The organism is Pseudomonas sp. PGPR40, from assembly GCF_022014505.1.
GTDB lineage: Bacteria > Pseudomonadota > Gammaproteobacteria > Pseudomonadales > Pseudomonadaceae > Aquipseudomonas.
In genome coordinates, this window is record NZ_JAKLSP010000037.1 from 1 (window position 1) to 57,671 (window position 57,671).

The window sequence follows — 57,671 nt, forward strand, 5'->3', positions numbered from 1 at the left end:
TGAAAGGTGTGTTTTCCCAGGTCGATGGCGGCAATAGCTACTTTCATGGCAACGGTCTCCGATAGGCCCCCTGCGAAAGCTTAGTGGGCAATCGCAGGGGGACGGGGGTAGCCATTTCATTAGTTGAACGGTGTAGATCAGAGAAAGATTGGTCGGCTATAAGGCCGCCGAGATCAAAAGCCTTCAAAAAATTCAGTGCGCAGTAAGCCGCCGCACACCCGCATTACCAGGCGACAACGCCAACGCCACCTGCGTGCGATTATGCATATGCGTCAACCGCAACACCTGCGACACATAAAGCTTGACCGTGTTCTCGGTAATCCCCAACTCACAGGCAATCTGATAGTTGGTCTGCCCCTTGCCCACCAACCGCGCCACTTCCAACTGCCGCGGTGACAGCTGATTGAAAACCGCCGGCATTTCCACCCGCTCAACCTCACTGAATGCACCATCAGCCGAATCAGACAAAGACGCCGAGGACGGTCCCCGACGAACCTTGTCCAGATCCTGATAAAGCTCATCGATCGATTCACACAGGTACTGCAGCTTCTGACTCAAATGCCCCAACTGCAGGTTTTTCTGCCGCTCCTGCAAGACCACTTCCTGGCGCTGCAAACCTTCGAGCAACTCAGCCAGATCAATTGGTTTCTGATAGTAGTCGGCGAACCCGGCGCGCAAGGCCTTGATCACATCCTGCTTGTCTGCGCGCCCGGTGAGCATGATCGCCTCGAATGCCCGGTGCTTGCCGGATAACCGTTGCAGCGCCTGGATGAGCTCAATGCCATCCATGTCAGGCATCTGCAAATCACAAAGCACCAGGCCGATATCCTCATATTCATTGAAACGCTCGGTCGCCTGTTTGCCAGACCGAGAAGGAACACAGCGATAACCATTGCGCTCGATGAACTCGCAAAGCTCTTCGACAATCAATGGCTCGTCATCGACCACAAGGACTTTTATTGCCGAGATAAGCTTGTTCACGTGTCACTCCATGCCAAGTATGGCTTGACCGTTCCTGTACCCACTACCCATAGGCTGTACAACAACTGTTTTGAAAGTAGACGCACTTTCCAACTATGTACATAGAACGAATGGCGCCCGGCGACTAATGCATCCAGACCAGAGTGAGCAACATGCCCACCAGTACGAACGGTGCAAATGGCTGCTTTTTTGACGTTCCAGGCCCCAGGTAGCGAAGGCGATCCCTAAGCCCCTGCCCCATATACAGCCAGAGTCTTGGCGCCAACAGCAGCCAGAATGCACTGGCCAACCCGGCGCCGATAAAACCGCCGAGCAGGTGCATACCGTCCGTCGCAAGGCCTAGTGTTGCCATCAGTTTCACGTCGCCCGCCCCCAGACGTCTCAAGGCATAACCGGGCAAGGTGAAGGCCAGTGCCAACAAAAAAGCCCACCCGCCCTGCACCGCCTCGGCCCCCAACCATGTGGTACCTGTCCACCACAGATAGATCAGCGCCAACACACCTGCACCAAGGGTCAGGCCATTGGCGATGTGCCGCTCTCGGACATCCTGTGCTGCGCAAAGCGTCAGCCAGACAAGTAGGATAAAGCTCTGCATCCGGTTAAAAAACGTCCGTTTTTGTTGAATGATTCTATGCTGATACTACGTCGTGATGGTCAGGGTAGACGCACTCATGAAAACAGGCCTCCCCCGCAAACAAAAAGGTGCCGTGGCGATTGAGTTCGCTTTGGTGTTCATCATCTTTTTCGCCGTGTTTTATGGGCTGGTCAGTTACAGCCTGCCGCTGTTGCTGATGCAATCGTTCAATCAATCCACGGCCGAAGCGGTGCGCCGCAGTGTGGCGCTGGACCCGAGCACCGCCAATTACGACACCGCCGTCAGAAACATAGCGACCACCGAATTGACCCGGCAGTTGGCCTGGATTCCTGCCGCGCTGAACTTCAATGTGGCCACCGACGCCAGCGCCACCTACACCGGTGGCGTGCTGACGGTCACCATCAACTACCCCACCAGTAAACTGAATCAGGTCCTGCCGTTCCTGGTGCTGCCGGGGATCGGCTCGGTGCCCAATCTGCCGGCGACCCTTACCGCCCGATCGAGCCTGCAATTTTGAGTTCCGGGGATAAGCTCTTCGGGCGCTTGCTCAACCGCCAACCGCCACAACCCTCGAACAGTGCGGACACTGCGAGCGTGCAACGTGTCGGTTTGCAATTGCATCTGAATGACGAGGGCCGAGTGATTCAACAGACCGGCCCACTGCGGCATCTGCTGGCGCAACAAATGCCCGGCGCACAGACACCGCATCTGCTCGATTACCTCATGCCCCATAGCGGCCTGTCGGTCGAAGGCGCGCCTGCCGAGTGGCAAGGGCAGAGTCTGGACCTGGATTTTTTCAGCCTCGGCGAACAACCGCTGCATCTGCGTGGCTGGGTGCAGCCGTTGGGCGAAAACTGGTTGTTGCAGTTGATCGACATCGGCGACTTGTTGCTCGAACGCCGACAAGCGCGCAGCCGTGAACAATGCCAGTTGCTTGCGGCGCAGGTCAGCGAACAGTTGCGCCTGTGCAGCCTGACGCGCCTGCCCGAGGTGTTGGCGGAGCAACTGCAAGGCTTGGCCCAGCGTTTTCAGATTCCGTGCATCGCCATGGCCTTGCTCGACGAACAGGCAGAGGGTTGGCTGATCCACCAGCATTACGCGGCCTTCGATGCACCCCAGTTGTGGGACATCAATCAACGCCTGGGCACAGGCCTCGACAGTTTGAATGGCTCCACCCCCCAGAAACTGGCCCCCAGTGAACATCCGCGCCTGCAAAGCATCTTCGGCAATGCCGAAGGGTTCGCGGTGCCTTACCACAATGCCCAAGGCGTGGTCGCCTGGTTACTCTGTGGTTTCTATTCTGTGCAACAGCGTGCCCCCGACCTGAGCGAGCGCGACTGGTTGCAACTCGCCGCCGCCCTGGCCGGGCCGCTGCTTGAGCGCTTGCGCGAGCATCAGCACCATCTGCAACTGGAGCGGCTGGAGTCTCTGCAAGCCTTGCTCGGCACCGGCTGGTGGGAGATTTTCAGCGACCTGGCCGAGGTGCAATTGGCGCCGTCGCTCGCCAATACGCTAAACCTTGCGAGCGCTCGTTTACCGCTGCACGACTGGCTCGAACAGATCCACCCCGCCGACCGTGAAGAGCTGACGATTCGCCTGCAAACCTTGCAGGACGAAGGCGCGCCGTTGCTGCTGTGCGTGCGCCTGCATCGTCCCGACGCGGCACAAACGCCGATCTGGTATCGACTGCAAGGTCAGGCCTTGGGCATCGGCAGAAACCGGCGGTTGGTAGGCTTCATGCTCGACATCAGTGACATCAAAAATCAGGAGCAGAACGCCGCGGCCGCCCATGCCCGGCTGGACAACCTGATCGCGAGTTCTCCGGCGGTGATCTACGTGCAGCGCTATGTCGAAGGTGCGTTGCAACCGACTTTTTTCAGCGACAGCCTGTTGCCGCTACTCGGTTGGTCACTCGCCGATTGTGCCGCCGGCACGCTGGTGGAATGGGTACATCCCGAGGACCGCGACGGCTATTTCGAGCGCACTCGGCAACTGCTGCGCGAAGGTTCAGTGCGTGCCCGTTATCGGCTGCGCGACAGTCATGGCGATTACCACTGGCTGCTCGACGAAGCCAAATTGCTGCGCGACGATCTCGGGCTGCCGGTGGAAGCTGTGGGGCTGTGGCTGGATGTCACCGAAGCGACCCTGGCCGCCGAGCAAGTAAAACAGAGTGAAGAGCGCTATCGGATCCTGGTGGAAGATTCCCCGGCGATGATCTGCCGCTACCTTCCAGACCTGACGCTGACCTTCGGCAACCGTCCACTGGCAACCTACCTGGAAAGTCAGCCCGAACAATTACCGGGGGTGAACCTGGGCAACTGGATGTCACCGGAGCAGCGCGAAGCATTCCTCCAGCGGCTCAGTCACCTGAGCCCGGAGTTCCCGGTCAGCACCGCGGAAATCAACCTGCAACTGCCGGGTCGGGAACACGCCTGGTGGGTCTGGTCAGATCGCGGGGTGTTCGACGCGCAGGGGCGCTTGCTGGAGATTCAAGCCGTGGGCCGTGACAACACCGAGGTCCGGCGCGCCCAGCAGCAGCTCACCCAAAGCGCGAAAATGGCCACCCTCGGCGAAATGGCCACCGGGCTGGCCCATGAAATCAACCAACCGCTGAACGTGATGCGCATGGCCATCGTCAATGTGCTCAAGCGCCTGAGCAATGGCGAGGCGCAAATCGATTACCTGACAGACAAGCTCAACCGCATCGACGCGCAAGTCCAGCGTGCCGCGCGAGTGGTGGATCACATGCGGGTATTCGGTCGGCGTTCGGAGATCGAGCAGCACCCGTTCAATCCGACTCAAGCCATTGAAGGCACGCTGTCGCTGCTGTCCGAAGGCATGCGCGGCAAAGGGGTCGAGCTGCGGGTCAGCGAGACCGGTTTTGAGGTGCAGGTGCGCGGTTACGTCGATCAACTGGAACAAGTGCTGATCAATCTGATGGTCAATGCACGGGATGCGCTGCTGAGCAAACGCGAGGCCGACCGGGCGTTCAAACCGTGGATTTCGGTGTACGCCGAACGTGATGAATACTCGGTGCGACTGTGGGTCGAGGACAACGGCGGCGGTATCGATCCACGGCTGCTGGAACGGATTTTCGAACCGTTCTTCACCACCAAACCGGTGGGCGTCGGCACCGGCCTCGGGTTGTCGGTGAGTTACGGCATCGTCGCAAACATGGGCGGTCAGTTGAGTGTCAGAAACTCGACCGAGGGCGCGCGGTTTTGTATCGAGTTGCCGATTGTCGCGGGCGATCAGATCACCAGCGTCGCGCGTCCCGAGTGACAGCTGAGGTTGGCGCCGACGTCGACCTTGTTCAAGTCGATCCCGAGGCTTAACAGCAAGGTGTTGATCAAGCTGTCGAGCAATGGGCTGAGCACGCTGTTGATCGCGCTGATCAGCAAGGTGGTGACGCTGCTCAGGATCGTCCCCAGACCGCTGACGAGACTGCCCGACGGGCCATACATGTCCACATGAATGTTAAGCGGGGTGTTGAGCAGGCTGCTGACAATACTGCTGGTGGTGAACGAGTAGTAGAACGGTGGCTGGTTGATGTCCGGCAGGCTGGTGGCGGGTGGGGCGGAGTAGACGTGGGACATGTTGGCGTTCGCCGCCACGCTGGTGTCGGCAACGATATCGATGCCACCACCGACGCCGGGCACACGCGGATCGCAGGTAATGGGCAAAAACAGAAGCCGGCGACAGATTTTGATCCCGATATCGATCACCTTCAACGGCTGCACCGTGACCGTCGGCGGCGTGGTGTTGCTGCCGAACATGCTGGCCGAATCGATCCGGCCGATTTTCAGGTTCACCAGCGATGTGCTGGTGTTGGTGGTCAGGGTTTTATTGGTGTTGCTGACGCAGCTGTAGGCCGTGACGTAACTGCTGGCGCTGGCGACGTCCAGCGCCACGTCGAGCCGTATTGGCCCCGGCAACAATTTGATGTCAGGAGTCTGGCAAACCGCCCCGAGGGCACAGGTCAATGAATCGAGCACCGCCACCAGGTTGAGATTGAGCAATGCGTTGAGGGTGTTGGTCAGCGGCCCTGCGAGATCGGTCACCGCATTGACCAGCGCCACAATGGCGTCGAGTGCCGGCAAGTCGATCGACAGCAAGGTGCGCACCTGCGCGGTCCTCACGTAGATCCGATTGGGTCCCAGCGGATCCAGCGCAGCGTTCTTCGGATTGCCGATCGCGGAGAGTTGCGGCGGTTCCAGTACCTGCACCCGAGCGGTGATTTGTGCCAGCCCCGCCAGATTGATCGGCACTGTCGCCACCAGACCGTTTTTCTTGTTGGCCAGTTGCACGATGCCTTCGATCAGGTTGAACACGCTCACGTTAGTCGCCAACGCCGACAGGTTGCTGCCGTTCTCGACGTGCAACACGTTGCCCAGCACTACGGTCGTCGAGCCCGCGGCAACTTTGAGTGCTTGCAGCCCGACGATGGTCGCCGTCGCGCCGAGTGCGCCGCCGGGGTCCAGCACATTGACGGCGGTCTGGATCAGCTGACTGACGGCCACCGAAGTGTCCAATACCTGGTCATACCCGGCGGCGTTGAGGCCGAGGTCTACCTTCAGTCGATCGAGGTAACCGAGCAGGCTGATATTGGTGTTCATCAACCCCTGCCAGCCCGCCACGGAGAGATTCAGATTGCCGCCCAGCAACCCGCCGAACAGTGCATTGAGGGTGGTCGACTTGCTGGTATCGATCGTCAACACCGTACTGCGGATGGTCAACGAGGCCAGCGGTGGCGGCAACGTCGCGACGGCGGTCGCGGTCAGGTTGAGGGTCGCCCCGGCTGGAGCGCCGCCGAACAGGGCGCCAATGCCACCGGCGAAACTCTGCGGGATCGAATGGCTGGCGATCACCCGAATGGCTTCGCTGCTGCTCGGATTTGCGGTAAAAACCCGAAGATTGTTGGCGTCCAGGGTCAAGGTGCCACAGGCCACGGTCAGGCTGCGCGAGGGATCAGGAAGGGTAAAATTGTTGCGGTTTGCGCTGGCGGTGGCATAGGCGGTAGCGGTGGCACCCACGGCGCAATCACCGTTGCGCGTGGCCGCTTCCAGCGCGGCCATATCCGCCACTCGTTGCAAGCTGCGTTTTTCCAGATACAGGCGGCCGCTGTCGACCACGATCAGCAGGAACACCAAGGCCATGCCCAAGGTCACCACGGCCATCAAACCGATCGCTCCCCGTTGCCGGACCGGGCTATGAAACTGCAAGCAGGGAGACATGGCGCACTCCTTTGCCGGCGCACTACCGAGGGTTACCTCCATTGGTGAGAAGCAGTGTAGACAAGGGCTCGCCAGATTGCTGGCAACATGCCATCCAAGACAACAAAAACCCAATGTGGGAATGGACTTATTTTGGGCTTGTGTGACGACGAAGATCCTGTAGGAGCGAGGCTTGCCCGCGAAGAAAATACCGCGGTTTTTCAGGCATTACGCGTTATCGTTCTTCGCGGGCAAGTCGGATCGCCGCATCGCTCGCTCCTACAGGGGGCAGTGGTGTTGGATCGCTCAGCGTTTAGCGCGGTGGATAGTTAGCCAATATCCGCCCGACCGTCTCGTGGATTTTGTTGCTACGATCCTGCGGGTTTGGTGTGCGACTGAGCGTCTGCTCGTCACTGCCGCGCCACACCAGTTTGCCGTCCTTGCCATCGAGCAGGTCGACCTGGATGGTCGCCACCTTGTAGCTGATGTTGCGGGTTTCGGTGTACATCGGCCCGCCCCAGTAGCCGTACCATGGGCCACCATAACCGCCGCCATAGTTAGTGCTCACCTGTTGCTGGCGATCTTCGACGATCAGGTAGGCCTGCACTTTCAGATCCGAGCTGGCACCGGCAGCGGCCGGACGCAAACCACGCTGATCCAGCTGATCGGCAACGGATTGGCGGATACGTTGTTCGGTCAGATCACTCTTGATCCGTGGGTCATCGGGACGGTATTGCACCGCGGGCTCCTTCCAGCTCCAGCTACGGTAGGCGGCAAAGTCGCGGCTGGCATCGAAGTCATGATTGACCTGGTTGGCGGCGCAAGCAGTGAGCAGCGCGGTCATGGTCAGTAAAACGAGACGGCGGGACATGATTTTTCTCCGATAGAAGACATGCACCTGCGGGAGGCTTCCGGTAAAAGAAGCTAACTGGGAGGATACGCCGACATGGCCTTTTCGACAGCTTCGCGAATGGCATCGGCACGCTCGCTCTGGTTGCCCTGATTGCTGGTTTCGGCACTGGCACTCCATACCGGCTGGCCAGTGCTGGCGTCGAACAGATCGACCTGCACCACCACGACTTGTACCTGATAAGTACGGATGACCGGCACGGTGTTGTACATCCCGTAACCACTGCCGTAGCGGTTGTAACCGCCATAACCACCGCCGTAGTAACTGCCACCGTAACCATAGTCGTCCTGAACCTGACGCAAGCGGGTTTCCAGGCGCAAATCGGCACTGACCCACAGGTCCGCCGGGCGGTTGTCGTGCAGCGGGCGCAAGCCGCGTTGATCGAGGGCATTGCTGACCGCTTCGGCCACCTGCGCCGAATCGGCCCAGGCAGTGCCCGGTGGCAGACGCCCGTTGAGCCAGGCCCAGCTGCGATAGCGCCCGTAATCCCGTGGCGGCGCCGGGTAGGCGCTGCGGTCGAAGGTGGTGGCGGCCTGGGGCGGTGCCGGTGGCAGGGGATTGGACGTCGCGATATAAGGGTTGCTGCCCTGACAGGCTGCCAACCCGAGACAGATCACCAGTAACCCTGAACGACTTTTCATTGCGCGCTCCGGTCAGATCGGCCGACAGATCCAGTGCAAATAGCGCCCAAGCCCGGCGAAGCTTGGGTGACGGCGGTGAGCCAGTTCCATTTCCAGCAAGTCCGGCAGTTCGACGCGGGCCTGGAACTCCACCGGCATGTAGTCGTAAAAAACCCGCACCCCACTCTGGGTTTCGACCTGCCACATGCTCTCAAGTTGCGCCGCCAGTTCCCGTGGATCCAGCGGCTGCTGCGGGGTCAGGCTCTGCTTCTCGCCGGCCATGTCGTTCTTGCGCATCTTGCGGAAATGACCCTTGAGCAGGTTGCGGTAGATCAACGCATCGCGGTTGTAGAACGCCAGGGACAACCAGCCATCCGGCTTCGTCAACTGATGCAGCACCGGCAAAATCGCATGGGGTTCAGCCAGCCATTCCAGCACGGCGTGGCACAACACCAGGTCGTAAGGTTCGGTGAGCTGACCGAGCAGGTCCTGCCACGGCGCCTGAATGAACGTCGCCGTCTGCCCCGCTTCGGCGAAGCGCTGACGGGCGCCTTCGAGCATCGGCTCGGCGGGCTCGGCGAGGGTCACCTGATGACCTCGCTCGGCCAGCCACAACGACATGTGGCCCAGGCCGGCGCCAATGTCCAGTACGCGCAACGGGCGGTCCGGCAGGGTTTCGGCCAGATCGGCTTGCAGCACCGCGAGCCGGATCGCACCTTTGGCGCCACCGTAGATTTTTTCGGCGAAGCGAGTCGCCAGTTGATCGAAATGACGGTCGCTCATCAGCTGAACCGCCGTTCGCTGTCTGCGAGTTTGCTGCGCACCACTTCATTCATGTCCAACCCCAACTCGCTGCATAGCAGTAGTAGATACAGCACGATGTCGCCGATTTCCTGCCCGGCATGGGCGAGCTTGTCCGCCGGTAACTGGCGCGACTGGTCTTCGCTCAGCCACTGGAAAATTTCCACCAGCTCGGACATTTCCACACTCGCGGCCATGGCCAGGTTTTTCGGGCTGTGAAATTGCCGCCAGTCATTGCGGTCACGAATGGCGTGCAGGCGTTCGGTCAGTTCAACAAGGTTCATCGGGCTCTCCTGAAGGCGTATAGCTTCAGGGGGATGGCGGGTGAAGGCAAGTGGCAGCGTTGTGCCTGCGCACTTGCGTCATACTCGAAAAAATCGCAGCCTTCCCACGGGAACTCGCCAGCACGATCAATAGCCCAAGGCTTCTGATCCGGCAACCACGCCACTACTCCATCAGGACGTACACATGCAGGTAGAAAGCTTTTTCGAATGGCTCGGCCAGGTAATCGGTTCGGCCATCCGGTTCATCATCGATGCCCTCAGTGGCCTGTTCAACCTGTTGAGCAACGCCGGCAGCAATTTTGTCGAAGGGTTGGCCCAGGCACTGGGCATGGACACTTCGATCGTCAGCATCATCACGTTGATCATCGGGCTGATGCTGCTGTGGGCAGCGATCCGCGCCTTCATGAACGCGTCGATCATCATGGGGATTATCTGGTTGCTGCTGGGGTTGTGGTTGCTGAGCTGGATCGTTCACTAACCCCAATCCCTCCCGCCCTGATCGTTCCCACGCTCTGCGTGGGAATGCAGCCCGGGGCGCTCCGCGTCCCTGACGGCGTGACGCAGAGCGTCACAGGAGTCATTCCCACGCAGAGCATGGGAACGATCATGCAAAACAAACTGCCGCTACAATGCAGGCGCCCCCAAGGAGCCTGCATGTCCAACCTGATTGCCGACTGGCGCGACCGTCCGACCCATCGTCGAGTCTGGGCGCTCGCCGCCCCGATGATTCTCTCGAACATTTCCGTACCGCTGGTAGCGCTGGTCGACAGTACCGTCGTCGGCCACCTGCCCCATGCTCATCAACTCGGCGCTGTCGCAGTGGGCGCCAGTCTGTATACCTTTCTCGCCTGGGCCATGGGTTTTCTGCGCATGGGTTCCACCGGATTCGCCGCCCAGGCTGCCGGGCGCGAGGATGGCGCAGCGTTGCGGCAGATTTTGCTCCAGGGTCTGTTGTTGGCCATGGGCCTGGCCATTCTGTTGGGTGCATTGGGCGTGCCGTTGAGCGGGGTCGCGTTGCACTTCATGCAACCGTCGGCGGAGCTGGATCAGCTCACCCGCGAGTTCTTCCACACGCGGCTGTTCGGGTTGCCGGCGGCGCTGGCCAGCTACGCACTGGTGGGCTGGTTCCTCGGCACTCAGAACGCTCGGGCGCCGCTGGCGATTCTGCTGAGCACCAACTTGATCAACATCGCGCTGAACCTCTGGTTCGTGCTCGGTCTGGAGTGGGGCGTGGTCGGCGCGGCGCGGGCCTCGGTGATCGCCGAGTGGACCGGCGCACTGGTCGGCCTGTTCATGACCCGCAAGGCTCTGCGCGCTTATCCCGGCCATATCGCCTGGGCCGCGCTGGCGTTGTGGCAGAGCTGGCGCCCATTGCTGGCGGTCAATCGCGACATTTTCATCCGCAGCCTGGCGTTGCAGTCGGTGTTTTTCCTGATCACCGTGCAGGGCGCACGGCTGGGTGATGCCACGGTCGCCGCCAACGCATTGCTGCTTAACGGTCTGCTGCTGACCGCCCACGCTCTGGACGGTCTGGCTCACGCCGTAGAAGCCCTGTGCGGACACGCCATCGGTGCTCGCGACCGAGAGGCCCTGCGCCGCTCATTGGTGGTGGCGTGCGGTTGGTCATTGCTGGCGAGTGTGGGATTTGCCTTGCTGTTTCTGTTCGCCGGGCACCTGTTCATCGAGATGCAGACCGACATCCAGAGCGTGCGCGACACCGCCTTCCTTTACCTGCCTTACCTCGCGGTGCTGCCGCTGATTGCCGTCTGGAGTTACCTGCTCGATGGTCTGTTCATCGGCGCCACCCGCGCCCGGGAAATGCGCAACGGCATGCTGCTGACGGTGATCCTGCTGCTGCCCTTCGCCTGGGGGCTGCAAGGCTTGGGCAACCATGGACTGTGGATAACCTTCCTGTTGTTCATGTTGCTGCGCAGTCTGATCCTTGGCGCGTTCGCCTGGTACTTGCGCAAGCACGACAGTTGGCTCAACGGATGACGAGGGTCAGCTTCAGGGCTGATCGTCCTGCCATAGATTACGCAGGCTATCGAGACGCTCCTGCTGGGTGGCTCCCGACAACGGCTGCCCAGGCACTGCGTTGGGGTGTTGCAAGCGCAACCATAACCAGCCATCGAGCACCGGACGTTCGCTGAAACCCAGCGCCAGCCCTTCCTGCAGGTAAGCCCACAATGTGTAGTAGTCGGTGCCGGTGGATTGGCTCCAGCGCCAGGCGTGTTGTTCCAGCAGGCAGGTTTGCAAGGAATCTCGTTGACGCGGGGTAAGGTTTTCTTCGATGGCCAACGGCCGGACGGCAAGCCGCGGATTCAACAACTGCTGCCAGCCCTGACAGCCAATGGCCCGGTCGGCCCAGGTGCCGCCGAACCAGCGCAACTGATCGATCGGACCAAGCCAGCGACTCAGCTCCTGAGCATCGCAGGCATCGAAAAAATAACTTGCCGTGTGTGGATTGTAGTAACTCAACAAAGCCCGGTGGTGCAGATCCAAAGTGACCGCAAGCATGCGTCGCAAATGCTCCAGTAGCTGCGATGGCGATGCTTCACTGACCAGCAGTAACCCGCTCCAGGCATGGGGTGCACTTTGGCACTGTTCGGCCAGTGCCGGGCATTCGCGAAGGTCGGCCAGCACCGGTCCGAGTTCACGCAACGGGTGAAACTCAGTGCCTTCGAACAGGCGGAACCATCGGGCATGAGCAAACTGTTGCCGTAAACTCGCACCGGCCTGAGGCATGCCTGGCACATCGAGCAACAGCCATTGCGGGGCCGAGTCGGTCGCCTGAACGGCGATCATGCCGCACCGCTCTGGCCAAGCTGCATCGCCGCCCGGCAGGTGCAAAAGGACTGCGCGCAATGACTGAAACTGCCGCCACCGGGCAGCAGGCACAGGAGCACCAAGGGTTCGCAGGCTTGCAGCAAGCCCTGCAAGCCCTCGATCGCCGGGCTGACATCGGTCGTCAAGGAGGGTTGCAGGTCGGGCATGACTGGCTCTGCGCTCGACGCTGCGCCGGGAAGAAATCCGCTGATCAAGGGTTGATCCGGATCGCCTTCGATAAAGCTCACCAGCACCTGCGCCCCTTCACTCAACGGCAGGATCCCAGCGCCCTCCAGCTCGGGAGCCAACGGCAACCAGCAGTGGCTGGGCGCTGCGCCCTCACCCTGATAAAGCCAGTCAAACTGCACCGCTACCGGTCTGGACAGATCCGGTTGAGACTCATCGACCTCGACCACCCACGCCCGCTGCAGGCTGTGCATCCTGGGCTTCACGACCGAATCAACCGCCACGAAAGGCATTTCCTGCACAACGGCGCGCAGTTGGTTGCTATAAGGAAGCCCCGGTTCCTGCCCTCCCTGATGCTCGACATGGGTCAGTAGCCAGAGACGATTCCAGTCCACACTCGGATGGCCGGACAGCGGCATCAGTTGACCACTGCGCAACGTCGCCAGAGTCGTCTGGCCTTCGGCGATCTGTCCGCAACCGTGAAGCTTGAACTGATGCACGCCTGGCCGCTCGCCCTCCCCCTCGAAGTGACCTTCTTCGCCACGACGAAACTGGCCATCACCGAATACCAGACAGTGTCCGCGTGCGCAGTGTTCGAAGGAGTAATGAAGCCGCTCCTGGGCGCACATACGCTGGAGAAATTGCAGGTCCGATTCCCGGTACTGCGTGCAGAAATCACGGGGCGGGTAATCGCCACTCAGGTCGAAGCGCCGATCCTGGCCAGCAATACCGTGCTCCTTGAGCACCTGAGCGAGAATCTCCGGCACCGAACGATGGCTGAAGATTCGTTGATTGAAGCGCTGGGCCAGACACGCCAGCCTGGGCCCCAGACGGACACGACAGAGCCTGGGCTCACCGCCATGGCCGAGCTGAACGAGGCCAAGCAACTGCCCGTGAATACCCTGCCCCTCAGGCCCGAAGTGCAAAAAGGCCGAGCGGTACAGCAGGCTTGCGAGGTCCAGCGTCGGGTCACTGTTCAGCAGATCCACGTCGAACACAAAAGGCTCGCTGATGGCTTCGCTACCGGTAAAGGCCAAGACCTCAAAGGGGTCGGGAAGACCCGCTATATCCAGACGAAATGATGGCTCGTTGGCTGGATCGAACATCGGCGATTCTCTACAGGAGGGGCGGCCGGGGATTCTCGCTGAGAGACATGGCCGAGTAGAGTGCTGAAGTACAACTTAGGAAATGACCTACGCGAAAAGAAGACCACATCGCTGGATAGACCGGACTGTGGGTCATTTCGCTTGAAAAGAGAGAAGTGTCGCACCAGGTCATCTGAAATTTCCCCAACGTATGGAGAATTTTCAGACAACCCGATGAGAATGGAACCTTACCTCAAGAAGACAGGTAAGACGAACGGGTCAGGCCCAGACGCAAGGCATCGAGGAACTGGGTGCGCTCGGCGGCGCTGATGCGGGCGCTGGCGCACTTGTCGCGGTAGTGGGTCATCAGCTCTTCCGGCGACAAGTGTACGTAACGCAACATGTCTTCGATGGTGTCGTGGGTTTCGATACCGGCGTGGTACACGCTGCCGTCGGCGTTCTGGTAGATGTTCACCGAGTCGGTGTCACCGAACAGGTTGTGCATGTCGCCGAGAATTTCCTGGTAGGCACCGACGAGGAAAATCCCCAGCAGATAGTCTTCACCTTCGTTCAAACCGTGTACCGGCAGGCTGGTTTCGATGCTCTGCTCATCGACGTACTGCTTGATCTTGCCGTCGGAGTCGCAGGTCAGGTCTTGCAGCACCGCACGGCGCAGCGGCTCTTCGTCGAGACGGTGCAGCGGCAGGATCGGCAGGACCTGGCCGATGGCCCAGGTGTCCGGCAGGCTCTGGAATACCGAGAAGTTGCAGATGTACTTGTCGGCCAGCTTGTCATTGAGTTCGTCGAGCACCTGACGGTGGGAACGCTGACGGGCCTTCAACGAGTTATGCAGGCGGCGGCAGACCGCGAAGTAGCATTGCTCGGCCAGGGCTTTTTGCGCCAGGGTCAGCTTGCCATCGGCGTATTGAGTGGCCACATCGCTCATGTAGTGCGTGGCGCGCCAGTAGGTCTCGGTGACCATTTCGATGTCGGTCGGGCCTAGCAGGTCAACCAGCCACTGCACGGTTTCCGGCAGCTCTTCCTTGTCATCGATCTTCGGCACGTCGTCGTTGTGTTTCTCGACGTCGGTCACCTGCACCACCAGCATGGCGTGGTGAGCGGTCAGGGAGCGGCCACTTTCAGAGAAGATGTTCGGGTGCGGCAGGCTCTGCGCGTCGCAGAATTCCTTGAGCATCCCGACCACGACACCGGCGTAATCGTCCATGTCGTAGTTGATCGAACTGGCGTTACGCGAGTGAGTGCCATCGTAGTCCACGCCCAGACCACCGCCGACGTCGATGTGATCCACCGGCAGACCAAGGTTGCGCAGCTCGCCGTAGTAACGAATCGCTTCCTTGAAGCCGTGCTGGTAGTCCGCGAGGTTGGCGATCTGCGAACCCATGTGGAAGTGCAACAGGCGAATGCCCTGATCCAGGCCAGCCGCGCGGAAACGCTCGACTACCGACAGCAGTTGCGCCGCCGACAGGCCGAACTTGGATTTCTCGCCACCGGTGTCCGCCCACTTGCTTGACGCCAGGGACGACAGACGCACGCGCAGGCCGACCTGCGGCTTGACCTTGAGTGACGCCGCTTCTTCGATCACCAGGCCGACTTCGGATTCTTTCTCGATCACGATGAATACGTTGTGGCCCAGTTTCTGGCCCATCAGCGCCAGACGGATGAACTCGCGGTCCTTGTAACCATTGCAAACGATGGTGCCGCCCTTCGGCGCCAGCGCCAGCACCGCCAGCAGTTCCGGCTTGGAGCCGGCTTCCAGACCGATCGATACGTTTTGGGTGGCAATGATGTTTTCGATCACCGCTTCCTGCTGGTTAACTTTGATCGGGTACAGCGCGGTGTACTTGCTCTGGTATTCCAGACGCTCGATGTTGGCGTCGAACGCGCCAGTCAGCTGACGTACGCGGTCTTGCAGAATGTCAGGAAAACGCACCAGCAACGGCAAGGACAAACCGCTTTTGCGCAGTTGGTCGACTTGCTCGAAGAGGTCGATAGGCGAACTGGTCGGGCCGTTCGGACGAACTTCGACGCGACCGGCGTCATTGATCGCGAAATACCCGGCCCCCCAATGGCGAATCCCGTAAACACTGCGGCTGTCCGCAACTGTCCATTGGCTGCCATCGTCTTTGCGTGTGCGTCGTACGGACATCGAAGTCCCCTATAAAGAAGTCATAGAGCGTCGCCTGGGTTCAGGCCGGCGCAGTCTAAAGAATGAAAATGACGATTCGTCAACGAGGGGGTAGACCTCGCTGACCGCAGTGAGTTTAGAAACCGGTCATGAACAGGCTCTGTGAAAACCATGGAGACGACGCCAGACCAGAAGGAATCGGGACTGGATCAAGCCGCGGGTGGTTTTCACAGAGGCTGCTAGCCGCCGGATTTCTTCGCCTTGAAACCGTGTTTGATCAGCTCGGCCAAGAGTAGCTCGACATGATCGCCCTGGATTTCGATGATTCCGTCCTTCAACGCCCCACCGGTCCCGCAACGTTTTTTCAACGTGGTGGCCAGTTCCTTGAGCGCGTCTTCGGCCAACGGCACGCCGGTGATGGTGGTCACCGTTTTGCCGCCACGGCCCTTGCTTTCGCGACGCACGCGAGCGATGCCATCGCCAGCCGGGATAACGGTTTGTTTGCAGATGCAGGCATCCACCGGTTGACTGCAATCCGGGCAATGACGACCTGCGTCGGTGGAAAATACCAAGCCACCAAGGGCGGCGAAGGATGCGGCTTTTTTGGCCACCGGCAATCCTCTTGGGAGGACAAAGACTGGTCGTGGCAGGGGCCATCGACCGCGAAGCCCCACTCAGGCAGGGGCAGCGCTACTGAAACGGTACAACCCTGTAGGAGCTGGCTTGCCAGCGATGGACTTCAACGATAACGCGTGCATTCAGAATGTACGCGTCGTCCTTGCGCTCTTCGCGAGCAAGCTCGCTCCTACAGGAGAAGCATTACCGGTTCAGTTTGAAAAAGGTCGCGCAGTGTAACGGCAAAAAGGCCAATTGCTAAGAGCCAATCGGCGCCAATTTATAGCTCTTTTGCGACGTTACTCCCTTGGGCACGAAGATAGCGCTGCAAGGCGGCCAGAGAGTCCGGGCAATAAGGCTTCTGCGTGATTTCCAGCAGAACCTGATCGATCGGAATGAAGCGCGCTTCAAGCACTTCTTCCGGCTGCAGGATCAACGGGCCGTCCCACACCGCCGAAAACGCCGAACACCAGAGTCGGTTGCCGGTGTCCTCGAAGAAAAAGTGATCATGGGCAGTCAGTTCCACACCGCTCACGCCCAGCTCTTCTTCCAGCTCACGGGCCGCCGACTCGGCGTAAGTCTCGGTGGCCAGCACCATGCCGCCGGCCGCCACATCCCAGTAACCGGGGTATATTGCTTTGCTCAGGGTGCGCCGGTGTACGCACAGCTCACCGGCAGAATTGAACAGCATGATGTAGGTGCCGCGCCCGATAAGCTCGCGTTCGCGCAGGTCGGAGCGGACCAGAGCGCCGAGCAGGTTGTCCTGCTCGTCAACCCAGGCGATCTGTTCGGCATCCGAGGCCGCGCGGTGGGCGGCCTCACGCAGGCTATCGATGGAACTATCAGCCATGACTCAACCCTGATTGAGCAATTGACGCAAATCGATCACCGCGGCGTTGGCCCGGGAGATGTAGTTGGCCATGACCAGCGAGTGGTTGGCCAGCACACCGAAGCCGCTGCCGTTGAGGATCATCGGGCTCCAGACCGGCTCTTGCGAAGCCTCCAGCTCACGTATGATCTGGCGCACGCTGACCGTGGCGTTTTTCTTCGCCAGCACATCGGCGAAGTCGACTTCGATGGCGCGCAGCAAGTGGGACAAGGCCCAGGCCTGACCGCGGGCTTCGTAGAACACGTTATCGATCTGCAGCCAGGGGGTTTCGACGACTTCTTCGTCAACCTGCGGCACCTGACCAAGCGCCGGGACTTCGGTTTTCAATGCGGTGTTGAGCTTGACCCGGCCGACACTGGCCGACAGCCGTTGCGACAGCGAACCCAAACGGGTTCCCACATCACCCAGCCAGTTGTTCAGGTTGTCGGCGCGGGCATAGAACAGTGCGCTTTTCTGGTCAGGCCCCGACAGACGTGCCTGATAGCGGCTCAGGGAGTTGATGCCTTCCAGGTACTCGGATTCACTGGATGGCAGCACCCAGCTTTTGTTGTCGAAGTTGAAACGCGGCTCGGCCTTGGCCAGGTCGGCGTCTTCGGCCGATTGTGACTGGGAACGGGCGAAGTCTTTACGCAGCGCACGGCTCAGGTCCCGGACCTGGACCAGCACGCCATATTCCCAGCTCGGCATGTTGTCCATCCATAGGCCTGGCGGGAAACGGTCGTTGGAAATATAGCCGCCCGGTTTGGTCAGCAAAGTACCGGCGACGGTCTTGAGGGTTTCCACCGTGGTGTACCCGACAACCATCTGCTTGCCTTCTTTCTCGGCCGCCACCTGGGCATTCTGCTGAACCGGGAACAGCGCCGGTTCCTGGCTCCAGTACCAGCCCAGCGCGATCGCTACCAGCAGGTAAAGAACGATCAGCGTAGCCAACGCCCGGCTGAACAACAGGCCGCCAAGATAACTGCGGGTGGCCGATTTTGGTTCAGCGGCACGCTCAGGCGCGCTGCCTGTGCGGTTCTTCCAGTCCAGCATGGCGATATCCTTTCAATCACTTGAGTTCATCGGTTCGACCACAACCCTACGCCATCGTGCGTCATTTGCCGCGCATTAAATCCTGCGCGTCACAGCGAGCCACACAATGACTGCAATCGAGTCGCCACTATAAATGAAGCACAGCGTTGAGCCTATGAGCCCAGTCGGTCAGAAACTGAATGAAGTCGCTTTGCAGATTATTGACATACGACACTCATGCGATCGAAAAGAGGTGCTAGCATAGAGCCACCAGTCGATCTCAGCATGCACCCTAACTAGTAGTCAGGATATGACCGAGCCAGAAGACCCCAGCCGTGAGCGCCTCAAGCACCACTTTGCCCAGCGGGTAATTCATCAGGCACGTCAGATTCTTGAGATATGGCAACGCCTGCAACGCAACGAATGGTCCACCACCGACTTGTCGGAGCTGAGTGAGGCCAATCTGCGTCTGCTGCGCTTTGCCGAACGTTTCGAACAACCGGAACACAGCCAACTGGCGCGCCACATCGGCCAGTCGCTGGAAGCGGTCGACGCCAATCGCGGACGCTTGAGCAGCGGACTGATCACCGACCTCAATCGCCTGATGCAGCGTCTGTCCCGCACCGGCCTGCGTCATGGTGATCAGCTCGAGCAAACCTTTCTGCCGCCGCTGCGCAAGCCGATCTACGTGATGCTGCAGGATCATGACCGGGCCGAGCGGCTGGCCAAACAACTTGAATTCTTCGGGCTCAGCGCTCAATCCCTCGACAGTGTCGCCGCGTTCCACGCCGCGATGGTCGAGCGCTTGCCGGCGGCGATTGTCATGGACGTCGACTTCAGTGGCGCCGGCATCGGCCTGAAACTGGCGGCCGAAGCCCAGGAAGGCCTCGATCAGCCCTTGCCGCTGTTGTTTTTCAGCCTGCACGAAACCGATACCCCGACCCGTCTCGCCGCTGTGCGCGCCGGCGGCCAGGAATTTCTCACCGGCACCCTCGAAGCGTCGAGCCTGCTGGAAAAGATTGAAGTACTGACCTGTGTCGCTCAGTACGAACCTTATAAAGTGCTGATCATTGACGACTCCCGCGCCCAGGCTTTGCATACCGAACGCCTGCTCAACAGCGCCGGGATCATCACACGGACCTTGATCGAGCCGATCCAGGCCATGGCCGAACTGGCGGACTTCCAGCCGGACCTGATCATCCTCGACATGTACATGCCGGCCTGCACCGGCACTGAACTGGCCAAGGTGATCCGGCACAACGACCGCTATGTCAGCGTGCCGATCATTTATCTGTCAGCCGAAGACGATCTGGACAAGCAGCTCGACGCCATGAGCGAGGGCGGCGACGACTTCCTGACCAAGCCGATCAGGTCGCGACACCTGATCACCACCGTACGCAACCGAGCGGCGCGGGCGCGCAATCTGAAGGCGCGGATGGTGCGTGACAGCCTGACCGGTTTGTATAACCACACCCACATTCTGCAATTGCTCGAAGACTGTTCATTCCGCGCCCGTCGCGAAAATAAACCGCTGAGCTTTGCGATGCTCGATATTGACCACTTCAAACGGGTCAACGACAGCCACGGCCATCCCATGGGTGACCGCGTGATCAAGAGCCTGGCGCTGTTTCTCAAACAACGGTTGCGCAAGACCGATTTCATCGGCCGTTACGGCGGCGAAGAGTTCGCCATCGTCATGCCGGACACTGATATCGAGTCGGCCTACAAGGTGCTCGATGAAATCCGTCAGCGCTTTGCCGAAATTCACTACCCGGCTCAGCCCCAGGACCTTTGGTGCACCTTCAGTGCCGGCGTCGTCGAACTGCGCGAAGACTCCGACAGCCTGCTGATGGCCAGCCAGGCGGACGAGGCGCTGTACCGTGCGAAGAACGCCGGACGTAACCGCGTACACGCCGCGCGGGAGTCAAAGCAAAGTGCCACTTTTTCATCGGAATCGACCCATTCGGTCATAACTCTGTAATAGAAACGCAATAACTTCAGGCACTTACCATTCTGCCGTTGGTAGACCATGATGCGTCTGAAGCTGTTGACCAATCTCAATACCCTCCTTTTGGTCGCCGTGTGCGTGGCCCTTGGCGCCACGCTCTGGTGGTCGCAAAAAGCTCTGGAGCGCCCCTATCTATTGATGGAGCGTTATCTGGGACTGTCTCAGCAATTTCAAAATGAAGTGGCGCGCAACGTCGAGGATTACCTGGCCAGCGGCGATGCCCTGCGCCTGAGCAGCGCCAGCCAGTCTATCGACGCCTTGCAAAAGGAACTGAGTGAGTTGCCACCGGCATTGGCCGACACCTTGCGCCCGAGCCTGACGAATCTGAATGAATTCAGCAAAACCGACCTGTTGGCTGCCGGCAAACTCGCCGGTGACCCGCAAGCATTGTTGCTGCAAGCCGAACGCGAACTCGGCGCCAGCCTCGACCAGCTCAGCCAATACGCCAGCGGTAATGCGGCGTACCTGACGCCTTTGCTCACTGCGTCCCAACACTTGGGCAAGCTGTCTCTGGCTCGGGGCAAACTGGTCAGCAGCGGTCGCAGTGAACTGGCCGCCGATGTCGAACGCGAAGTCGCCAACATCCGCACTCCAGCCGAGCAACTGGACGCTTTACCGCTGCTTGGCGTGACCGCCAGTACCGAATCGAACACCGATGATTTCGCAGCGATGATGGGTTTGGAGAACACTGAAAAAGCCGTCGCCGAAGATGCCGGCATCGGCCTCAAGCGCGAACTCAATAGCCTGCTCACCCGCTACCCTTCGGAACTGGCGCGCACTCGCGAACAAATCCAGAAACGCGTCGACCTCAGCGCCGCGACGCACCTGAAAATCACCGCCGTGCAGCAGGCGATTGCCGGGCTGGAACCGGTGGTGCGCGCCCAGCACGGGCAAATCCAGAACGAAGTGCGGCTGATGCAAGGGGTGATGATCGGGCTGATCCTGTTGATCGCATTGCTCATCGATACCTTGCAGCGACGCCTGGCCCGAACCCTGACCAATCTCGCCCCGGCGCTTTCGACTTGGGCCGAAGGTGACTTCAGCCGCGACATTCAACTGGGCGCGACCAACCGCGAACTGCATGACATTCAAGCCTCGCTCAATCGCTTGCGCGCCTATCTGGTCGACCTGGTCGGCACCATTCGCCTCAACGCCGAACAAGTCGCCGGCAGCAGCCGAACGCTGGCCGAATTGAGCAATGACCTGCACAGTGGCGCCGAGCATCAGGCCGGCGACACCGCGTTGATCCGCGATTCTCTCGGTGAACTCGAAGCGACGATTCAACAAGTCGCCGGTGACGCCAGCCAGGCCGCCGATGCCAGTCGTCATGCAGGACTGGCGGTGGAACACGGTCAGAAAGTGATCGGCCTGAGCCTCACCGGGCTGCATGCGCTGGTGGGTGAAGTGCAAGGCAATGCACAGATGATCGAACATCTGGCCGAAGAGTCGGCGACCATCGGCGGCGTACTGACGGTGATCCGCTCGATTGCCGACCAGACCAACCTGCTGGCCCTGAACGCCGCCATTGAAGCGGCCCGCGCCGGAGAAATGGGCCGAGGGTTTGCGGTAGTGGCTGAAGAGGTTCGCTCACTGGCGCAACGCACTGCCGGAGCGACAGCAGAGATTCAGACGTTGATTGCCGGCCTGCAAACCGCCGCCCGGCAATCGGTCGAAGGCATGCGTGCTCAGGTTGAACACGCCGAAGCTACGGCCAATCAGGCTCAGGCGGCCGATGGCGCTCTGGATAAAATCGTCGGGGCGATCCAGACCATTTCCGACACCGCCGTGCGCATCGCCGATGTCACTGCCCAACAGAGCGGCGCGGTCAGCGAAATTCGCGATCACAGTGAACGGATTCACCAATTGGGTGGGGATAACTTGCTGCGCATCGGCGAGGGACGGGAGCAAGGGGAGAATTTGTTGGTGTTGGGTGGAAGACTTCATACCGCCGTTCAAGCCTTCCGCGTCTGACAGTTTCTCTTCCCAATGATCGTTCCCACGCTCTGCGTGGGAATGCCTCAATGGACGCTCTGCGTCCGCTGTTGGGACGCAGAGCGTCCCGGGCTGCATTCCCACGCAGAGCGTGGGAACGATCATGCCTCCTGCATACCCCTCCGACGTCCGCTATCATGCCCACACTTTCGATACGCGAGATTGTCATGCGCCGTTTGCTCTGCCTGCTGTTTTTTGTGCTCGCCCTGCCGGCTTCCGCCGCCGGGTTGCTGGACAGTCGGCCCAGTTCCACTCTGGGCTCGATCAACAACAGCGCCGATTTTTTGCCGGTGCGCGAAGCCTTTCAATTGAGCCTGGTAGAAAGCACGCCGCAATCGATCAAGCTGCATTTCGTCGCTACCGAGGGTTATTACCTCTATCGCCATCGCTTCCAGTTTCGGACCGAACCGGCTGACGTTGGCCTCGGCGCAGCGCAACTGCCCAAGGGCGAACAAAAGCACGATGAGTACTTCGGCGACGTCGAGGTGTACCACGGGATTCTCGATATAGAACTGCCGCGCACCGACTCGCGCGCCTTTACCCTGGCCGTGACCTATCAGGGCTGCGCCGACAAAGGCCTGTGCTATCCACCCGAGACCGAGCGCCTGAGTATTGATGGCAGCGGTGCCGCGACTGCCGCCTGGAGCTGGCGCGAACTGGCGCTATTTTTCCTCGCAGGGGTTGGCCTTACCTTCACTCCCTGCGTACTGCCGATGCTGCCGATCCTTTCCGGAGTGGTCCTGCGTGGGCAGGTCGGTGGTTTACGCGGCTTCAATCTGTCGCTGGCTTATGTGCTGCCGATGGCCCTCTGTTTCGCCCTGCTCGGTGCCTTGATGGGAATGTTCGGCGCGCAGCTGAATCTTCAGGCGCGCTTGCAGTCGGTCTGGGTGCTGGTGCCGTTCGCGATGTTTTTCGCAGTATTTGCCCTGGCCATGTTTGGCGTCTTCGAACTGAAACTGCCCTACGCCATCAGCAGCCGCCTGGACCGGATTGCCGGGCGTACCGAAGGCGGCTCGCTGTGGGGCGCGGCGGTGCTGGGCGTGGTGTCGAGCCTGCTGGTTTCACCGTGTGTCTCGGCACCACTGGCCGGCGCGCTGCTATATATCAGCGCCAGCGGCGATGCTCTGGGCGGCGGATTGAAATTGTTCATGCTCGGCCTGGGCATGGGTGCGCCGCTGTTACTGGTGGCGACCGGCGGCGCGGCCTGGCTGCCGAAAAGCGGTCCGTGGCTGATCTACGTGAAAAACGCCATTGGTGTGCTGCTACTGGGGCTGGCGATCGCTTTGCTCAGCCGGGTATTGCCAGGCCAGATCACCTTGCTGTTGATTGGCTTGCTCGCCGGTGGGGTCGGGTTGTTTATGGGCGCGTTGGAGTTCGTCTATAAACCGCCGAGAAAACGTCTGGGGCAATTGCTCGGGATGCTCCTGCTGTTTTATGCCCTGGCCTGTTGGTACGGCGCGTTCAGCGGCCAGACCGATCCGCTCAACCCCATTGGCCAACCGCGTATCGTCGTGGGCAACGGTCAACCGCAAATCGTCGGCAACTGGCAAACCATCACCACTCCAGCCGAACTGGACCGCGTACTCGCCGAAGCCAAATCCTCGGGCACGCCACTGCTGCTCGACTGGTACGCCGACTGGTGCATCAGTTGCAAAGTCATCGAACACGAAGTCCTCAACGATGCCAAGGTCGTCGAACGCCTCAAAGGTTATCGATTGATCCGTTTCGACATCACCGCCAGCAACGCCGAACAACGTGCCTTGCTCGACCGCTACAAGCTGTTCGGCCCGCCGGCGCTGATGTTTTTCGGCAAGGATGGCGTCGAACGTACCGATGTGCGAGTGATCGGCGAGATCAGTGCGAAAAACTTCGCCGAACGTGTTGCACAAGTAAATGACCGGATTTAATCACCCGGTCACATATTTCGCGCAAACATCGGCCATCGTGCTGGCTATTGCATAGAACTGGACAGTCACAAAGGCTTTGCGGCATAGTCGCGGGGTTCTGACAATTGCACACAGATCACAAAGGAGCAGCAGATGGCGACCCTATTGGTTTTACACGGCCCCAACCTGAACCTGCTCGGCACCCGGGAACCGGGCGTCTACGGTGCAACCACCCTGACGCAGATCAACCAGGACCTGGAACAGCGGGCGCGCAATGCCGGCCACCATTTGCTTTACCTGCAAAGCAACGCCGAATACGAATTGATCGACCGCATCCACGCCGCTCGCGACGAAGGTGTGGACTTCATTCTGATCAATCCAGCAGCTTTTACGCATACAAGTGTCGCTTTACGTGACGCGCTGCTGGCAGTGAGCATCCCATTCATCGAAGTGCATTTGTCTAACGTGCATAAACGCGAACCTTTCCGCCATCACTCTTACTTCTCCGACGTAGCGGTGGGAGTGATCTGCGGCCTTGGCGCCAGCGGTTATCGACTGGCCCTGGAGGCCGCACTAGAGCAGCTTGAAAGACAGGCAACGGCTTGAACAACAAGCGTTAAACGCCCCTGACCGACCCTTGGGAGTTGATGATTCATGGATATCCGTAAAGTTAAGAAACTGATCGAATTGCTGGAAGAGTCCGGTATCGACGAGCTCGAGATCAAGGAAGGCGAAGAGTCCGTACGCATCAGCCGTCACAGCAAGACGCCGGCTCAGCAGTACTACGCTCCGGCTCCGATGCATGCGCCGGCGCCGGCGCCTGTTGCTGCAGCTCCGGTTGCCGCTGCTGCCGCCCCTGCAGCTCCGGCTGCGCCGACGCTGAACGGCAACGTTTCCCGTTCGCCGATGGTCGGCACTTTCTATCGCAAATCTTCGCCAAGCTCGCCGTCCTTCGTTGAAGTCGGCCAGACCGTGAAGAAAGGCGATACCCTGTGCATCGTCGAAGCCATGAAGATGATGAACCACATCGAAGCCGATTTCAGCGGTGTGATCGAATCCATCCTCGTCGAAGACGGCCAGCCGGTTGAGTACGACCAACCGCTGTTCACCATCGTTTGAATCGTGGAGAGCCTTTGATGACTGCGAAGTTGGAAAAAGTTCTGATCGCCAACCGCGGTGAGATCGCCCTGCGGATTCTGCGCGCTTGCAAAGAGATGGGCATCAAGACTGTCGCCGTTTACTCCAAGGCCGACAAAGAGCTGATGCACCTGGGCCTGGCAGATGAATCCGTCTGCATCGGTCCGGCCTCGGCCGCGCACTCTTACCTGCACATTCCGGCCATCATCGCCGCCGCCGAAGTGACCGGCGCTACCGCCATTCACCCAGGCTACGGTTTCCTTGCGGAAAACGCTGACTTTGCCGAACAGGTCGAGAACTCGGGCTTCGCGTTCATTGGCCCGAAAGCCGAGACCATTCGCCTGATGGGTGACAAGGTATCGGCCAAGCACGCCATGATCGCCGCGGGCGTTCCAACCGTTCCGGGTTCCGACGGCCCACTGCCTGAAGACGAAGAAACCGCGCTGCGTATCGGTCGCGAAGTGGGTTATCCGGTGATCATCAAAGCCGCTGGCGGTGGTGGTGGTCGCGGCATGCGCGTCGTGCACAAGGAAGAAGACCTGATTTCCTCGGCGAAATTGACCCGCTCCGAAGCAGGCGCAGCGTTCGGCAACCCGATGGTCTATCTGGAAAAATTCCTGACCAACCCACGTCACGTGGAAGTTCAGGTACTTTCCGACGGTCAGGGCCACGCGATCCATCTGGGCGACCGCGATTGCTCGCTGCAACGTCGTCACCAGAAGGTTCTCGAAGAAGCGCCGGCACCGGGCATCGACGAGAACGCGCGCGAGGAAGTCCTCGCCCGCTGCGTCAGGGCTTGCATCGACATCGGCTACCGTGGCGCCGGCACCTTCGAGTTCCTTTACGAGAATGGCCATTTCTACTTCATCGAGATGAACACTCGTGTCCAGGTAGAGCACCCGGTATCGGAAATGGTCACCGGCATCGATATCGTCAAGGAGATGCTCAGCATCGCCGCCGGCAACAAACTGTCGTTCACCCAGAATGACGTGGTCATCCGCGGTCACGCGTTGGAATGCCGGATCAACGCCGAAGACCCGAAAACGTTCATGCCGAGCCCAGGCACGGTCAAGCATTTCCACGCGCCAGGCGGCAACGGCGTTCGCGTCGATTCGCACCTGTACAGTGGTTATGCCGTTCCGCCGAACTACGATTCGTTGATCGGCAAGCTGATCACCTACGGCGCAACCCGTGACGAAGCCATGGCGCGCATGCGCAATGCACTGGACGAAATCGTAGTCGACGGGATCAAGACCAACATCCCGCTGCACCGCGATCTGGTCCGTGATGAAGGCTTCTGCAAAGGTGGTGTGAACATTCACTACCTCGAGCACAAGCTGGCTGGCGAAAAGCATTAAGCTTTAGCCCGATCAACAAAGCCGCCTTCTGGCGGCTTTGTTGTTTCTGAAGGTTTCATCCATCCCCGTGGGGCTTAACTGACAGGCACGAGTCTGTCCGGGCTGACTATAATCGCGCCTTAATCAGCGCAACGCCGACAAACCAGAGCCCGCCCATGCCTGAAAAACTACCAATCAATCTGAACGACCTGCTGCGCCAGCGGACAGTCGAGGGTGAGCGAATCGAATACAAAACGGGTTGGAATCCTGATCCGATCATTCGCACGCTCTGCGCCTTCGCCAATGACTTTGAAAACCTGGGTGGTGGTTACGTGGTGATTGGGCAGGATTGCGACGCCAACGGTCAGCCGATCTTTCCTCCAGCGGGCCTTGCCGACAACGTTCTCGACAAGATTCAGCTTGAATTGCTGGCGGCTTGCCAATCGATTCAACCGGCCTACTTTCCGGTGCTGAGTGTAGAAGAGGTCGAAGGTCGCAAGTTGATCGTACTGTGGGCGCCGGGCGGACAAAATCGCCCCTATAAAGCGCCCGCCGCAGTGATGGCCAAACACAGGAGTTTGCACTACTACATTCGTCGCTACAGCAGCACAGTGGAGGCCAAAGGCGAAACCGAACAGGAGCTCTTGAGCCTGGCTGCCAAGGTGCCTTTCGATGATCGCTTCCACCTGGGTGCACGTGTCAGCGATCTGTCCAAACCTCTGATGCAAAGCTTTCTGCAGGAAGTGGGCAGCCCCCTCGCCAACGACGCAGACAACCTGTCTATCGAGGCGCTGGGCCGAAAAATGAACGTCGTGGGCGGCCCGACCGAGTCGCCGTGGCCCAAGAATGTTGGCCTGATGTTTTTCAGCTCCTCTCCCGAGCGATTCTTTCCCGGCACGCAGATTGATGTGCTGTGGTTTCCCGAAGGTGCGGGTGGCGACCGTTTTGATGAAAAGGTCTTCAAGGGCCCTTTGGCTGCCATTACCCGTGAGGCGCTGGCTTATATCCAGCGCAACTACCTGCATGAAACGGTGATCAAACACCCAGACCGTGCCGAGGCCACACGGGTCTGGAATTTCCCTTTCGCAGCGATTGAAGAAGCGCTGGTCAACGCCGTTTATCACCGATCCTATGAGGAACGCGAACCGATAGAGGTCCGCATCAGCCAGGAAGAGTTGGTGATTTTGAGCTTTCCAGGGCCAGACCGATCGATTCGAATGGAGGACCTGCGGATAGGCCGCGCTGTGAGCCGCCGCTACCGTAACCGGCGAATTGGTGAGTTCTTGAAAGAGCTGGACCTGACCGAAGGCCGTTCGACGGGCATCCCCAAAATTCTCAAGGTCATGGCCGCCAACGGCTCGCCTGCGCCGCTATTTGAAACCGACGATGAGCGGATTTCGTACGTCGTACGGTTGCCCGCACACCCTCAGTCCCAGAGCACAGAAGTCAGGGCCGGGGAAGTCACCATGGAAGTCACCATGGAAGTCACCATGGAAGTCACCATGGAAGTCGCTGCGTTGTTGAGCGTCATCGATGGCGATATGAGCAGGCAAGAACTTCAAACAGCCATGAACCTGAAGAACGCCGACCATTTTCGCAAGGCCTACATATTGCCGGCCATTGCTGCCGGGGTTCTTGAAATGACGCTGCCTGAACAACCCAACAGCCGTCTGCAACGTTATCGCCTGACGAACCAAGGTCGGCAATGGCTCAAAGCCAATGGTGCAAGGAACCGGCATTAAAATGTGATCCAGACCAACAAGGCCGCTTTCGATCGGCTTTGTTGTTTCTGAGGATTGCCTCCGCCCTTGTAGGAGCGAGGCTTGCCCGCGAACCAGACGCCGCGGTGCATCAGCAGTACCGAGGCGCGCCCTTCGCGGGCAAGCCTCGCTCCTACAAAGAGCACTTGTCGTCTTCTGCCTCGCGCTCGCGTAAACTTGCGCGTTCTCGCAGCCGCCAGGCTGCAATCTATATTTTTCAAAGGTGCCCGCCATGCCTTGGCTGCAAGTCCGTCTCGCCATCAGCCCAGAACAAGCCGAAACCTACGAAGACGCTTTCCTTGAAGTGGGCGCCGTGTCGGTGACTTTCATGGACGCCGAAGATCAGCCGATTTTCGAGCCGGAACTCAATACCACCCCGCTGTGGTCGCACACGCACCTGCTGGCCTTGTTCGAAGGCGGCACCGAAGCTGCCAGCGTACTGGCCCACCTCGAGTTGCTGACCGGCAGCCCGCTGCCCGAGCATCACAGCGAAGTCATCGAAGACCAGGACTGGGAACGCAGCTGGATGGACGGTTTCCAGCCGATGCGTTTCGGTCAGCGCCTGTGGATCGTCCCGAGCTGGCACGCCGCGCCTGAGCCTGACGCAGTGAACTTGCTGCTGGACCCGGGCCTGGCGTTTGGCACCGGCACTCACCCGACCACCGCGCTGTGCCTGGAATGGCTCGACGGTCAGGACCTGAAAGATTGCAACGTGCTCGACTTCGGCTGCGGCTCAGGGATTTTGGCGATTGCCGCCCTGTTGCTGGGCGCCAAGGAAGCCGTCGGCACCGACATCGACGTGCAGGCGCTGGAAGCTTCTCGCGACAATGCCGGGCGCAACAACATTGCCGACGAACGCTTCCCGCTGTATCTGCCGCAAGACCTGCCACAGGTTCAGGCCGACGTGCTGGTGGCCAATATTCTTGCCGGCCCGCTGGTTTCGCTGGCGCCGCAACTGTCCAGCCTGGTCAAGCCGGGCGGTCGTTTGGCGCTGTCGGGCATCCTTGCCGAACAAGGTGAAGAAGTCGCCGCCGCCTATGCCCAGGACTTCGATCTGGATCCGATTGCCAATCGCGACGGCTGGGTACGCATTACTGGCCGTCGGCGCTAGAATGAGCGCCTGCATAAACCGGATGGCCGCATGACCGACAGTTTCGTCACCCAGTGCCCGCATTGCCAAACCAGCTTCCGCGTCAGCCATGCTCAGTTGAGCGTGGCCCGTGGAGTGGTTCGTTGCGGCTCGTGCTTGCAGGTGTTCAACGCCGCCAGGCAGTTACTCGAGCAGCGGGCCGGCAAGGAGACGGTCAAACCGGTTGCACCGGCGCCCGCCGAACCGCCCGTGCAGCGAGCCATCAGCCAAAAGCAATGGACCGCAGCAGAAATGGATCTGGACAGCCTGGATCTGGACGAAGAGCTCGCCCGGCTTGAACAGCGGGAGATCCAGCCGACGACGGAATTCATCCGGCCCCGCGAAGACAGCCTTAGCGCCCGCCGTGATACCGCCGAGCACGACGAAGCCCCTTGGTCCGACAGTCTCTTCAGTGAATCGGCCGCCGATCGCGCACAAACCGTCGACGTGCCTATACCAGAACCGACGATCGAGCCGAGCAAACACTCGCGCACCGAGCCTTCGCTGTCCCTGGAGCCCGTGGAGCCGGACGACGAACCGCAGATACAACAACTGCGCCTGCACGACCCGCTCGACGCACCGATTCCATTCGCAGGCCTGTCGGCGACTCCCGATGAGATCGACGATGACCTGCCCTCGGTCGAGCCTTTGCGCAAGCGCCGCGAACGCAACGAACCCTCCATGCGCGCGCAAGCGCTGGAAGATCTGACCGACGACCCGTTGCAACTGGATTGGCAAAAACGTCGCTCCCCCTGGGGCCGGCGCTTTTTCTGGCTGCTGCTGATCCTGCTCGGCGCCGCCGGCCTCGCCGGCCAATATGTCGCCTACCACTTTGACGAATTGGCACGCCAGGACCAATACCGTCCGTGGTTCCAGCAACTGTGCCCGCACATCGGCTGTACCGTGCCGTCCAAGGTCGACATCGGGAAAGTCAAAAGCAGCAACCTGGTAGTCCGCAGCCATCCGGACTTCAATGGGGCACTGGTGGTCGATGCCATCATCTATAACCGAGCGCCCTTTTCCCAGCCCTTCCCGCTGCTGGAGTTGCGCTTTGCCGACCTCAACGGCCATCTGATCGCCAGCCGCCGCTTCAAGCCTGGCGAGTACCTCAACGGCGACCTCGAAGGCCTGGCGGAAATGCCGCCACAAACGCCGATCCACATCGCGCTGGACATTCTCGATCCAGGCTCCAAAGCAGTGAACTACAGCCTGAGCTTTCATTCCCCCGAGTGAAACGCTCAAGCGTTACGGGCTTGACGGCAGTTTTCTGACTTTGACGGCTCAACCAAACCGCTGGCAATAACAGAATAACTGTTCAGATTTTGTTCAATTCAGCCTTTATCCAGTCATCGAGAGCGGGTATCATGCCAACCCTTTTTCGAACTCTCATGATCCGGCCCCACAACAGGGAAGTCCTATGTCGGCGGTACGCATCGGTCCATATACATTGCACAACGGCTTGATTCTCGCCCCCATGGCGGGCGTCACCGATCAGCCCTTTCGTCAGCTGTGCAAGCGACTGGGCGCGGGTCTTGTAGTCTCGGAAATGGTCACCAGCGACATGAGCTTGTGGAACACCCGCAAATCGCGGATGCGCATGATCCACGAAGGTGATCCCGAGCCCCGCTCGGTACAGATCGCCGGCGGAGATGCACAGATGCTGGCGGATGCAGCCCGGGCCAACGTTGAATTGGGCGCACAGATTATTGATATCAACATGGGCTGTCCGGCGAAGAAGGTCTGCAACAAGGCCGCCGGTTCCGCCCTGTTGAAGGATGAAGCATTGGTGACCGAGATCCTGCAGGCCGTGGTGGCCGCAGTCGATGTGCCGGTCACCCTGAAGATCCGCACCGGCTGGGACCGGGCGAACAAGAACGGCCTGACCGTGGCGAAGATCGCCGAACAGGCAGGCATTACGGCATTGGCGGTACATGGCCGCACCCGTGCCGATTTGTACACAGGCGTTGCCGAATACGACACCATTGCCGCGATCAAGCAGGCGGTGTCGATTCCGGTCTTCGCCAATGGCGATATCGATTCACCCGAGAAGGCCCGGTACGTGCTTGACGCGACCGGTGCCGATGGCCTGTTGGTGGGTCGGGCTGCCCAGGGGCAGCCATGGATTTTTCGTGAGATCGATCATTATCTGCGTACCGGTAAAAAGCTCCCGGCACCGGAACTGATCGAGGTGGAACGTATTCTGCTTGAGCATCTGGCCGCGCTGCATGCCTTCTATGGCGACGTCATGGGCGTGCGCATAGCTCGCAAACATGTGGGCTGGTATCTCGCAACCTTGCCGGGCGCCAGGGAGTTCCGCGCCCACTTCAATCGTTTGGAAGATACGGAAGCACAATGCGCCTACGTTCGGGCGTTCTTCGCCGAACGTTACAAGAGCCTGACAGGGGACGGAGAAGGGGTGGCCGCATGACGATGATGACCGAGACTTTAGTGAGTGGAACAACACCCGTGAGCGACAACGTGAATTTGAAACAGCACCTCAATACGCCGAGCGAAGAAGGTCAGACCCTTCGCGGGAATGTCGAGAAGGCGCTGCACAATTATTTCGCCCACCTTGAGGGCGCTGCCGTCACGGATGTGTACAACCTGGTGCTCTCCGAAGTCGAGGCTCCCCTGCTCGAATGCGTGATGAACTACGTCAAGGGCAACCAGACCAAGGCCAGCGAGCTGCTTGGGCTGAACCGGGGCACCCTGCGCAAGAAACTCAAGCAGTACGATTTGCTGTAAGCATTCAATCAAACCAGAAAGGCGCCCGCGTGAAACCGGTCGCCTTTTTTGCTGACTCCTTAGCTTTTGATGGACATTGAAATGACCGACCAGACTACCCGCCTGCCGATCCGCCGCGCCTTGATCAGCGTTTCCGACAAGACCGGGATCCTTGAATTCGCCAAAGAGCTCGAAGCCCTGGGCGTCGAAATCCTCTCCACCGGCGGGACGTTCAAGCTGCTGCGCGACAACGGTGTTGCCGCAGTGGAAGTCGCGGACTACACCGGTTTCGCAGAAATGATGGACGGTCGGGTGAAAACCCTGCACCCGAAAATCCACGGCGGGATCCTCGGTCGTCGCGGTATCGACGACGCCATCATGAACGAGCACGGCATCAAGCCGATCGATCTGGTTGCGGTCAACCTGTACCCGTTCGAAGCCACTATCAACAAGCCAGGCTGCGACCTGCCGACCGCCATCGAAAACATCGACATCGGCGGTCCGACCATGGTTCGTTCGGCTGCCAAGAACCACAAAGACGTGGCCATCGTGGTGAATGCCAGCGATTACGCCAACGTCCTGGAAAGCCTCAAGGCCGGCGGCCTGACCTACGCTCAGCGTTTCGACCTGATGCTCAAGGCCTTCGAACACACTGCCGCCTATGACGGCATGATCGCCAACTACATGGGCACCGTGAACCAGGCGGCTGAAACCCTCAGCACCGAAGGTCGCAGCGAATTCCCGCGCACCTTCAACAGCCAGTTCATCAAGGCTCAGGAAATGCGCTACGGCGAGAACCCGCACCAGAGCGCGGCGTTCTACGTTGAAGCCAAGCCCGCCGAAGTCGGTATCGCCACCGCGACCCAACTGCAAGGCAAAGAGCTGTCGTACAACAATGTGGCCGACACCGACGCCGCGCTGGAATGTGTGAAGAGCTTCGTCAAGCCGGCTTGCGTGATCGTCAAGCACGCCAACCCGTGCGGCGTGGCCGTGAGCCCGGACGCTGAAGGCGGCATCCGTCAGGCTTACGAACTGGCTTACGCCACTGATACCGAATCAGCGTTCGGCGGCATCATCGCCTTCAACCGCGAACTGGATGCTGAAACCGCCAAAGCCATCGTCGAGCGTCAATTCGTCGAAGTGATCATCGCCCCAAGCGTCAGCGAAGAAGCTCGCGCCATCGTTGCAGCCAAAGCCAACGTGCGCCTGCTGGCCTGTGGCGAGTGGTCGGCTGATCGCGTTCCGGCCTGGGACTACAAACGCGTCAATGGCGGTTTGCTGGTGCAGAGCCGCGACATCGGCATGATCGGCAGCGAAGACCTGAAAGTGGTGACCAAACGTGCACCGAGCGAACAGGAAATCAACGACCTGATCTTCGCCTGGAAAGTCGCCAAGTACGTGAAGTCCAACGCTATCGTCTACGCCAAGAACCGTCAGACCATTGGTGTCGGCGCTGGCCAGATGAGCCGCGTGAACTCCGCGCGTATCGCAGCGATCAAGGCTGAACATGCCGGTTTGCAAGTAGCCGGTTCAGTAATGGCATCGGATGCGTTCTTCCCGTTCCGCGACGGTCTGGACAACGCAGCCAAGGTCGGCATCACTGCAGTGATCCAGCCAGGCGGCTCGATGCGTGATGCTGAAGTGATTGCTGCAGCCGACGAAGCTGGCATCGCCATGGTGTTCACCGGCATGCGCCACTTCCGTCACTGATTTGTTTGCTTGATCGTACCCACGCTCTGCGTGGGCACGCAGCCCGGGACGCTCCGCGTCCCTCGGACGCGGAGCGTCCGCAGAGGCATTCCCACGCAGAGCGTGGGAACGATCTGCCCCCACAGAATTAGCGTCATCCGAGGTTTTTTGAAATGAATGTTTTGATCATTGGCAGCGGTGGCCGTGAACACGCCCTGGCCTGGAAAGTGGCTCAGGATCCGCGCGTGCAGAAGGTTTTCGTTGCCCCGGGCAACGCCGGCACCGCCATTGAAGCCAAGTGCGAGAACGTCGCCATCGACGTGCTGGCTCTTGAGCAGTTGGCTGACTTTGCCGAGAAAAACGTTTCCCTGACCATCGTCGGCCCGGAAGTGCCGCTGGTCGCCGGTGTTGTCGATCTGTTCCGCTCCCGTGGCCTGGATTGCTTCGGCCCGACCGCGGGTGCTGCGCAACTGGAAGGTTCGAAAGCCTTCACCAAAGACTTCCTGGCGCGCCACAAGATCCCGACCGCCGATTATCAGAACTTCACCGAGATCGAGCCGGCCCTGGCTTATCTGCGTGAAAAAGGCGCACCGATCGTGATCAAGGCCGATGGCCTGGCCGCCGGTAAAGGCGTGATCGTTGCCATGACCCTGGCCGAAGCCGAAGACGCCGTGCGCGACATGCTCGCAGGCAATGCTTTCGGTGATGCCGGTTCGCGCGTAGTGATCGAAGAGTTCCTGGACGGCGAAGAAGCCAGCTTCATCGTCATGGTCGACGGCAAGAACGTGTTGCCGATGGCCACCAGCCAGGATCATAAGCGCGTCGGCGACGGCGACACCGGCCCGAACACTGGCGGCATGGGCGCCTACTCCCCGGCACCGGTCGTCACGGCCGAAGTCCATCAGCGGGTCATGGACCTGGTGATCTGGCCGACCGTGCGTGGCATGGCCGAGGAAGGGAACATTTATACCGGTTTCCTCTATGCTGGCCTGATGATCGACAAGGCTGGTAACCCAAAAGTTATCGAGTTCAACTGCCGTTTCGGCGATCCTGAGACCCAACCGGTGATGCTGCGTTTGCAGTCGAGTCTGGTACTGCTGGTCGAAGCGGCCCTGGCGCAAGCGCTGGACAAGGTCGAAGCGCAATGGGATCCACGTCCGAGTGTCGGCATTGTATTGGCTGCTGGCGGATACCCGGGTGATTACGCCAAAGGCGCTGCCATCAACGGCCTGGATGCAGCCGCGACACTGGAAGGCAAAGTCTTCCATGCCGGTACTGCGCTCAAGGACGGTCAGGTAGTGACCGCCGGTGGTCGGGTGCTGTGCGCAACCGCCATGGGCACCAGCGTCGATGCAGCCCAGCAGCAGGCTTACAAACTGGCGGCTAAAATCGACTGGGAAGGCTGCTTCTATCGCAAGGACATTGGCTACCGCGCCATTGCCCGCGAGCGTGGCGAAAATCAGGAATAAGCCATCCATTCGGCCAGGCAAGGGCTTGCGGCCCTTGCCTGACTATTCCCGCGCCGCGCATAGTTATACTCTGGCATTAACCTACGAAGGGATTTCGCCGTGCGCTGGCTCAGGATTGCCATAGGCTTCACCGTCACTCTGCTGACCTTGCTCTGCATGCTCCCGGCCCAGGCCGCGCAAGGCAGTGGTTGGGCGGTATTGCTTGACGAACAGGGCGATCTGCAGCTGAGCGACATCCGCTCCAACCGCTACACCAATCAATTCAGCCCTATCGAACTCGACCGCCTCACCGCGGCCGCGCCCGAGGGTGCGCTCTGGCTGCGTTTCAGACTCGCACCAGGCAAACACGAACAATTGCTGCGAGTGTTCGCACCGGACCTGTCACGCCTCAACCTGTATGTGCTCGACGGCGATCAGTTGATCGATCAATCGAATACCGGTACCGGGCAGCCCCAGGCCGAACGCCCCTTGCCCAGCAGCGATTTCATGTTACCGCTGCCACAAAGCGACAGAACCCTCGATGTCTATTTGCGGTTGGTCTCCGAACATCAGCTACGGCCTTACATCACCTTACAATCGGCGGTCATGACCGCCGCCACCCAGAACCAGACGCTGATCTACGGCCTGCTCTTCGGCTGCCTGGGGATGCTGATCCTGCATAACCTCACCCGTTACATCTACACCCGCTCGCGCAGCAGCCTCTGGCTCGCGGCGTGCGAAGGGTTGTTGCTGCTCAGTCTGGTGTTGTTGCTGAATATGGCCGGCGCATGGTTGCCGAACTCGCCCGTCGTGCAAACACCCGGTGCCTACCTCGCCTTGCTGATGACCGCGCCTTGCGGCCTGATGTTCGCGTACCGCTTCTTCGCCCCGCTCGGCCCCCACCCGTTGAACAAGCTGCTGCTGGGGGACATCCTGTTCATCATGGTCTGCGGCCTGCTGTTGTTGTTCGTCAACACGCTGCCGCTGAACATGATCACGTACGCGTTGGTTGCCCTGGCCGGTCTGAGCATGTTGTTCGTCAGCGCCCATCACTGGCAACACGGTTATCGCCCGGCGCGCCTGTTCGTGGCGGCTATGGTGGTCTTCAACCTCGGCACGTTGATTATTCTGCCGGCGTTGCAGGGACTGACCCTTGTCGCTCCGCAAGGCCTGATCATCATTCTGCTGGTGTTTATCTGTATCAGTGGCCTGTTGATGAGTGTTGCCCTGGGCGAGCGACAGCGCAGCATCACCGAAGACCGTTTCAGCATCAGTCGTGACCTGGCCGCCAGCAACGCCGAGATCAACGCCAAAGCCGAATTCCTGGCGAAGATCAGCCACGAAATCCGCACCCCGATGAATGGCGTGCTGGGCATGACCGAACTGCTGCTGGGCACACCGCTGTCGGTCAAGCAACGCGACTATGTGCAGACCATCCATAGTGCTGGCAACGAGCTGCTGACACTGATCAACGAAATTCTCGACATCTCCAAACTCGAGTCCGGGCAGATCGAACTGGACGACGTGCAGTTCGACCTCAACGCCCTGATCGAAGATTGCCTGAGCATCTTCCGCGCCAAGGCCGAACAGCAGAACGTCGAGCTGATCAGCTTTATTCAGCCGCAGGTACCCCGCGTCATCAGCGGAGATCCGACGCGCCTGCGCCAGACCCTGCTGAGCCTGCTGGAAAACGCCCTGAAGAAAACCGATGAAGGCGAGATTCTGATCGTCGTCGCTCTGGATGAACGTAGCGCCAAACCGCGGCTACGCATCGCCGTACAGGACAGTGGCCAGCCAATGGAGGCGGAAGAACGCGATGCACTGATGCATGCCGAACTGCACAGCAAGCACTTTCTCTCGGCCACCAGCCTGGGGGGCAATCTTGGGCTGGTCATCGCCCGTCAGTTGATCCGTTTGATGCAAGGCGAGTTCGGCATCAAGAGCGGCGCTAATCAGGGCAGCACATTGTGGCTGACCCTGCCATTGGACCCGGATCGTCTCGAACATCCGACCTCGGACCTGGACGGTCCGCTGCAAGGCGCACGCGTACTGGTCGTGGACGACAATGACACCTGTCGCAAAGTGCTGGTGCAGCAGTGCAGCGCCTGGGGCCTGAATGTCAGCGCCGTGCCGTCCGGCAAGGAGGCCTTGGCGCTGCTGCGCACCAAAGCCCACTTGCGCGATTACTTCGACGTGGTCCTGCTGGACCAGAACATGCCCGGCATGACCGGCATGCAACTGGCCGCCAAGATCAAGGAAGACCCGAGCCTGAACCATGACATCCTGCTGATCATGCTCACCGGCATCAGCAACGCTCCGAGCAAGATCATCGCGCGCAACTGCGGGATCAAACGCATTCTTGCCAAACCGGTGGCCGGCTACACACTCAAGACCACGCTGGCGGACGAGCTGAACCAGCGCAACAAAGGCTTGCCTGTCTCACAACACCTGCCTACCGGTCCGACCCTTCCGGTCAAGGTGCCCAGCGATTTCCGCATCCTGGTGGCCGAAGACAACAGCATCTCGACCAAGGTCATACGCGGCATGCTGGGCAAGCTCAACCTGCAACCGGACACCGCCAGCAATGGCGAAGAAGCCCTGATGGCGATGAAAGCCCAGCGCTACGATCTGGTGCTGATGGACTGTGAAATGCCGATCCTCGATGGTTTCTCCGCCACCCAGCAACTGCGTGCCTGGGAAGTCGGCAACCAGCGGATTCGCACCCCCGTGGTGGCGTTGACCGCACACATCCTTGCCGAGCACAAAGAGCGCGCGCGTCAGGCCGGCATGGACGGGCACATGGCCAAGCCGGTCGAGCTGTCGCAGCTGCGCGACCTGGTCGAGCATTGGGTTGCCCAGCGTGATCAGCAGAACCGGGCAGCGGTTCAGACCTCCTGAGCCGACAACCCCCACAACGCCTGATAGACTCCCCCTCGACTTTCCTTGCCAGTGAGCTTGTCCCATGCTCCACGTGTTGTTCAGCGTTTACCTGAAGATGCTGGTGCTCTACAGCCCGTTCTTCGTGTTGTCCTGCTTCATCAGTTTGACCCGCGGTTATTCGCGCAAGGAACAACGTCGCCTGGCCTGGAAAGTGGCGATTGCCACACTGGTTTCCAGCGTCTTGCTGTACTTGTTCGGGCGGGTGATCTTTGACGTGTTCGGCATTACCGTGGATGCATTCCGTATCGGTGCCGGCAGTGTGCTGTTCATTTCGGCGCTGGGCATGGCCCAGGGCAAGTCGGTGGTGCAGACCGACAATGTGCAGCAAGACGTGACCATCGTCCCGCTGACCATTCCGCTGACCGTCGGCCCCGGCACCATCGGCGCCTTGCTGGTGATGGGCGTGGGCCAGCCGCACTGGGACGACAAACTCACGGCCATTCTCAGTATTGCGCTGGCCAGTTTCACGGTCGGGGTGGTGTTATATCTGTCGAGTCGCATCGAGCGGATTCTGGGTGATCAGGGATTGCAGATTGTCAGTCGGTTGATGGGGCTGTTCGTGTGCGCGTTGGCGGCGCAGATCATTTTCACCGGGGTGAAGGGTTATCTAGTGCCATAACGGCAGCGACAGCCAGAAGCCAGAGGCGTGAAGCCTCTGGCAACGTAAATGATTTAAACGGGCGAAAACTCCATAAAAATAGCTTCTCTGAGAGCGTCGAGGAACTTGATGCTCTCAGCTTCTTTCCTCAAGTCCTCTTCGTGAATGGTAAAGAGTGCTTTGCCTCGATAGATCTCGACATCAGAGCTACTCCATTCGACAAAAATAACTTTTGTATTGTTGGCCGATGTGTCGTAGCGCACCGTGCCTACGGCCATCGTGACTTCAGCTTCATCGTCTTGCTTGCAAACGGAAATACCAAAATTTGCGCCACTGGCTTCAATTGCATGACGCTCGAACAGTTTTACCGCATCGGGTTGTTTCTTTAGCGCCTCAATGGTTTTCTCCGCTACAACTTTCAACGCACTCCCTGCGGGCCCCGCCACGCCACCGATAGCAGAATAAACAATATCCAGTGCTACGTTATCCATCGTCAACTTGGAGATGGAGGACTTGTACTGAGTAAAGGCGCTGTGATATTCGGTCCAGCCCATGGCGAACATCAGTTTTTTGAAACATTCGTAGCGGGCGACTTTCTCTGTTTTACCTGGAAACAAAAGCCTTGAAGCAATATCGGCGTAAGCGTATGTATTTTTTACGATGCGCTTGTTGCGTCTCGTCATCCCCTCCAAAAAGCCAACGATACCGCTGCCCATGATCGCGGCATTCAATTCATCCCGATCAATGGGTAACTCCACTGCCGGGCTTGCCGAACGCGGCTGAATCTTTGGGCCAAGCAGTTTCAGTTTAGTCTGGCACTGCTCAAGGCATTGATCAAAATAGGCGTTCAACTCAATTTCATTCATATCATTCATCTCTAAATCCATTTAATTTAAATAAGCAAGACAACCTGAACCAGATCACCGAATAAAACTTATCGCATCAAACAGAGTCCTTCAACACCAATAAAAAACCAAAATGTAACTAACTTCAAGATTATTTTTCCGTACCAGCATAGATTTGCCGGGGATCAGCCGGCAATGAAGGCGAGTAATAGAATGTTTTAAGTTGGGCATTCCAAGTGGTGGATGGTGATTTAAAAATTGTATAGCCTGAACTTTCCTACAAGCGTTATTTATTGGTTCAAAAGGAGTTAACCATGAAGCTTAATAAAACAGAATACCTGAACTTGACGGCATACTCCGAAGCGTTCGAACGTGACTTTTTGGTAAAGAAGACAAAGACTGTTCAAAGAACTGCAACGCTGAATTCGCCAGGGGCCGCCGGATCATTGTTGGGGGGTAATCTGATCAGCACGGCAAGGGACGTGTCACGTCAGGACAAACGAGACGTCAACGCCAGCGTGCGGTATGCGCAGTGGTATGCGAGTCAGGAGCGCGATCGTCAAACAGATCCCCAGGGTTGGTTCTCCCTGTTTGCCATCACGCTTTGGTTTATGGGCTGGGAGTACGAAGACGACAGGGTCGTCGAGAAATATTACAGAAATTTCTCCGGCCAGCTAAGTCAGGCTTATTTGAATGTGATTTCTGGTGTTAACAGTCAAATGGCAGAAGTTACGAGAGACATGTTTGCCGCCCTATTGGCTAATACATCAGCCCTTTGGTCATTGTCCAAAGGAAGCCTGCGAGGCAAGGAGTTTGCGATTGCACCCGTTCAATATGATAGCCAGGGGCGATTGTCATTGGGTTTGAATGATTATTCGTTATGGGCACGAGTCCAGCGCGAAGAATTTCTGTTTTGGGACTGGAACGAGAGCAACGTAACGCTCACGCATCGGGCCGTGCCATTCTCTTTGAACAGAGCAAGGTTTGAAGAGGTCCGTCCAACGTTAAATGACCGACTCGACATTATCGCTGACGCAATATTCGAGTTTTATTCGGAACATCTGTGATGGGTGACCGCAAAATTAATTGAAGGGAGCAAGTGTTTGCGACACGCCGTCTTAGGAGAGTGCAATTAGTTTTTGTCATTTCCTTATGAAGACAAACCGACAGCCATTCACACACTGAACAGGTCCAATGTGTGAATGGCTTTCAGAACTTAACGTCCTACTGCTTCAGCTTTTCCTACCGGCAAAAGCTTATTGAGCAACACACTATTCGAGGTGTCCTTTCTGGCGAGCAGGGCATTGACTAGTGTCGCCACCGCAACGGATTGATAGTCGTCCACAGCCAGGAACACATCCCCACGCAGAGCTGGATCCAGCGAAAATACCTGACGAAAGATCAGACTGTGTCCGCTATCGGAATCAACAATGACCAAATGATCATCGACCCGATTCACCCATAATTGATCCGTAACCACGATATCCCAGATCAATTTTCCTAGAACCGAAGGCGGGTGATCGAGTGAATAGCGGCAATCGACGATGACCGATTCAAGTTTCAACCACGTCGCTTTGGTAAGCCGACAGGTTGTTGAGCCTTGACCCATTTTTAGAACCAGAATGCTGACATCATCGGCAATCAACGGAAGTAGGTCCTTGCCCATCTTCGGTCCTTCGACCGTTAATACTTCGGCGTTTCGCTGAATATAGACAAGGGGCCCAACCTTGTTTTCTTGCGGATAGGTGTGCAAGAAACCCTCCCCGCGCTCGTGCAGCATCACATTGGTTTGATTCCGGGTGCCCACCAGCGCGTATTGCGCAGCAATCGGCGGAATCCGGATCAACCGTCCAGTCCGAACCACGTACCACTGCAAGTAGTCAGGGTCTTTGACAGAAAGAAAATCCGCGCATCGATGTTCGTTCGCCAGTGCCGCCAGGCCTTCACGCAATTCACCTTCCAGTGCCGCGACCCAATGGGTATCAACGCCCGCAATCCGTGCCGGTTGGTTGTACTGTAAATCCACCTCCACGCCTTCAAGCGTCGTTGCCCTCAGGCCAGCGCCTTCCACCGTCACGTCGATAAAGGTCCAGGGCGCCCATTCCTGCGTCGGGGCCGGCAATGCCTCACCCTGTAACAGTTTCGTTCCTTGGGCAAAAGCGGCGTTCAAGCGGTCCGGATCGACAAACCCCTGGCGGACAATCTTGCCGGTTGAAAGATCGAACAGCCAGACGGCGTGGTTGTCCGGGGTAATACTCAGCAACCGTACTTCTTTCCCATGCCCCAGGTCAGCGAGTAGCAGTCGATCATCAAGGTACCAGGCGCACAAACCGGCATCGCCCTGAAAGCCAGTCAACCCAAGGATGGCAAAACTCGATACCGGGTACTGTGTCGTCACTGTTGCCAGTGCGGACCACCATTGGGGTCGGTTCTTGAACCAGGTGTCGGTCAGTCCGCCCAAGCGCAAATACCCATCCGGCATCATATTAAAGAACAGGCCGGAGTCAGTCAGCGCGAGGTAGCCCTGCTCAACGGCAATAACATTTTTCAACCCCTGAGGGGCGATTTCTCTGGAAGACCATTGGGCGCGACCATCCACCATCGACCTTTGCTGTCGCACGAGTCTTGCGGCTAACCTGTCGTAGGTGACAAATACTTCGCCCCCGCCCCCAGCGGGAGCAATGAGCAGAAGGTCTGCCAACGCCTTGATCGAGTCTGTCCATCCCCGCGCATGGTGACGCCTGGCAGGCGCGCGGATGATCAAGCCATCACCGTCGCGAACCCAGACCAGATCCCGATACTTGTCATCCAGCTGCCAACAAATCGCGACCAGTGCACCGGGACGCCAGTTCACGGTATTCGCTGATTCTTTCGGCAACATATAGTCGCCTAGCACCTGCTTCCAATCAGTCAATGTGTCCGCGTCCAGAACTGGCTGCAGTGCAGGAACCAGATCCAGGGTAATTGAGCTTAGCCACACGGCCCCGTCATGGATCAGATAAGTCAGTTCAGTGCGCTGGCCGTTCTTTTGAGTGAGTTGCTGCACGATCTGAATGCCACCATTGACCATGGCCTCACAGCGAACAATCGCCAAATCCTCTCTCATCAATAAACGATAGCGCTGGACCGGCGTTCCCGTGGTTGCATCAACCTGCCAGACGTAGACATTCCTGGGGTGATAGAAGTAGGCCGAGCCCTCCACCACCGCCCCCAATACAACCTCATCGGCAAATAGCGCATTCGGGTCGCGCATGTATAGAAAACGATCCTGGGCCGAATCGTAAAAGGCGGTGACCGCCCTGGGTTCGTCCGGATTTTCGAATGGAACCACGAACTCATGAACGGGGGTATAAGGCATCGCCAGTCGATGTTCACGGGCCAGTGACTTGAAATGATCCAGCAACGCTTGCTCCCCGAACGCCGGATCCGCATCTTCTTCCACCAACACCAGCCGCCGGTTAACAAAATCAACGCGCATGATCTTGTTGCCAGCCAGCTTGAGTAACACATCGTGAACGCCGCCCCCCCCAAATTTCATACCCAACGTGGCTGATACGAGGCCACCCAAAGGTTCTATCCGGATATCTGCCTCTTTCAACCAGGGAGCCAGCAGTATCCAGCGCATTGCAAATTGACCCGGTGCATCGAGTTCCAGGCTCACACCCGGGTTGAGCAACACGGAACATTGAGCGCCCGCCCCTTCTATCCGGTAAGAAACCATGCCGTGCCACGCCTTCGGCAGCGCAGGCACCACCAGCGAGCGCTCGATGTTGTCGAGACGAACGTTGAAAACAGTTGGTTTGTAAATGGGGTTCAGCCGGTTGACCGCGTACTCACCGGGAAATGAGTAGAACGAAAACAGAAACTGCCTTTGCCCCTGTTCGTTCTTTTTCTCCAGCCGACGCGCCGTGTCGAATCCACCGGCATGACGAAACGTGACAAACGGCAGCCACTTATATTCGTAGCCGTACCAGGTCTTGGGCGTGCAGGGCAGCACGATCGTTTGCCCGGCCTGCGGTGAGAAAGCTGCCGAATCAGGCAATCCAAGGCCCTGGCGAATATCGGTGGCACGTGCGTAATCCACATCGAAATCCGGAACCCCGAAATGGTCTCGCAGCGGGAACAGCTTCGGGCTGTCGAAACGGACAGTGGAGTCCTGCAAATCCAAATCGGCGAATACCAGCAATGGATGCGCAATCCAGGCATTCGACGCCTTATCCAGGTGATAACCGCCTTGTAAATAGGCCTTTTCCAGCCCGTCAAAGAACAGCCCGACCTCCTTGGCCTCCTCTGCAATAGTGGCAAAACCTTCGGCCAGCGCAGTAACCCCCACCGCCAACCCGCCCAGAATCACCCCGCCGCCTCCCAATACCGCAGCAACCGTACCCGCACCTGCAAGTGCGGCGCCCAGACCTGCGGCGGCCAATACCACGCTGGCGGAGTCAAACGCCAATTGTGTCCCGAACTGCGCCTTTTCAATGTCATTGGCCGCATGGCTCAACTGGTAAATATCAAACCCGACATTCACCAGCCCCAACACCGTACCCACCCCTTCGTTGGCAATATGCCCCAAGGCTCTTTGCACAAGCGGTGCGCTGGTCCGGGCAATCAATTTTTCATCGTCCAGCGCCTGGCGAACCAGTTTGACAATGCCAATGACATCCACAACGTTGCCATGGGCCAGTTGGGCATAGTTCACATAAGCATGCAGGCGAATGGCGGTGGTCAGCGCATTGTCACCACCGCTTGCCGCGCCTTCATGATGACGCAGCGCGTTCATCAAAGCCTGTAGGGTGAAACCGGCATTGAGCGTATGGACGCTGCCTGCTTCAGTCGGATCGCCCCCGGAGACTGGCGCCCGTTGTCGGCTGGCCAACGTCTCGAAAAGCCCGGAGAGAAATGTCTTTATCCTGAGGAACCGGTGATCATTCGTCGTGACATGTGCCATGGCCTGCCCAACCTTGGGATCGACCAGACTGATCTTGTATTCCCCAGCCGGTGTAACCTCCAGCGTCTCGAACAACGGTACGCAATCCGAGGACAACGTGTGCTGGGCCTGCAATTGCCTCGTCGCCTGCGCGATCTGCTCTCCCCACCAATGGGCATCCAGCTCCTGCAAAGAGCTGCCCAGCGCTACATTGTTCACCAGCGATCGTCCACGGGCACTGGCCACGCGTTGTCGAACCCGTGACAGCGTTTGCTCAGGCAAAGCACCTGGCGTGGACAAGCTTGACACTTCGATACCGGACGCAAGCACCCTCTTGTTCAGGCTGACGCCGTCGAGCTCGATCAGATCAAAAGTCGGCCTCTGCGCATCGCCAAAGGCGGCGTAATGCCTGGCCATCTGCTTGCTGATGAAAAAGTGCGTCAATGCATTATTGAATGCCAGCGGTGTAACACATTCGAAGATTCCGAAATTCGGGTCATAAAGAAGATAAATGCTGTGCTCGCCTTCAAGGATTTTCGCCACCAGCATCGAGTGGTTATCCGAGTTGAGCATCATGGTAGTGGTGGCTGTTTTCTCTTCCAGCATCGCTACGATCCGAGTCAGATCCGAGCGCACCAATGATTTGCCTATGTCACCAATAGAGGCATCACGCAGCTCTTCGATCAGGTTCACAAACACCCTTGAATCACTCGCCTCAGGCTCAGTGACGGCCAGGTAAAAACGCTCGCGCAGGGTGTTTGCCGCCGTGTTGCCTTTGTGAAGCGCAGCAGCCATGGCCAACGCCAATGGGTAACAGCGCCCCGCGACCCGGTCGCCCGCGCCTTCGAGCAATAAGTCCTGTGGCACCATTTTGAAACTGCCATGATCGAAGCTTGCCAGCACGTCTTCCATTTGCTCGCTGATCCGGTCGCGGTATTCGAGTTTCGCCACGTGCTGAATTTTGGCCACACTACGCCCCCACTCAACCAGGGTCAGTGGCTGGTCGAGTGCCTGCCGCTTGAGTTCGACACTGGTTTCGGAGAGGGTCGCGTGCGGGTTGGAAGTATCCGCCAACCCTGCCAGAAACGCCGGATGGTGTTGCTTGAACAGTTCCTGCTCAATAGCCCCATAACGATGAGAAACGCCCAGCTCAGACACCGTATTCGCCAGGTTCTCCAACCCGGCGCTGACGACATCAAAGCTGCGTTGATCCAGTGCCTTTGCCCCTACCAGCGCCCCAATCAACAACCGCTGCAAAGGGTTCAGTTGCTCGACCCGCAAGGATCCCTTGCCGATTTGGCGAAGCAATTCATCGATCGGCAAATCCCGAGTCGTCGCCTCATTGGGAGACGTCGGCGGCGGGAGCTCAACCGCTTGCGCAATGATAGATTGCCGTTCATCGAAACTCAGCTGCAGTGGCTGTTCGAACGTTACTTCACTCTCGGCACGTTGGCTCATTGCCTGCAAAAATGGTTTGCCAAGATGACCCGCCAGGGACTGCAACAGGTCAGTCGACAACACATGCCGACCTTCGATCACCGGCCAGCCATTGTCGAAATGGATGGCCTGGTTTTTGAGTAACTGATCCAGCTTGCCGATATAGCGCGCCTTGAACTGCCCCGCCTCCCAACGCTGCTTTTCTCTATTCAGCCATTGGCTGGTGTCGCTTTCGTTCTCCTTCCAGGAATGATCCAACTCTTCCTCGGTCGCCCGGTTGACGGTTGCGATGGCTGGAATAGCGACTTCAGCCCGCGAGGCTTCAGCGCCCCGCGGGGTGAAGTGCATCTTTTCATAGTCCGCCAATCCATCGCGCATCGCAGCAGGCCCGGTCAGATAGATCGTCACTTCACTCTGGGGACGGATACCGTCGCTGTAGTACGCTGCGGCAGCCTCAACCAGGAATCTGACCGCTATTTCTTCCTCCATTGGGAGCTCATGCAAAGGGCCGAACCTTTTCTCGACCACCTCCTCGGCAAGGCCACTGATGGCTTCAGCGTCGATAAGCGCAATCTTTCTTTCAATGGCCAACCGGGCGGTGGCATCGACCACCTCATAATTGAGTCTGAAACGATCAAGAACGGCCTTGAGCATTGCGGAACCGGGATGAGCCATCATGAACGCATTGCTCAACGTGCTTTGCTCGGCAACCGCTCGCAGCCCATCCGGCCGAACCTTACGCTCTACCGGTGGGCGGAAAACTTCGCTGATCTGCGGTTGGCTTTGGGCGAAACGCTCCAATGCCGCGCGATGCTCCACGGGAATTTGCTCGAGATAGTTTGTGTACTTGCTGCGCACAGTCTGACGTCCCGGCATCCATTCGGGTTGTTCATCCAGTACCAACTGCAGAACACCCAGTCGTGCATCCGAACCAAACCGGCTGATATCCACACCGCCCAGCGTTTCCAGCAACGGTGGCAGGTTATCCACATCGGCGTAGTTGCCACCTTCGGCGAACAGCGCCTCGGCGCGCACAACATCGGAGGCAGCAGCAAAATTGCCACGCAGGCTGATTTCTCTCGCGTAGATAGCTTGCAAGTACAGCGGTGTCGCCATGGTGGCGAGATCGCGCAGAACAATACCGCCCTCACCCAATGCCACCAGGCTGCGGCGGTTGCTTTCCCTCAGGACTTTTAAACGGTCTTCATTTTGGCCGTAGCCTCGAACCAACAGCCCGATCCTGGCGTCGTCGGCGTTCTCGCCGCTTTCTACCGTTTTGTTAATGTGCGCAAACATTTGTTGCTTGAGGGCGATGACCCGCTCTTCATACTTGTCGCCCAGTTCAATCGCAGTGCTACTGGCCTGCCCACCATTAAGCATGGCATCAGCCTTGGCCGCCTCGACAATAATCCGGTTGGTTTCGTAAGCCAGCAACGCATCGCTGTCATACCAGAGCTTGAGGGTGTAACCCTGCCCGACCAAAGCTTGTTTCCAGATATTGATATAGTCGCGCTGAATATCTCCTATACCACCGCCGAGCCAGACGAAGTGCAAATTGTCAGGCACTTTGGTTGCCGGAGTTTGCAACTGCTGGACCCCACTCGCGAGACGAACTTCGAAACCTTCAAGTCGTTCGTAGATATCGGTCAAATCGGGCGTTGCGCTCTCGGGAATTGATTCCGTGGTTCGCCGCCGTCGGCCGATTGGCCCAATGAAAGAAGCCAAAGTTTGCTTCAACAGGCCAAGTGGCTCCAGCAGCCTGGGGGAATCGAGCAAACCGATGCAACCAAAATAATACCTGAATACAGCCTCGTACTCGGCCGTCCCTTTGTGCGAAATCAAAGCACGCTCGAGCTCAGAAACTTTAAACAGTTTAACGAACTTGACGGGACCACTCGCGTACGGAGTATAGAAATGACTATTAGACAAAATGCTCTCCTGCCATCAATACAGGCAAATAAATATTGAAAGCCAGACACACAAAACAGGCAATCCGGCTTATATCCGCAATGAAAATCGTTTTTTTCGGGCGCACAAAGACCGTCCGGCAATGACACCAAATAGCTGCATTCTTTTCGAACGAAACTGAACCCAACCAATATTGCAAAGCAAGCGCTTCACCCGAGACAAACTAAATCGTGTGCACGGGCACTTCAAATATGAAGAAATTCAATTAATTTCAATACAATCAAATTCAAAAAAAATAAAACCTCGCATTACAGTAGTTACCTACGCACCCACACAATCCAGAATGCTGAACCCTGCAACAAATAAACGGCTTTACTCGTCACGCACAAAATATAGGCATTCAACTACAGAAAAGGACTACACGAATAGTGAGAATCAGCAACAAACAACCGTCGAAATTCTTCTCGGCAAGAGTAATAAATCCGACAAGAACTGTTGAAATAGATGACGCTTCAATCTTCAAGACAATCGAAGTTAAAGGGCAGGCAGCCAAAGGGTAGAAACTTTAATGACAAGCGGCCCCGACAGGGCCGCTGTGGCTCAGGAGGCAGGTTTGGTGCCATACCAGCGCGGTGTGTAAACCCAGTCGCCACCTTCGGCGCGGGGGAACACGCAGGTGGTGGACGAGCCGATCAGCACCATGGTGCGCATGTCCACTTGCTCCGGCGTGAGCGCGCCGAGTGTGGTAACACGCAGCGTCTGGCCGGGCCGGCCGACATCACGGCCCAGAACTACCGGAGTTTCAGGCGTGCGATGCTGTGCGACGATTTCCAGAGCACGGCCCAATTGCCACGGGCGCGAACGGGAAATCGGGTTGTAGAAGGCCAGCGCCAGATCGGCTTCGGCGGCCAGGTCCAGACGCTTCTCGATGATCGACCATGGCTTGAGGTTGTCCGACAGCGACATCACGCAGAAGTCATGCCCCAATGGCGCACCGGCCTGAGCAGCCGTCGCCAGCGAAGCGGAAACCCCCGGCAGAATCTCCAGATCGACACTGTGCCACGTCGGGTCATTCGACTCGTGCAAGGCTTCGAGCACCGCAGCGGCCATGGCGAACACACCGGGGTCACCGGACGAGACCACAATCACCGACCGCCCCTGGGCCGCCAGTTCGAAGGCGTGACGGGCACGCTGCATCTCCTCGCGGTTGTCGGTGCAATGCAGCACTTGATCCGGCCGAAACGGGCCGGCCATGCGTACATAGGTTTCATAACCGAGCACATCAGTGGCTTTGGCCAGTTCAGCCTTCACCGCAGGCACCATCAATTCGGCAGCACCCGGGCCCAGGCCGATCACCGCTAGCCGACCGCGAGGGCGGCCGATCTGTGCGATGTCCAGCGGTTGTTCGGCGATCGCCAGCGCCAGGTTAGCGTCGATCGGGATAATTGTCGCGCCGGGAACGGCCGCGCAAGCCAACTCGCTGGCATCGCTGGCATCGCTGGCGGGCGATGCAAAACGCAGCGGCACCCCCAGCTCAAGCGCCGCTTCGCGCAACGCCGGGCTGGCCATCTCCGTGATCGGCGCCAGCAAGCACGCCAGCGATTGAACGGCGACTTGGGCCCGACGCAGCGCCGCGCGAATCACCTGGGGCAAATCCACCACACTGGCACTGACCGCCAACAACACACTGCGCGGGTAGATTAACAATTCATTGGCGGCCGGCGTCCGTTCGGCGCTGCCGACATGGATCGACAAATGCGCCTGAGGATCTTGCGGCAACTGTGCTTGCGCCAACCAGGGCGCAGCGCCTTCGATGCGCACGTGTTCGCCGGCCAGCAAGTCCGAGACGAAGCGCTTGCCCAGCTCCAGATCGCCCAAGGCATAACCGCTGGGTGGATTGAGCAGGCAGGTGCCGAAACGCAACTCACCGCTGGTGGTAATCGCCGCCGCGACGTCGAGGCCCGCGGCAATCTCACGCGCCATGACATTCACTCCGCCGAGACCGCCGAGCAGTGGCACCACGGCGCTACCGTCTTCGGCCACGGCCAGCACCGGTGGTTCCGCACCTTTTTCCAGCAGCAATGGCGCCAGAGTGCGGATCACAATCCCGGCGGCGCACAGGGCAATGATCGGCGTGTCCTGTTGATAAAGTTCGCGCAGGGTCGCGCCGAACTCGTGATAAACACGGTCCGCGCCATCGACCCGTTCGGCCAGGCCATGGATCAGTGCGCCCGGGTACACCTGCTGAATCTTGCGCGCGGTCGCGAGGCTGCCATTGCCGAGAATGACAATCGCCGGGGCGGTATGGGCCATCAGCCTTGCCACCTTTCACCGGGAACGATGATCAGCGAGAAGTACGGCGAGGACATCGGCTCGACCTGATCCAGTGGCACGATTTTCTGATTGGCCATGGTCGCGCGTTCGACGTACAGCGCACGCTCCGCCAGGCCCAGCTCTTCGAGCACCTGACGGACCTTGGGAAAGTTGCGCCCCAGTTTCATGATCACCGCCGCATCGGCATCGGCCAGTCGCCGCTTGAGGTCTTCGTGGGGCAGCACACCCGAGAGCACCGACAGGCTCTGATTGCGATACACCAGCGGCGCGCCGAGTACCGACGCACCGCCGAGCATCGAGCAGACGCCCGGCACCACTTCGGCTTCATAGCGTTCGGCCAGGCGATCGTGCAGGTACATGTAGGAGCCGTAGAAGAACGGATCGCCTTCGCAGATCACCGCCACGTCACGGCCCGCATCCAGATGCGCGGCGAGTGCTTCGCCGGCCGCATCGTAGAAATCGCTGATCACTTGTTCGTACGACAACGGCGCCGGCAGCGCTTCGGTGGTCACCGGGTAAACCAGCGGCAGCAGGGTTTGTGCGTCCTGCAGATGCGCTTCGATGATGCCGAAGGCGTTGCCTTTCTTGCCCTTGGCGACGAAGTACGCCACCACCGGCGATTCGCGCAGCAGGCGCAAGGCTTTGACAGTAATCAGTTCCGGATCACCGGGACCGACGCCCAGGCCAATCAAACGTCCAGGTTGCTGCATCATTCGATCTCCGTGGCGAGGGCGTTGACGGCGGCGGCGGCCATGGCACTACCGCCCAACCGGCCTTGCATGATGACGAAAGGCACGCCACGGCTGTCCGCCGCGAGCATCGCCTTGGATTCGGCGGCGCCGACGAAGCCCACCGGGAAGCCGAGGATCAGCGCCGGTTTTGGCGCGCCGGCGTCGAGCATTTCCAACAGATAAAACAGCGCGGTCGGCGCATTGCCGATCACCACTACGCTACCTTCCAGGTGCGGACGCCACAGTTCCAGCGCGGCGGCGGAACGGGTGTTGCTCAACTCCCGGGCGAGTTCCGGAACGCTGTCGTCGCGCAGGGTGCAAATCACTGGGTTATTGGCCGGCAAACGCGCGCGGGTCACGCCTTCGCTGACCATCCGCGCGTCGCACAGAATCGGCGCACCAGCCGCCAACGCATCGCGCCCGGCCTTGCCGGCGCCTGCGGAAAATTGCAGCCCGTCGATGGCCTCGACCATGCCGCAGGCGTGGATCACCCGCACCGCGAGTTTCTCCAGATCGGCCGGAATGCGCGCAAGGTTGGCCTCGGCGCGAATGATCGCGAAGGAGTTGCGATAGATCTCCTGACCGTCGCGGATGTAATCAAGCATCAAGGGGGCTCCGTGAGCGGGCATCGAGCAAGGCCGCGACCGCTTCAATAGTAAGATTGCGTGCGTGCAGCGCGCCGAAACCCGGCTGCGCTGCGTCGCGAAAATAGAGGTCGTAGTGACCGGGTGAGACGGCCAGCAACGTCGCTGGCGTGATGTGCGCCGCCGCGCAGGAACGCGCGCAGCCAGACAGATGCACATTCAAGACTTGGCCGTGACGTTGCAGCAACGTCGCCAGTTGCAGCGCATCGCCTTTGGTATCGGAGTGGCCTTTGCCGCAACCCGCTGAACCGGTGCAGGCAATCAGATGCGCCAAGGCATCGTCTGCCGAACAGCGCAGGCCAAAATTTTCCAGGCTGTGGATAACTTGAGCGGCGTCGTCTTTGTGGATATCTGGCAGCAGCAGGCTTTGCCAAGGTGTGAAACGCAGGCTGCCGTCACCTCGTTGGCGGGCCAGTTGTGCCACGCCCCGAAGCATGGCGTGATCGAGCCGACCCAGAGGCGGTGTCGCGCCGACATAGACACGATCGGTTTCACGCTGAGGATGAGCGCCAATGTGTGGAACGCTCGAGTGCAGAACGTTCGAGTTCGTAACGCGCGACCCGCTCACGATGGACAGCAGCGGCACACGTTCGGCCACTTGAGCGACAAACCCGGCCACCGGGTATTCGGCCAGCAGATGACGCATGCGCGTCTGGTCCGGGCGCGCCAGATCGAGGAATAGCTCCAGCACCGCGATCACCAGCGCATGCCCGTCCTCCAGTCGCACCGCGCCCGACGGAGTCTGCGTCGGGCAACCCGCCAGACCGAAGGCCAGCACGCACTCGCCCTCTTGCTCAACGGCGCTCAACCACAGGTCATGAGGATGTTCGAGCATCGCCAGGCCTTCGCCGCCATCGAGTTGCACGGCAAATTTGGCGCTCAACTGGTGAAAACGCTCATGGCTTTGCAGGCTGGTGAGGATCTGTTCGGCCAGCGGGCGCGTATCGAGCAACATCTGCCGGTCGATCCCGGCGCTCGGGCTGAGCATCAGGTTGCGCACATCGTCACCCGCCGCGGTACGCGGGCCCAATCCAGCGGCGAGCAGGCTGTCGATCAAGGCCGTCTGTTCACTGGCAATCCCGCGAATCTGCAGATTGGCGCGGTTGGTCGCCTCGATCACGCCCCCGGCAAACCGTTCGGCTGCGCTGGCCACCGCTTCAGCCTGGGCGGCGCTGATCGAGCCGCCGTTCAATTTGATCCGGCAGATGCCGCCATCCAGCGCCGGGACAATACGCAGCAACCCCGGGCAGGCCGAGGGGCGTAAGGCGGTGGACATCGGGCGTTCGTTCAAAGGGGCGACCGGCTGTGTGGGAAAGGCGCTTCGCGGGCGAAGGCGCGGTATTATGCCTGCTTTGTCCGACGGCATGAAAAGCCTGCCCGTCGGAACAGTCCGTTTGTGGACTTTTTTTGAGGACGGCAGATGTCACCCTGGCTGACAGTAGTAGGTATCGGTGAAGACGGCTTCAAGGGCCTGGGCAAGAATGCCCGTCGCGCCCTGCTGGGCGCCTCGCGAATCTTCGGCGGCCAGCGGCAACTGGATTTGTTGCCGGTGTGCATTCGCGGCGAGCGGCAATTGTGGCCGAGCCCGTTTTCCCTTGAGCCGTTACTGGCACTGCGTGGCGAGCCGGTGTGTGTGCTGGCCAGCGGCGATCCGATGTTCTTTGGCGTCGGTGCCAGTCTCGCGCGACAAGTACCCGCCGGGCAGATGCTGATTCTGTCGGCGCCCTCTTCTTGCTCCCTCGCGGCAGCGCGTCTGGGCTGGCCGTTGCAGGACGTGGTGACGCTTTCAGTAGTCGCTCGCCCCGTCGCCGCACTCAACGCTCATTTGTTCAGTGGTGTGCGCTTGCTGGTGTTGAGCAACGACGGCCAGAGTCCGGCGGCCATCGCGGCATTGCTGCGCGAGCGCGGTTTCGGGCCGAGTCGCCTCACCGTACTGGAACATCTGGGTGGCGAAGCCGAACGACGCATTGAGGCTGTCGCCAACGACTGGACTGACCCGGCGATCGCCGACCTGAACCTGATCGCCATCGAATGCATCGCAGAACCGAACACCCCGCGCCTGTCCCGACTGGCCGGCCTGCCGGACTCAGCCTTCCAGCACGACGGCCAACTGACCAAACGCGATGTGCGCGCCATCACCCTCGCCCGCCTCGCACCGACACCCGGCGAATTGCTGTGGGATGTCGGCGCTGGTAGCGGTTCCATCGGCATCGAGTGGATGCGCGCTCACCCGAGTTGCCGGACGCTGGCCATCGAAGCGAATGAAGATCGGCAGTTGTTGATCGAACACAACCGCGATGCCCTCGGCGTCCCCGGTCTGCAATTGATTCGCGGCAGCGCGCCGCAAGCCCTGACCGGACTCGAACGTCCGGACGCGATTTTCATCGGCGGCGGCGTGACCCGCGAAGGCGTACTCGACACTTGCTGGGCGCAACTCAAACCCGGTGGTCGGCTGATCGCCAACGCCGTCACCCTGCAAAGCGAAGTGACCCTGATGGCCTGGCGCGAACAACATGGCGGCGAACTGACCCGCATCCACGTCGCTCAAGCGCAACCATTGGGCGAGTTCGACACCTGGCGTCAGGCACTGCCGATCACCTTGCTGGACGTGACGAAACCCCTCGATGCGTGACGAAACCGCCGAACAACCCGCCCCGCTGCGCAGTGGCCTGACCACCGGCAGTTGCGCCACCGCCACCAGCCTCGCGGCGGCACGCCTGCTGCTCAGCGGCGTCGAAGCGGACGCCGTCGAGATCATTCTGCCCAAAGGCAAACGGGTGCAGATGCGCCTGGAATTCTGTCGGCTGATGAACGACGGCGCCGAAGCCGGAACCATCAAGGACGCCGGCGACGACCCGGACGTAACCCACGGTGCCCTGCTCTTTTCCCAGGTGCGCCTGCACAGCGAGCCAGGTATTCGCTTCAGCGCCGGCCGTGGCGTGGGCACCGTCACCCGGCCCGGGCTGGTGCTGAACGTCGGCGAACCGGCGATCAACCCGGTGCCGCGCAAGATGATCAGCGAGCACCTGACGCTGCTGGCCGAGGAGCTGGATTACCCGGGCGGCTTCGAGGTCACGGTAAACGTCGAGGACGGCGAAGCCCTGGCGCTGAAAACCATGAACCCGCGACTGGGGATTCTCGGCGGCTTGTCGATCCTCGGCACCAGCGGCATCGTCCGGCCGTTCTCCTGCGCGGCTTACATCGCCTCGATCCACCAGGGCATCGACGTCGCCAAAACCAACGGCTACCTGCACATCGCCGCGTGCACCGGCAACGCCAGCGAAGACACCATGCGCCGAGTCTATGACTTGCCGGAAATCGCCCTGATCGAAATGGGCGACTTCGTCGGCGCGGTGCTCAAACATTTGCGCAAAGTGCCTGTGGATAAACTCAGCCTGTGCGGCGGCTTCGGCAAGATCAGCAAACTGGCGGCCGGGCACATGGATTTGCACAGTCGGCATTCAAGCATCGACCTGCCGCAACTGGCCGAATGGGCTGCGGCGGTGGGCGCCGATAAGGCGTTGCAACAGGCGATCCGTGAAGCCAATACCAGTCAGCAGGCGTTGGCCATGGCCAGCGCTGCGGGGATCGCCCTCGGCGACGCGGTGTGTCAGCACGCTCTGGACTTTACTCGCAGCGTGGTGCCGGCGCAGGTTCAGGTCGAAGTGTTCGCCATCGATCGCCAAGGCGGGATTGTCGGCCATGCGGGAGTTTTTCAATGAAGCGCGTGTTGTTGCTCGGCGGCGTCACTGAAGCATTGGCCATCGCCCGAACCCTGGGGCCGGAACACATCTATAGCCTGGCCGGTGTCGGTCGCGTGCCGACGGATCTGAACTGCCAGGTTAGGGTTGGCGGCTATGGCGGCGCTGAAGGTCTGGCGCAGTTCATCCGGGATGAAGACATTGACCTGCTGCTGGATGCGACCCATCCCTACGCCGCACAAATCAGCCAGAACGCCGCCACCGCCGCGAAGTTGAGCGGCATTGCGTGCTGGGCTTTGCGACGTCCGGCCTGGCAACCACACGCCGGGGATGACTGGCGCGAAGTCAGCGACTGGACCGAGCTGATCGAAGCGCTGAAACCCTTCCGCCGACCGCTGTTCACCCTCGGACGCGAACCGCTGCAGCACCTGCACGAAATCCCGCCGGAGCAATTCTGGACGTTGCGTGCGCTGGATGTTTATCCCGGGAATGAGCGCTGCGAAGTGATCGGCGCGCGCGGGCCGTTTCTGATCGAGGATGAACGCGAGCTGTTCGAGCGTCGGCAGATCGACGTGCTGATCAGCAAGAACAGCGGCAGCACCGCCACCGAGCCGAAACTGGAAGTGGCGCGGGAACGTGGAGTGCCGGTGCTGGTGTTGAAGCGGCCGGTGTTGCCGGGGGTTGAGCGGGAGTTTGGGGCGGTGGATGACATCTTGGCGGCTTTGTCAGTGTCAGACATTTCCTGAGCCTGCACGACCTTGCGACTTTGCCGACAACTTTCCAGGAGAGGGCCGACTGTTCCCGGCAAGCGCTTCAACTCTATATTCGATTCCCCTGATCCTAGCTAGCAACACCACCCATGCCACCCATGGGTAAGGCCTCCCATTGGGCCGAGAAAAGTGTGGCTTGCCAACTTGTATCCCAAGGAATACGATCCAACATGATCGACTTCGAACGATCTCGTGCGTTTGCCGATTGGCTCGACTCACTGAGAGACATCATCGGTAAAGCTCGCATTATCGCCAGGCTCCGAGCTGCCGAACACGGTAATTTTGGTGATTGCGAATCCGTAGGCGAAGCTGTTTATGAAATGCGTGTTCATTACGGCCCCGGCTACAGGATGTATTTCACTCGTCGAGGGGCAGTGGTTTACCTGCTGCTGGTGGGCGGTGACAAGTCGACTCAAAAACGAGATATCAAACGCGCTCTTCAAATGGCGCAAAACATCGGTAATGAGGAGTAAGTCATGGCCGAACAATTCACCCGATTCGACGCCGCCGAATTTCTCAAAACACCAGAAGAAATGGCCGCTTACCTGGACGCCTGTTTTGAAGAAGATGCAGGTGACGGAGTTCTCATACGTGCCGCACTCAATGACATAGCTCGTGCAAAAGGCATGACACAGATTGCCCGTGATGCCGGGCTGGGTCGCGAGAGTCTCTACAAAGCATTGGGCAGCACTGGTAACCCGGAATTCGCGACTATCATGAAAGTGATGAAAGCATTAGGCCTGCGGCTGCATGCCAGCGCTCTCTGATTGCACTGCGACACCACACCGCACGCGGCCTTTTTACTTATCGCCCCTGATCAGGCTAAATAGCCGCGCCTGATTGCTCACTCAACCGGATCTGCCCTCATGTCCCGACAACGGCTCGCATTTGCCTGGATCGCCTGCTTTGCAGTGCTGTTCAACATGCTCGCCATGCCGATGTCCGGAGCGATGGCGCAGACGGCGAAATCGCCTGCTGAGCAATTGTTGTGGGGCAGTTTCTGTTCTTCCAACGGCACGAAGCTGGTGGCGATTTCCCTGGGCGATGTCGAGCAAAAAGCTCCGCAGAGCGATGATCATTCCAACATGCAGCATTGCTGGTGCTGCTCGGGCTCCGCTCCATTGGTGGCGTTGCCGGGGCATGTTCCGCAATTGTATTTCGCGCGTTTCGAGGCCAATCGAAGCCTGCCGCCTGCCTCACTCGATACGCCGACACCGCGCCAGCAATGGCCGAGCCTCAACCCCCGCGCGTCCCCTCTGGTGTGATTCCTTCTCGCAATTGACCTGCGTTTTGAATCGTTCTGGAGAACTGCCATGTTAAACAAACTCATCGTTCTGGCTGCATTGCTGCTGCCTGCCTGTTTTGCCAATGCTCACGAATACAAGGCTGGCGAGCTTGAGATCGCCCATCCGTGGTCGCAGGAGTTACCGCCCAACGCGCCGACCGTCGCGGCGTATTTCGTGATTCACAACAGCGGCAAGACCGCCGACCGACTGCTAAGCGTCGACTCGCCAATTTCAGGAAAGGCCGAGTTGCACGAGCACGTGAAGCAAAACGATTTGAT

At 59.2% G+C, this 57,671-nt stretch carries 45 protein-coding genes and 1 pseudogene (1 of these 46 running past the window's edge); 27 read left to right on the forward strand and 19 right to left on the reverse strand.

The annotated features are described in order from the left end of the window. Window positions 1-192: 192 nt before the first annotated feature. Window positions 193-981: a response regulator transcription factor gene (locus tag MEB48_RS25705; RefSeq protein WP_237886603.1), complete on the reverse strand. Its 789-nt coding sequence runs from the start codon at window positions 979-981 to the stop codon at window positions 193-195. 124 nt (window positions 982-1,105) lie between these two features. Continuing rightward, window positions 1,106-1,576 (reverse strand): prepilin peptidase, encoded by a 471-nt coding sequence (locus tag MEB48_RS25710; RefSeq protein WP_237886604.1) that lies wholly within the window; start codon window positions 1,574-1,576, stop codon window positions 1,106-1,108. Between the two features lie 76 nt (window positions 1,577-1,652). Here MEB48_RS25710 and MEB48_RS25715 point away from each other — a divergent pair, with 76 nt between their 5' ends. Together MEB48_RS25715 and MEB48_RS25720 are read left to right on the forward strand one after the other, a co-directional pair. Continuing rightward, complete coding sequence (locus tag MEB48_RS25715; protein WP_237886605.1) at window positions 1,653-2,093, forward strand: TadE/TadG family type IV pilus assembly protein; 441 nt, start codon at window positions 1,653-1,655, stop codon at window positions 2,091-2,093. Beyond that, on the forward strand, window positions 2,090-4,858 hold the full coding sequence (locus tag MEB48_RS25720) for an ATP-binding protein (protein ID WP_237886606.1): 2,769 nt from the start codon (window positions 2,090-2,092) through the stop codon (window positions 4,856-4,858). The genes MEB48_RS25715 and MEB48_RS25720 overlap by 4 nt, the downstream gene beginning before the upstream one ends. Here MEB48_RS25720 and MEB48_RS25725 read toward each other — a convergent pair. The 5 genes from MEB48_RS25725 to MEB48_RS25745 form a co-directional block, all read right to left on the reverse strand. Further along, window positions 4,828-6,810: a pilus assembly protein TadG-related protein gene (locus tag MEB48_RS25725; RefSeq protein WP_237886607.1), complete on the reverse strand. Its 1,983-nt coding sequence runs from the start codon at window positions 6,808-6,810 to the stop codon at window positions 4,828-4,830. The two genes, MEB48_RS25720 and MEB48_RS25725, sit on opposite strands and share 31 nt — an antisense overlap. Before the next feature lie 292 nt (window positions 6,811-7,102). Continuing rightward, window positions 7,103-7,660, reverse strand: coding sequence for a DUF4136 domain-containing protein (locus MEB48_RS25730; protein WP_237886608.1), 558 nt, complete (start codon window positions 7,658-7,660; stop codon window positions 7,103-7,105). Between the two features lie 53 nt (window positions 7,661-7,713). Next, on the reverse strand, window positions 7,714-8,340 hold the full coding sequence (locus MEB48_RS25735; protein WP_237886609.1) for a DUF4136 domain-containing protein: 627 nt from the start codon (window positions 8,338-8,340) through the stop codon (window positions 7,714-7,716). A gap of 12 nt (window positions 8,341-8,352) precedes the next feature. Continuing rightward, entirely contained in the window at window positions 8,353-9,102 is a 750-nt protein-coding gene (locus tag MEB48_RS25740) for a methyltransferase domain-containing protein (protein WP_030128232.1), read from the reverse strand. Beyond that, window positions 9,102-9,404, reverse strand: coding sequence for a MazG-like family protein (locus MEB48_RS25745; protein ID WP_095052972.1), 303 nt, complete (start codon window positions 9,402-9,404; stop codon window positions 9,102-9,104). The genes MEB48_RS25740 and MEB48_RS25745 overlap by 1 nt, the downstream gene beginning before the upstream one ends. 184 nt (window positions 9,405-9,588) lie before the next feature. On the opposite strand from MEB48_RS25745, the gene MEB48_RS25750 reads away from it, so the two are divergent. Together MEB48_RS25750 and MEB48_RS25755 are read left to right on the forward strand one after the other, a co-directional pair. Then, window positions 9,589-9,882: a hypothetical protein gene (locus tag MEB48_RS25750; RefSeq protein ID WP_237886610.1), complete on the forward strand. Its 294-nt coding sequence runs from the start codon at window positions 9,589-9,591 to the stop codon at window positions 9,880-9,882. A 176-nt stretch (window positions 9,883-10,058) separates the two neighbouring features. After that, window positions 10,059-11,399 carry an MATE family efflux transporter gene (locus tag MEB48_RS25755; protein ID WP_237886611.1) on the forward strand — a complete coding sequence of 447 codons (1,341 nt, stop codon included), beginning with the start codon at window positions 10,059-10,061 and terminating at the stop codon, window positions 11,397-11,399. Between the two features lie 12 nt (window positions 11,400-11,411). Here MEB48_RS25755 and MEB48_RS25760 read toward each other — a convergent pair whose 3' ends face one another. From MEB48_RS25760 to MEB48_RS25785, 6 genes are all read right to left on the reverse strand, one after another. After that, window positions 11,412-12,209, reverse strand: coding sequence for a DUF4123 domain-containing protein (locus MEB48_RS25760; protein ID WP_237886612.1), 798 nt, complete (start codon window positions 12,207-12,209; stop codon window positions 11,412-11,414). After that, entirely contained in the window at window positions 12,206-13,522 is a 1,317-nt protein-coding gene (locus MEB48_RS25765) for a contractile injection system protein, VgrG/Pvc8 family (RefSeq protein WP_237886613.1), read from the reverse strand. Before MEB48_RS25765 ends, MEB48_RS25760 begins: the two co-directional genes overlap by 4 nt. A gap of 232 nt (window positions 13,523-13,754) precedes the next feature. Further along, window positions 13,755-15,668 (reverse strand): arginine decarboxylase, encoded by a 1,914-nt coding sequence (speA, locus tag MEB48_RS25770; RefSeq protein ID WP_237886614.1) that lies wholly within the window; start codon window positions 15,666-15,668, stop codon window positions 13,755-13,757. A 218-nt stretch (window positions 15,669-15,886) separates the two neighbouring features. Further along, a complete protein-coding gene (locus MEB48_RS25775) occupies window positions 15,887-16,258 on the reverse strand; it encodes a translation initiation factor Sui1 (protein WP_095052966.1) in 372 nt (123 codons plus the stop codon). A gap of 284 nt (window positions 16,259-16,542) precedes the next feature. Next, a complete protein-coding gene (locus tag MEB48_RS25780; RefSeq protein ID WP_237886615.1) occupies window positions 16,543-17,112 on the reverse strand; it encodes an NUDIX hydrolase in 570 nt (189 codons plus the stop codon). A gap of 3 nt (window positions 17,113-17,115) precedes the next feature. Next, window positions 17,116-18,183: a DUF2333 family protein gene (locus MEB48_RS25785; RefSeq protein ID WP_008069052.1), complete on the reverse strand. Its 1,068-nt coding sequence runs from the start codon at window positions 18,181-18,183 to the stop codon at window positions 17,116-17,118. A gap of 289 nt (window positions 18,184-18,472) precedes the next feature. Between MEB48_RS25785 and gcbA the strand changes: the two genes are divergently transcribed. From gcbA to MEB48_RS25860, 15 genes and pseudogenes are all read left to right on the forward strand, one after another. Then, on the forward strand, window positions 18,473-20,143 hold the full coding sequence (gcbA, locus tag MEB48_RS25790) for a diguanylate cyclase GcbA (protein ID WP_237886616.1): 1,671 nt from the start codon (window positions 18,473-18,475) through the stop codon (window positions 20,141-20,143). Window positions 20,144-21,634: 1,491 nt separating this feature from the next. Continuing rightward, window positions 21,635-22,141: pseudogene (locus MEB48_RS29490) on the forward strand (methyl-accepting chemotaxis protein); the annotation flags it as partial. A 188-nt stretch (window positions 22,142-22,329) separates the two neighbouring features. Further along, complete coding sequence (locus MEB48_RS25800) at window positions 22,330-24,069, forward strand: protein-disulfide reductase DsbD (protein ID WP_237886617.1); 1,740 nt, start codon at window positions 22,330-22,332, stop codon at window positions 24,067-24,069. Window positions 24,070-24,201: 132 nt separating this feature from the next. Continuing rightward, on the forward strand, window positions 24,202-24,654 hold the full coding sequence (aroQ, locus tag MEB48_RS25805; protein ID WP_237886618.1) for a type II 3-dehydroquinate dehydratase: 453 nt from the start codon (window positions 24,202-24,204) through the stop codon (window positions 24,652-24,654). 48 nt (window positions 24,655-24,702) lie between these two features. After that, entirely contained in the window at window positions 24,703-25,167 is a 465-nt protein-coding gene (accB, locus tag MEB48_RS25810) for an acetyl-CoA carboxylase biotin carboxyl carrier protein (RefSeq protein WP_095052957.1), read from the forward strand. Between the two features lie 17 nt (window positions 25,168-25,184). Continuing rightward, window positions 25,185-26,543: an acetyl-CoA carboxylase biotin carboxylase subunit gene (gene accC / locus MEB48_RS25815; RefSeq protein WP_237886619.1), complete on the forward strand. Its 1,359-nt coding sequence runs from the start codon at window positions 25,185-25,187 to the stop codon at window positions 26,541-26,543. Window positions 26,544-26,698: 155 nt separating this feature from the next. Then, a complete protein-coding gene (locus MEB48_RS25820; RefSeq protein ID WP_237886620.1) occupies window positions 26,699-28,264 on the forward strand; it encodes a Fic family protein in 1,566 nt (521 codons plus the stop codon). A gap of 250 nt (window positions 28,265-28,514) precedes the next feature. Then, window positions 28,515-29,393 (forward strand): 50S ribosomal protein L11 methyltransferase, encoded by an 879-nt coding sequence (gene prmA, locus MEB48_RS25825; protein WP_237886621.1) that lies wholly within the window; start codon window positions 28,515-28,517, stop codon window positions 29,391-29,393. 30 nt (window positions 29,394-29,423) lie between these two features. Next, window positions 29,424-30,644 (forward strand): DUF3426 domain-containing protein, encoded by a 1,221-nt coding sequence (locus MEB48_RS25830; RefSeq protein WP_237886622.1) that lies wholly within the window; start codon window positions 29,424-29,426, stop codon window positions 30,642-30,644. Between the two features lie 184 nt (window positions 30,645-30,828). Continuing rightward, the gene (gene dusB, locus MEB48_RS25835) at window positions 30,829-31,839 is read left to right on the forward strand and encodes a tRNA dihydrouridine synthase DusB (protein WP_237886623.1); all 1,011 of its coding nucleotides are present in this window, start codon (window positions 30,829-30,831) and stop codon (window positions 31,837-31,839) included. Then, window positions 31,836-32,156, forward strand: coding sequence for a DNA-binding transcriptional regulator Fis (gene fis, locus MEB48_RS25840; protein ID WP_030128251.1), 321 nt, complete (start codon window positions 31,836-31,838; stop codon window positions 32,154-32,156). Before dusB ends, fis begins: the two co-directional genes overlap by 4 nt. 81 nt (window positions 32,157-32,237) lie before the next feature. Further along, window positions 32,238-33,845, forward strand: a complete 1,608-nt coding sequence (gene purH, locus MEB48_RS25845) for a bifunctional phosphoribosylaminoimidazolecarboxamide formyltransferase/IMP cyclohydrolase (RefSeq protein ID WP_237886624.1) — start codon at window positions 32,238-32,240, stop codon at window positions 33,843-33,845. A gap of 152 nt (window positions 33,846-33,997) precedes the next feature. Then, window positions 33,998-35,293, forward strand: a complete 1,296-nt coding sequence (purD, locus tag MEB48_RS25850) for a phosphoribosylamine--glycine ligase (protein WP_237886625.1) — start codon at window positions 33,998-34,000, stop codon at window positions 35,291-35,293. A gap of 99 nt (window positions 35,294-35,392) precedes the next feature. Continuing rightward, the gene (locus MEB48_RS25855; RefSeq protein ID WP_237886626.1) at window positions 35,393-38,170 is read left to right on the forward strand and encodes a hybrid sensor histidine kinase/response regulator; all 2,778 of its coding nucleotides are present in this window, start codon (window positions 35,393-35,395) and stop codon (window positions 38,168-38,170) included. Window positions 38,171-38,234: 64 nt separating this feature from the next. Next, on the forward strand, window positions 38,235-38,831 hold the full coding sequence (locus MEB48_RS25860; protein WP_237886627.1) for a MarC family protein: 597 nt from the start codon (window positions 38,235-38,237) through the stop codon (window positions 38,829-38,831). A gap of 53 nt (window positions 38,832-38,884) precedes the next feature. Here MEB48_RS25860 and MEB48_RS25865 read toward each other — a convergent pair whose 3' ends face one another. Further along, the gene (locus tag MEB48_RS25865; protein ID WP_237886628.1) at window positions 38,885-39,685 is read right to left on the reverse strand and encodes a hypothetical protein; all 801 of its coding nucleotides are present in this window, start codon (window positions 39,683-39,685) and stop codon (window positions 38,885-38,887) included. 284 nt (window positions 39,686-39,969) lie between these two features. Here MEB48_RS25865 and MEB48_RS25870 point away from each other — a divergent pair, with 284 nt between their 5' ends. Then, entirely contained in the window at window positions 39,970-40,722 is a 753-nt protein-coding gene (locus MEB48_RS25870) for a hypothetical protein (RefSeq protein WP_237886629.1), read from the forward strand. 149 nt (window positions 40,723-40,871) lie between these two features. Here the strand turns inward: MEB48_RS25870 and MEB48_RS25875 are convergent, their stop codons facing one another. From MEB48_RS25875 to cobG, 5 genes are all read right to left on the reverse strand, one after another. Then, window positions 40,872-47,948, reverse strand: a complete 7,077-nt coding sequence (locus MEB48_RS25875; protein WP_237886630.1) for a TcdA/TcdB pore-forming domain-containing protein — start codon at window positions 47,946-47,948, stop codon at window positions 40,872-40,874. A 579-nt stretch (window positions 47,949-48,527) separates the two neighbouring features. Beyond that, complete coding sequence (gene cobJ, locus MEB48_RS25880; RefSeq protein WP_237886631.1) at window positions 48,528-50,240, reverse strand: precorrin-3B C(17)-methyltransferase; 1,713 nt, start codon at window positions 50,238-50,240, stop codon at window positions 48,528-48,530. Continuing rightward, a complete protein-coding gene (locus MEB48_RS25885) occupies window positions 50,240-50,971 on the reverse strand; it encodes a precorrin-2 C(20)-methyltransferase (protein ID WP_052965857.1) in 732 nt (243 codons plus the stop codon). The genes cobJ and MEB48_RS25885 overlap by 1 nt, the downstream gene beginning before the upstream one ends. Then, complete coding sequence (locus tag MEB48_RS25890) at window positions 50,971-51,597, reverse strand: precorrin-8X methylmutase (protein WP_237886632.1); 627 nt, start codon at window positions 51,595-51,597, stop codon at window positions 50,971-50,973. Before MEB48_RS25890 ends, MEB48_RS25885 begins: the two co-directional genes overlap by 1 nt. Continuing rightward, entirely contained in the window at window positions 51,590-52,912 is a 1,323-nt protein-coding gene (cobG, locus tag MEB48_RS25895) for a precorrin-3B synthase (protein ID WP_330932726.1), read from the reverse strand. The genes MEB48_RS25890 and cobG overlap by 8 nt, the downstream gene beginning before the upstream one ends. Window positions 52,913-53,056: 144 nt before the next feature. Here cobG and cbiE point away from each other — a divergent pair, with 144 nt between their 5' ends. The 7 genes from cbiE to MEB48_RS25930 all read left to right on the forward strand — a co-directional run. Continuing rightward, window positions 53,057-54,268, forward strand: a complete 1,212-nt coding sequence (gene cbiE, locus MEB48_RS25900) for a precorrin-6y C5,15-methyltransferase (decarboxylating) subunit CbiE (RefSeq protein ID WP_237886634.1) — start codon at window positions 53,057-53,059, stop codon at window positions 54,266-54,268. Next, window positions 54,261-55,358 (forward strand): cobalt-precorrin-5B (C(1))-methyltransferase, encoded by a 1,098-nt coding sequence (locus tag MEB48_RS25905; RefSeq protein WP_237886635.1) that lies wholly within the window; start codon window positions 54,261-54,263, stop codon window positions 55,356-55,358. The genes cbiE and MEB48_RS25905 overlap by 8 nt, the downstream gene beginning before the upstream one ends. Next, a complete protein-coding gene (locus MEB48_RS25910) occupies window positions 55,355-56,083 on the forward strand; it encodes a cobalt-precorrin-6A reductase (protein WP_237886636.1) in 729 nt (242 codons plus the stop codon). Before MEB48_RS25905 ends, MEB48_RS25910 begins: the two co-directional genes overlap by 4 nt. 194 nt (window positions 56,084-56,277) lie before the next feature. Next, window positions 56,278-56,580, forward strand: a complete 303-nt coding sequence (locus MEB48_RS25915; RefSeq protein ID WP_123718993.1) for a type II toxin-antitoxin system RelE/ParE family toxin — start codon at window positions 56,278-56,280, stop codon at window positions 56,578-56,580. Between the two features lie 3 nt (window positions 56,581-56,583). Then, on the forward strand, window positions 56,584-56,874 hold the full coding sequence (locus MEB48_RS25920; RefSeq protein ID WP_074873403.1) for an addiction module antidote protein: 291 nt from the start codon (window positions 56,584-56,586) through the stop codon (window positions 56,872-56,874). Between the two features lie 99 nt (window positions 56,875-56,973). Further along, on the forward strand, window positions 56,974-57,372 hold the full coding sequence (locus tag MEB48_RS25925; RefSeq protein ID WP_237886637.1) for a DUF2946 domain-containing protein: 399 nt from the start codon (window positions 56,974-56,976) through the stop codon (window positions 57,370-57,372). 48 nt (window positions 57,373-57,420) lie between these two features. Then, window positions 57,421-57,671, forward strand: partial view of a copper chaperone PCu(A)C gene (locus MEB48_RS25930; protein ID WP_237886638.1) — the 5' portion only. Its footprint extends 229 nt past the window's final position; 251 of the gene's 480 nt are visible here — the first part of the coding sequence; it begins with the start codon at window positions 57,421-57,423; the stop codon falls past the right edge of the window.

Coding starts and splice junctions, on each gene's coding strand:
- MEB48_RS25710 (WP_237886604.1), bottom strand. CDS start 1,576: ATGCAGAGCTTTATCCTACTTGTCTGGCTGACGCTTTGCGCAGCACAG.
- MEB48_RS25715 (WP_237886605.1), top strand. CDS start 1,653: ATGAAAACAGGCCTCCCCCGCAAACAAAAAGGTGCCGTGGCGATTGAG.
- MEB48_RS25725 (WP_237886607.1), bottom strand. CDS start 6,810: ATGTCTCCCTGCTTGCAGTTTCATAGCCCGGTCCGGCAACGGGGAGCG.
- MEB48_RS25730 (WP_237886608.1), bottom strand. CDS start 7,660: ATGTCCCGCCGTCTCGTTTTACTGACCATGACCGCGCTGCTCACTGCT.
- MEB48_RS25735 (WP_237886609.1), bottom strand. CDS start 8,340: ATGAAAAGTCGTTCAGGGTTACTGGTGATCTGTCTCGGGTTGGCAGCC.
- MEB48_RS25740 (WP_030128232.1), bottom strand. CDS start 9,102: ATGAGCGACCGTCATTTCGATCAACTGGCGACTCGCTTCGCCGAAAAA.
- MEB48_RS25745 (WP_095052972.1), bottom strand. CDS start 9,404: ATGAACCTTGTTGAACTGACCGAACGCCTGCACGCCATTCGTGACCGC.
- MEB48_RS25750 (WP_237886610.1), top strand. CDS start 9,589: ATGCAGGTAGAAAGCTTTTTCGAATGGCTCGGCCAGGTAATCGGTTCG.
- MEB48_RS25755 (WP_237886611.1), top strand. CDS start 10,059: ATGTCCAACCTGATTGCCGACTGGCGCGACCGTCCGACCCATCGTCGA.
- MEB48_RS25760 (WP_237886612.1), bottom strand. CDS start 12,209: ATGATCGCCGTTCAGGCGACCGACTCGGCCCCGCAATGGCTGTTGCTC.
- MEB48_RS25765 (WP_237886613.1), bottom strand. CDS start 13,522: ATGTTCGATCCAGCCAACGAGCCATCATTTCGTCTGGATATAGCGGGT.
- speA (WP_237886614.1), bottom strand. CDS start 15,668: ATGTCCGTACGACGCACACGCAAAGACGATGGCAGCCAATGGACAGTT.
- MEB48_RS25780 (WP_237886615.1), bottom strand. CDS start 17,112: ATGGCTGATAGTTCCATCGATAGCCTGCGTGAGGCCGCCCACCGCGCG.
- MEB48_RS25785 (WP_008069052.1), bottom strand. CDS start 18,183: ATGCTGGACTGGAAGAACCGCACAGGCAGCGCGCCTGAGCGTGCCGCT.
- gcbA (WP_237886616.1), top strand. CDS start 18,473: ATGACCGAGCCAGAAGACCCCAGCCGTGAGCGCCTCAAGCACCACTTT.
- MEB48_RS25800 (WP_237886617.1), top strand. CDS start 22,330: ATGCGCCGTTTGCTCTGCCTGCTGTTTTTTGTGCTCGCCCTGCCGGCT.
- aroQ (WP_237886618.1), top strand. CDS start 24,202: ATGGCGACCCTATTGGTTTTACACGGCCCCAACCTGAACCTGCTCGGC.
- accB (WP_095052957.1), top strand. CDS start 24,703: ATGGATATCCGTAAAGTTAAGAAACTGATCGAATTGCTGGAAGAGTCC.
- accC (WP_237886619.1), top strand. CDS start 25,185: ATGACTGCGAAGTTGGAAAAAGTTCTGATCGCCAACCGCGGTGAGATC.
- MEB48_RS25820 (WP_237886620.1), top strand. CDS start 26,699: ATGCCTGAAAAACTACCAATCAATCTGAACGACCTGCTGCGCCAGCGG.
- prmA (WP_237886621.1), top strand. CDS start 28,515: ATGCCTTGGCTGCAAGTCCGTCTCGCCATCAGCCCAGAACAAGCCGAA.
- MEB48_RS25830 (WP_237886622.1), top strand. CDS start 29,424: ATGACCGACAGTTTCGTCACCCAGTGCCCGCATTGCCAAACCAGCTTC.
- dusB (WP_237886623.1), top strand. CDS start 30,829: ATGTCGGCGGTACGCATCGGTCCATATACATTGCACAACGGCTTGATT.
- fis (WP_030128251.1), top strand. CDS start 31,836: ATGACGATGATGACCGAGACTTTAGTGAGTGGAACAACACCCGTGAGC.
- purH (WP_237886624.1), top strand. CDS start 32,238: ATGACCGACCAGACTACCCGCCTGCCGATCCGCCGCGCCTTGATCAGC.
- purD (WP_237886625.1), top strand. CDS start 33,998: ATGAATGTTTTGATCATTGGCAGCGGTGGCCGTGAACACGCCCTGGCC.
- MEB48_RS25860 (WP_237886627.1), top strand. CDS start 38,235: ATGCTCCACGTGTTGTTCAGCGTTTACCTGAAGATGCTGGTGCTCTAC.
- MEB48_RS25865 (WP_237886628.1), bottom strand. CDS start 39,685: ATGAATGATATGAATGAAATTGAGTTGAACGCCTATTTTGATCAATGC.
- MEB48_RS25870 (WP_237886629.1), top strand. CDS start 39,970: ATGAAGCTTAATAAAACAGAATACCTGAACTTGACGGCATACTCCGAA.
- cobJ (WP_237886631.1), bottom strand. CDS start 50,240: ATGGCCCATACCGCCCCGGCGATTGTCATTCTCGGCAATGGCAGCCTC.
- MEB48_RS25885 (WP_052965857.1), bottom strand. CDS start 50,971: ATGCAGCAACCTGGACGTTTGATTGGCCTGGGCGTCGGTCCCGGTGAT.
- MEB48_RS25890 (WP_237886632.1), bottom strand. CDS start 51,597: ATGCTTGATTACATCCGCGACGGTCAGGAGATCTATCGCAACTCCTTC.
- cobG (WP_330932726.1), bottom strand. CDS start 52,912: ATGTCCACCGCCTTACGCCCCTCGGCCTGCCCGGGGTTGCTGCGTATT.
- cbiE (WP_237886634.1), top strand. CDS start 53,057: ATGTCACCCTGGCTGACAGTAGTAGGTATCGGTGAAGACGGCTTCAAG.
- MEB48_RS25905 (WP_237886635.1), top strand. CDS start 54,261: ATGCGTGACGAAACCGCCGAACAACCCGCCCCGCTGCGCAGTGGCCTG.
- MEB48_RS25910 (WP_237886636.1), top strand. CDS start 55,355: ATGAAGCGCGTGTTGTTGCTCGGCGGCGTCACTGAAGCATTGGCCATC.
- MEB48_RS25915 (WP_123718993.1), top strand. CDS start 56,278: ATGATCGACTTCGAACGATCTCGTGCGTTTGCCGATTGGCTCGACTCA.
- MEB48_RS25920 (WP_074873403.1), top strand. CDS start 56,584: ATGGCCGAACAATTCACCCGATTCGACGCCGCCGAATTTCTCAAAACA.
- MEB48_RS25925 (WP_237886637.1), top strand. CDS start 56,974: ATGTCCCGACAACGGCTCGCATTTGCCTGGATCGCCTGCTTTGCAGTG.